Below are 56062 nucleotides of genomic sequence, written 5' to 3'. Positions count from 1 at the left end.
GGTATCATTGCGGCGTCATTTCCGCAGGGGCTTCATTTTGAACTGAATACCGAATTGTTTTTTGTTTTGTTTATCGCTCCGCTGCTTTTTAACGATGGAAAACGGACGCCGCGTGCGGAACTTTGGAATTTAAGAGCGCCGATTCTGCTTCTCGCACTCGGGCTCGTGTTTGCCACGGTCATTGTCGGCGGTTACACCATTCATTGGATGATTCCGAGCATTCCGCTGGCCGCCGCGTTCGGGCTGGCGGCGATCCTGTCACCGACTGACGTTGTTGCGGTCAGCGCGCTGTCAGGGCGTGTGAAGATGCCAAAAGGCATTCTGCGTCTCCTTGAAGGAGAAGGGCTGATGAATGACGCATCCGGCCTGGTCGCTTTTAAATTTGCGATTGCGGCTGCCGTGACGGGCGCATTTTCGCTGGCGCAAGCAGCGTTCAGCTTTGTTTTGATTTCAGCCGGCGGTTTACTCAGCGGTGTCGTCATTTCTTTTTTGATTATCCGTTTCCGGCTGTTTTTGCGCCGCCTCGGCATGCAGGATGTCACGATGCATATGCTGATTCAAATTCTGACGCCGTTTGTCATTTATCTGGCGGCTGAAGAAATCGGCGTTTCCGGCATTTTAGCGGTTGTGGCCGGCGGCATCACGCATGCGGTGGAGCAGGATCGTCTTGAATCAACGATGGTCAAACTGCAAATCGTCTCTTCAAGTACGTGGAATATTATTTTGTTCATTCTTAACGGTCTTGTTTTCGTCATATTAGGAACGCAAATACCGGATGTGGTTTCTGTTATTTTTAATGATACCGCGTTTAACAATATGATGGTCATCGGGTACATTATCGTCATTACGCTGACGTTAATGATTCTCAGATTTTTGTGGGTGCTGTTTTTTTGGAACGGCAAGTGGTTTTTTAACAAGGATCAGAGCATTTATAAGCCCGGCCTGCGCTCCACGCTGCTGATTTCAGTTTCAGGCGTCAGGGGAGCGGTCACGCTTGCGGGTTCCTTTTCCATTCCGTACGTGCTCTCCGACGGCTCGCCGTTTCCTGAACGGAATTTGATTCTCTTTTTAGCCGCAGGCGTTATTTTGTGCACATTGGTGCTGGCGACAATCGTACTGCCGATTCTGACTGATAAGCCGGAAGACAATGCGAAAGAGAAGAAAGTCAAATTGCTGACAGCGAGACGGAAGCTGATAAAGGCTGCTTTATCGGCCATCAAAGAAAATATGAATGAGACCAACAAAACGGCTTCTTTTGCGGTCATTGCCGAATACAATGAGAAAATGAAAAATCTCAGGTTTCAGCAGTTCACCGTAAAAAACCGCACGAAAAAAGATGAGCGGAAAGTCCGCGCCCAAGGGATACAGGCTGAACAGGAAGAACTGCTCCGGCTGATTGAGCGGGGCGACATCCCGGAAGAAACGGCTGACAGCCTTCAGGAACGGTTTGATGAACTGGAAGTGCTGTATACGAATCCGTTTAAAGTCGGCTTATCTAAGAAAAAGCTGAAACGCCTGATGTACTGGATCTTTTTCGGTGAACAAAAAAAGCCGGAAATGTCGATTTTAAATGAAGAAGGCCTCATTCGCGCCACAAGGGTTAAAACGGCAAAAGCGGCGATTGAAAGCCTGAAAAAACACATGACCGAAGAAAATAAAGATGTGACGCTTGCCGTCATTTCCTTTTACAATCACCTGATTTTCAGGCTGGGGCACTCGTATCACGAACAGAATCCGAGCCGCCGTTTTGAAAATCAAAAACTTGAGATCAAACTGCGGGCCGTGCAGGCCATCCGCAACGAAATCCAAACATTATTCGAAGAGCGGGAAATCTCCCGCGACATGTCACATGAGCTTCGCCAATACATCAATGATGTGGAAGCGGCGATGCTTGACGGAGATGAATAAATGAAAAAAAGTCCGGCATCTGTGTGCCGGACTTTTTTTTGATTACGGACGATGGAATTCGACGTGATCGCCGTCGCGGTCAAACCAGCCTCTGAAGGCCCAGTTGATCCAGCCGCCATCGCCTTTGTTGGTGAAGCTTCCGTCTTCAAACACCCAAATGCCGTATGTGATGCCGTCATAAACGGCGGAACCGTAAAACTGAACGCCGTTAAAATGATCTTCATATTCCTGGCTTAAATTAAACACCATGACATTATATTTTTGTCCTGAAGCGTAGAATGAAGATTCCATTAAGTTTTTGACGAAGCCGTCTCGGTTTTGCGCCGACTTAATCGCGTCAGCAATCGAATTGCCGATGCCGAGCAGGTCAACATCAATGTTTAAACCGACATCTTTTGCGGAGACATCTGACTTTTGCTGTGCCATGTTTTGAGGGACTGGGTTTTCTTTTGCGGATACAAAGGACAGAGGAGTCAGGGACAAAGCGGCGCCAAGGGCAACGGACATTGGGATACGTATACGTTTCATCGTATTTCCTCCTTCGATTGTTTGGTGGCTACATTAGCGATTTACCCGGTCAGTTACCGGGCTAACCGGATTTTTTGAAAAATAGGAAAATAATAACGCTAGTGGTACCGGAGTACTAAAGATGGTTTCTGTTATAACGATGAGCGTATAATTGGTTTCATACGGCGGAAATGTGAGATAATAATAACCGTTTACATAATGACTAGAAAGGATGGTTCAACGTGGCAAAAAGCTTAAAAGATACTGTAAAGCTTCATAATGGCGTTGAAATGCCGTGGTTCGGCCTTGGCGTATTTAAGGTGGAAAACGGAAGCGTAGCGGCGGACTCTGTCGAAGCGGCAATCAGAAATGGCTACCGCAGCATTGATACGGCGGCAATTTATAAAAATGAAGAGGGCGTCGGCGAAGGCATCAGAGCGGCGGGCGTTGCCAGAGAAGAGCTGTTCATCACGTCAAAAGTGTGGAATGAAGATCAAGGATACGAAACGACACTTGACGCGTTTGAGAAAAGCCTTGAGCGCCTCGGCCTCGATTACCTCGACCTATACCTGATTCATTGGCCGGGCAAGGATAAATATAAAGACACATGGCGCGCTCTTGAAAAGCTGTACAAAGACGGCAAAATCCGCGCGATCGGCGTCAGCAACTTCCAAGTGCATCACTTAGAAGAACTGCTGAAAGATGCTGAGATCAAGCCGATGGTCAACCAGATAGAATTCCACCCGCGCCTGACTCAAAAAGAAGTAAGAGATTTCTGCAAAGCGCAGGGCATTCAAGTGGAAGCATGGTCTCCATTGATGCAGGGACAGCTCTTAGATAACGAAGTGCTGTCACAAATTGCGGAAAAACATAACAAATCGGTCGCTCAAGTGATTTTGCGCTGGGATCTTCAAAACGAAGTCGTTACCATTCCGAAATCCATTAAAGAGCACCGCATCATAGAAAATGCCGATATTTTTGATTTCGAACTGTCACAGGAAGAAATGGAAAAGATCAGCGCATTGAACAAAGATGAGCGTGTCGGCCCGAACCCGGACGAGCTTCTGTTCTAAGAAAAAAACAGCCCTTTACGGGGCTGTTTTTCTTTACATAAATGTCTGTGTCTGCCGTTTTACGCTGAATCTGTATGCGGCTATTAATAAGAGGGCGGCGGCGAAGGCTCCCAAAATGATGATGTTCAGCGTCAGGCTTTGGAGCGTGCGGCCGTGCTGCAATTGATCCACCGTATCAAGCACCCAGCGCTGAGGCAGAAATTCGGCGATTGTCTGCACTGTTTTCGGCATAATATTGCCCGGAAAAAAGCAGCCGGCGAGCAAGCTTGTCGGTACAACGATCAAATTCAAAAGCGCCGATGCCGAAGCGCTGCTGTTGGAAAAACCGACGGCAATAAAGGCGATCCCGATTGCGCTTAATGCAAACAGCATCATCAGGACGAACAGCTGCCACAGCGGGAATGACGGATGAATATGAAAAGCGGCGCCCATAAAGAGAACGGCAAATAGAATTTGGACGGCCATGATAATGATATTCACTGCCGCATTTGCCAATACATACTGCTTTGACGTGATCGGCGTTGACAGAAGTCTGTAGTACGTTCTGTTTTCTCTTTCTTTAATCATCAGTTCCGTCAGGTTGCCGGCGGAATAGAGCATAATGATAATGAGATACCCGATGACTGAGTAGGTCATCTCTTTATGGTTCGAAGTATCTTGTAAAACAGCGGACTCCGTTTGAATCGGAGAATGCTTGAAATCGGCGTACATCGCCTGAAAGGCTTTCTCATCTCCGCCGGAAGATTTGCCGATTGAGGCGGCGCTGTTTATATAATTGTACAGATAAGAGCTGACATATCCGGTGACCTGGGCGCCTTTCAGCGAGGTCATGCCAATGTGAGCCGGTTTTCCGTCTTTTACGCTTTTAGAAAAGCCTTTTTCAAACGTAACCAGCGCTTCCATTTTTCCCGATGCGATCTTGGATGAGGCGGACGCAGCCGTTTCCTCCGAAATTTTCACATGATCCAGTCCTTTTAAAAACGTGACCGTATCCTGTGCCACTTCTCCGCCGTCTTGATTGAGAATGCCGATATTGAGCGTTTCGGCTCCGCCGTTGGCATTGGACATGAAGGAGAGAAAGACGCCGATCAGCGGAGCCCCGATATAAAGAATGAGCTGTTTTTTGCTTTTTGTGATTCCTTTGAGCGTGTGTATAAACAGCCACCAGAAGTTTTTCATTTTACAGTCCCTCCCGTCTTTGAAACGTAACCGCGGCAATCAGCAAAAAGAGCGCCGCTAATGCTGTGTTTAAACCAATTGCGGGCCAGGCGGCCGATACGTCATTTGCGTATATGATGTTGTTAATCGCCTTATTGATCCAGGATAAGGGCGACAGGGCGGAAATTCCTCCGCCTTCATATTTATAATAGGCGCCGCCGATAATGGCCATCACCTGAACGATGATGACGGTGATTAATCTGGCGCTTTCAGGTTTTTTTGTGAAATAGCTCAGGCTGAGCCCGAAGCTGACGGCCAAAAGAATTTCAGAGGCGAGAATCAAAAGCACCAGTCCCATGTGGCTGCCCCAATCGGCTTTTAAAATAAATTTGCTGAAGGCGACAACGGCAAGGATTGTCAGAACGTTCACAGCCATAATGCCGAGCATCTTTCCGAGAAAGATATCGCTTTTTCGGAGCGGAGCGGCAATCAGGCGATCGGCTGTGTGCCGTATTCTTTCCCCGCGGAACAAGGTGCTTGCAAAAATCGAGGCGTACAGCCCGATCATCGTCGTCATGGACACTGCGTAAAAATCTTTCGCTTTCGGTTCCTTCGCTTTGTTTAAAGACGTCTGCTTCATATAATCGCTTTTTATTTGTCCGGCGGCCGGTGCCTTATGCGCCTTGTATGCGGCGGCGCCTGCTTTGTATTGGTTGGTAAAAGCGGTCAGCATGCCTTGGACGATCGTGCCGTTCATGCCGCTCCGGTCATTTGTATAAACTTGAAAACCGCTGTTTTTGACAGTGACGAAAGCATCCGCCTGATTTTCACGAACGTCGTTTTTGCCTTTTGCCTCCGTGTCCGCTTTGTGAAAATAGACATGCTCTTTTTTTGCGGCTTTCATAAACTCAGTAAAATGATGAGAAAGCGGTCCGTTTGACTGGTCCGTATATTCGACCTTGATGTGTCCGACCGTCACCTCTGAATCAAAGGCGTTTGATAATGCCGCAGAGAGAATCATCATAAAGACGATCGGAAAAGCAAGCATGAAAATAAAGGTCCGTCTGTCACGGAAACTGATTTTGATTTCTTTCCCGGCGATGTGCAGAATATTCATTTGCAATCCTCCTTTCAGTTGAGTCAGTCGCGCAGGCTTCTGCCTGTCAGAGTGAGAAATACCGTTTCTAAGTCAGGGGCCTGTTCCTGTAAAGAGCGGATTTCAATTCCTTTGTCCATGAAGTACCGGATCAGGCGGTTTAAATTGTTGACCCCTGTGTCAGAGCTGATTTTCACACTGTTTTCTTCCAGTGCGGCGGCTCTGACGCCGGGAAGATCCTGAATATCGCCGAGGCTGATACCGTTTCCGGATGACAGCTCAATCACGACGTCCTTTGTGTCGGTAATGATGGAAGTCAGCTGTTCCTTTGTGCCTTCTGCGATGACTTTCCCGTGGTCAATGATGGCGATGCGTGTGCATATTTCTTCAACTTCCTCCATGTAGTGGCTCGTGTAGATGATCGTACAGCCCATTTCATTCAGCTTTTTCACTGATTGCAGAATATAATTTCTTGATTGCGGGTCAATGCCGACCGTCGGTTCATCCATGATGATCAGTTTCGGCCGGTGGGCAAGGGCGCAGGCGATATTGAGCCGGCGTTTCATTCCGCCGGAAAAATGCTTCGGAAGATATTTATGTTTATCGCTCAAGCCGACGAATGTCAGGGCTTCCTCGACCCGTTCTTTCAAAACTGCTCCTCTCAGCCCGTACAGCCCGGCGAAGAACTTCACATTTTCATAGGCGTTTAATTCTTCGTAAATGGCGAGATCCTGCGGGACGATGCCGATATTCATTTTCACGGCTTTGCTGTGTTTGAAAATATCTTTTCCGAGAAACAGAATGTCTCCGTCAGAAGGTTTTAAAAGGCCTGAGATCATGTTGATGGCCGTGCTTTTTCCGGCTCCGTTTGCGCCGAGAAACCCGAAAATCTCACCTTCTTTTACAGCAAGCGACATTTGGTCAACGGCGGCATAATCGCCGAATTTCTTACTCAGCTGTTTGAGCTCCAAAATGTTCATGTTTCCACCTCTATGTCTTATGATGTTCTAATTATAAAAAAAAGAATGAACGGCCGTTAGTGCAGCTGTTCATTCCTTTGACATGAGAATCCTCATATTTTTCACATGAAAACATTCACTTATTCAATAGGCAGTAATGTCGTGACGGAAAAACCCGCCGTGCCGTCAAAAATAACGGTTCCGTGCAGGGCGGCGGCCCGTTCTTCCATACCGAGCATGCCGAGGCCTTTTTTAAAGCGGACAGCGCCGTTTCCGTTATCTTTCACTTCCGCTTTCACGGCTTTATTCAGCACTTGAATATCAATGGAGATCTGCGCGGCATCGGCGTATTTCATCGCATTGGTCAAAGCTTCGGTTACGTTTTCCTGAATGACTTTCCAATGCATCTGCGTCAGCCTGTCCAAATCGCCTTGATGCGTAAACGGAACCGGCATGCCGTTTTTAGCTGAAAATTCATCAATAAATGTTCTTAATCTGTGAATGCCCATTTGTTCAGCGGGCGGTTTCATATTTTTCAGCGTAATGCGGATATCCTCTATGCCCTCTTTGGAAATCGTAATGGCGTTTTGAAGCAGTTCAGCCGCTTTGTCCGGACGGGAGCTGAGCATCCGCTTCGCTGCTTCCATCTGAATGAGCGCGCCGGTCATGGAGTGGCCGATTTTGTCATGGATGGCTTGGGACAATCTGTTTCTTTCCTCAAGTTTGCCGGTGTACTCCGATTGTTTGATATATTCTGTGCTGCTGTGCAGCTGTTTCGTCAGCTTTTCAATGCTTGACCGCATGCTGTCTGACTGCTCCTCATATGTCTTCAGCCGATCATTTGACCGGGCGGCTAAAACGAAAATCGCCAGACAGAACAAGGTCATGACGGTATACGTCGGAAGATCGCCGTACGGGATAAATAAAAACGGCAAAAACACGAGCAGGCAGAACACATAGCGGTGAACCGGATATTCGGCAAGAACGGCAAAAATGGCGGGCGGCAAAAGAAACAGAAACGCCGGATGGCCTCCGGCGGAAAGCAAGGCGGTCAATGCCAGCGTCATGAGGGTGATCCCGCGCCTCCAAGCGGTCGGCCTGATCATGCAGACCGCAATGCCCAGACACAGATAAAGCAGCAGAAACAAGACGGCGTACGGCATGTAAGGGCGGTCGGCCGATACGAACAAAAAGGCCGTATAAAAAATGACGATCAGTCTGCTCATCAGCATCCAAAAATCCATACCGTTCAACGCTCGTTATCCACCTTCCCGGTGATATAATAAATCGCGATCTGCGTTCTGTGCTCAAGACCCGTTTTCCCTAAAATAGATGAAATATAATTGGCCGTCGTCCCTTCAGAAATGAAAAGCTGTTTTGAAATTTCTCTGTTCGACAGTCCTTTCGCAATAAGCGACATGATGCTGAGCTCTCTTTCAGTAAACTGGCTTTCATCAATCTGATGCGCGGCTTCCGCCGGCCGGAAAAGGCTGTCTTTTATTTTATCCAGCACGGTGTCCTGAAGGATGCTGTGCCCGTTGAAGACGCTTTTGATGGCATCGCGGATCCGTTCCGGCTCAGTGTTTTTTAATAAATATCCTTTTGCGCCATTTTTAATCGCTTCTAAAATATACTCGTCGTCGTCGAATGTCGTCAGGATCATCGGCTTCGTATCCGTTTCCTCCGCGATCCGTTTTGCGGCTTCGACGCCGTTCATCACCGGCATGCGGACGTCCAATAAGGCGATATCGACGGGATTGTGTTTACAATACTCTGCCGCCTCTAATCCGTTTTCCAGCGTTGCCGATACTGTAAATTCCTCATATGTATGCAAAATGATTTTCATTCCTTCTCTGATGAAAGAATTATCATCCGCGATAATGACATTAATTTTCATAGCCGCACCCTTTGTGTTTTTGTTTCATTATATACCATCCGATTTTAAATCAAAAAGCCTCCCGGCGAAATGTGGTCGGAAGGCGGATCGGTCAAGCCGGTTTTTTCAGTTGGATGAAAAACAGCATCAGAAAAGAAATCATCATAATACAGATCACCCACACCCAGGCGAGTGTTTCATTGCCGGAATCCATGGCGACGTAAATCGCTGTCGGCAGCGTTTGGGTGACGCCCGGGATATTCCCCGCAAACATTAAAGTCGCCCCGAATTCACCGAGCGCCCTTGCGATACTGAGAATGCTTCCGGTCAAAAGGGACGGAAAGGCAAGCGGGACGGAAATGCGGGTGAATACCTGCCATCTGCCGGCTCCGTCTACTTTCGCCGCTCCTTCGATGTCAGAATCAACCGCGGCGAAACCCGTTTTGGCAGACTGATACATAAGCGGGAATGCGACAATGGCCGAAGCGATCACCGCGGCCCACCACGTGAAAATGACGGGCTGGTGAAAAATCCGCTCAATCGCCCGGCCGATAAAGCTGTGTTTCCCGAAAATGATAATGAGGATAAAGCCGACAACGGTAGGCGGAAGAACGAGCGGGAGCATAAACAGCGTCTCCACAGCCGTTTTTCCGGGAAATCGCGCTTTCGCCATCCAGGCGCCTGCAAGCGTTCCGAGAAGGATGACGGCGATGCCCGAAGCCAAAGCCACCTCAAAAGACAATACGACTGGGGTGAAAAATTCCGAAGCCGTAATGTTACTTGGCAGTAAATCCATATTTCTTAAACACTTTCATCGCTGCATCTGACTGCAGATACTGATAAAACGCTTCTGCTTCTTTACGGTGCTTTGTATCTTTGACGATGCCTAGCGGATACACGATCGGATCGTGTGTTTTCACCGGTGCTTCATCGGTGATTTTCACCTTTTTCGAAATCAGCGCGTCTGTTTTATAGACAAGCCCGGCATCGACATTTCCGGTTTCAACATAGGAAAGCACCTGGCGGACGTCTTTTGCATAGACGACCTTATCTTTTACCTTGTCCCACAGGGATAATTTAGTCAATGACTGTTTGGCGTATTGCCCGGCCGGAACGGATTCAGGCGTGCCGAGCGCGATTTTTTCCGTGCTGTCTTTTTTCAGGTCATTCAGATGTGTAAGGTGTGCGCTGTTTTTCTCAGGCACGATCATGACCAGATCGTTTTTCAAAAGGTCCGTGCTGTCCTTTTTGTCGATATCGCCGTCTTGAACAAGCTTTTCGAATTTATCCTCGGCTGCCGAGAAGAATAAATCAGCTCCCGCGCCTTGGGAAATTTGTTTTTGCAGTGTGCCTGATGATCCGAAGTTGTCTTGAATGGCCACATTTGAATGTGATTTTTCGTAGTTGGTTTGGATTTCTTTAAGCGCGTCCTGAGCGCTCGCCGCCGCGGAAACGGTCAGTGTTACTTTTTCGTTTTGTCCGCCTTTGGCCGATTGTCCGGATGAGCAGCCCGCAGTTGCGAGGAAAACGCCCATAACCGCAGTTGTGAATAGTGTCGCTTTCTTTTTCAACATTGTGCACCCCTTATAACTGAATATCATTAGATCAAACTAATTATAACGTAATTGTACGTGAGGGTGCGGTTTTTTTTCAATATCTGAACCGTTATAATAAAAACGGAGCGTGATAATATGACAGAAGCCACTTCCTATACAATAGAAGAAGTTGCGGGCCTTTTGAAGGTCTCAAAACTGACAGTATATGATTTGATAAAAAAAGGACTCATTTCGGCGTACAGGGTCGGAAGACAGATGAGGGTCGATGAAGAAGACTTAAAACAATATAAAGCAAACATGAGGATGTCTAAAGAGCCATCAGCAGTCAAGGCGGCTGACCCGCCCCGCAGGCCGGAGCCGGAAAAAAGGCAGTCTGTTATCATCAGCGGCCAGGATGTGTCGATGGATCTCCTCAGCAAACAGCTGGAACAAAAAATACAGGCGTCCCCGCTCCGCAAGTACAGCGGCAGCTTAAACAGCCTGATCGAGATGTACCGGGGAGCCTGCGACATCGTCAGTCTGCATCTGTATGATGGGGAGACGGGGGAGTATAACATCCCGTATGTGAAGCGCATTCTTTCAGGAGAGCCATTTGCGCTCTTTCATGTCGTGCTTCGGCAGGCCGGATTATACGTGAAAAAGGGCAATCCGCTGAACATTCAGGGCTTTCAGGATTTGAGCAGGAAGGATGTCCGTATCGTCAATCGCGAAAAAGGATCAGGCGCGAGGGTGCTGCTGGACGAACAGCTCAGATCATTCGGCATCACGCCGTCTGAGGTTGCCGGCTACCATGACATTGTCACGGATCATTTGTCAGCGGCTTCACAAGTATCAGGCGGAAAAGCGGATGCGGGAATCGGTTCGCAGCATGCGGCGCATATAGCCGGCACGGATTTTATCCCGGTAATCAGTGAGCAGTACGATGTGGTCGTTTTAAAACAAAACCGGGAGCTTGTTCAAAGCGTGCAGGACATTCTCAATTCCGGGGAATTCAAGTCTCAGCTTTCTCAATTATCCGGATATGATACGAAAATGACCGGTCGGCTCATATATGAAACATAAAAAACCCCTCCAATGACGGAGGGATTTTTTTATTGTTTGTAAAACCGCAGCAGGTCGCCGTTTAATATTTTATCGGAGAGCATCAGTTCTTGTTCCGCTTTTTCTTTCTCATCGCTGCACACGCCTATGTCAGAAAGCGGTTCGCCCGTTTTGCGGCTGTAACACGTATTTTTCGTATAAATATGATCACCCGTGATAAAGCTGCCGTTTCTCAGCACAGCAAATGGAGTCCGCTCTTTGGAAAACAGGTCATTGCCGAACTGAATGCTGCCTTTCGTTTCAATGCCGAGCAGATGAAGCAGCGTCGGTCTTACATCAACCTGTCCCGCGGCGGAAGCGATCGTTTCCGGCTCACGGTCGGTCACCCCGGGAATATGAATGATAAACGGCACGCGCTGGAGCTGAACCGTATCAAACGGCGTGATTTCTTCTTTTCCCAAGAATTCGGCAAGTCCTTTATTGTGGGCTTCGGATATGCCGTAATGATCTCCCATCAGGACGATCATCGCGTTGTCATACAGCCCTTCTTTTTTCAGCTTGTTGAAAAAGTGTTTTAGCGCCTCATCTTCATAGCGGACCGTCGTCACATAACGGTTTAACAAATCACTGCTTGTGTCCGGTTCCTCAATGAGCTGATCCTGTTTATCAATTTCAAAAGGAAAATGGTTGGTCAAAGTCAGCAGGCTTGCGTAAAACGGCTGCGGAAGCTTCTTTAATTTTTCCGCTGACTGTTCGAGAAATTCCTTGTCCTTCAGACCCCAGCCCGTTGAATTTTCCGGTGTCACCTTAAATTCATCCGCGTCGAAAAAACGGTCGATGCCGAATGCCCCGTACATCTCATCCCGGTTCCAAAAGGCTTTATGATTGGCATGCAGAACGGCCGAATAGTACTGATGGTCTTTTAACGTATGGTACAGCGTATTGAACCGGTGGCCGCTTTTGGTGAAAAAAACGGCGCCGCTTGAAGACGGATACAGCGAATTCGCAGTAATGAATTCTGAATCTGAGGTTTTTCCCTGTTCGGTCTGCTGATAAAAGTGAGTGAAGTCATAGCTTTTTTTCCGCAGCTTATTCATAAACGGGGTAATCTCCCGCCCGTTGACCCGTTCATCCATCACAAAACGCTGTGTTGATTCAAGCGTGACAAAAATCACATTACGCCCTTTAGCAAGCCCGAACTTTGCATCGGACGGGCGGCTGTAGTCGGCTTGGGTGTAGTTCGCGACCGCGGCAAGACTGTCTTCGTCGGCAAACGCTTTAGCCCCTGCATTCAGCGTCTGCGAAATGGTGTCATACAAATGAAAGTGGAACAGGCCGATTCCTTTTACGAGCGCTTCACGATCAAAAGGATGCCTGAACAGCTTCGGCTGCTCGGCCTCAGACAGCGCAAGGTTGCACAGCATGAGGCCGGCTGATGCCCACGCATACGCTTTAACAGTCCGGGCGCCCGCTTTTCCCTTTCCGGCTTTATGTTTTCCCGCTAGGTAAAACAGAACCGCAATATCCGCGAATAAAGCGATGTACAGCGGGTGAAACAGCTCTTGGACGCTGCTTCCCATATCGCCCATATTGCTCGCCTGAAACAAAACCGGTATGGTGATAAAATCAATATAAAACCCGTAAAACACCGTATTCGCGATTAAAATCCCCGTCAGCATCACATTCGCCGAAAGCAGAAAGATCCGCTGCTTTTTTTCTGTCAGCAGCGGGCCGATGCCGAACAGCGGCACAATAAAGCTCAGCGGATTAATGAGAAGCAGACATTCCTCAAGAACCGAATTGTTCTGCAGATCAAAACCGAGCTTGTAAACGGCGTATGTTTTTATCCACATGAACAGGATGGACAGGCATAAAAACCGATGATTGCTGAAAAAGGATTTTTTCATATGTATGACTCCTCACCCTAAAAGCGAAAAGACGCTTTTTGTTTAAGAGATGCGGCCGTGAACCAATTCGTATAAATAATAGCAGGATACAATCGTTAACCCGGCCAGCACAAGCTGCTCCGAAAAGCTCCCCGTCCTCATATAAAGGGGAAGACGGAAGCGGATGGCGGACGGAAACAGCAGTTTAATGCCGTTGACGGTCCATGCGTCAAGCACAAGGTGGCTTGCCATTCCGATCATCAGTCCGGCGGAGATGCTCGGATTCGGGATATAGGCTGCCGTGATGAAAAACATAATAAGCATAAACAGCAGACTGTGTGTAAACGTTCTGTGGCCGAACACCGTGCTTACGATTTTGGACAGAACGGGCAGCGTTCTGCCGATTTTGCTTTTCGTGTGGCAAATATCGGGAATCAGCGCCCCGAGGGCACCCGCAGAGGTCATAAGGACCGGATCATACCCGTAATAATACGCAATTGCGGAACAAGAAGCGATGCCTCCCATGATGTGTGTTTTTCCTGTCATTTTTCGCTTCTCCTTTTTATTTTTGCCAAAATCCCCTGAATTACAAATATATCAAGAGAATGCATGTTTGATCAACAAACTTTACCTGTTCCGCCAAAAGGAAGGAGAACGGATTCCGCATATTCTGCCGCGGAAAAAGACACATTATAGGTGTACCTATATTTGATAAAGAGGTGATACAGATGGCTTTCTTTAACAAAGAAAAAGGCAAAAACAGCGATAAAAACAAAAACGTCATTCAAGGTGCGCTTGATGACGCCAGTGCAGCTTTGAAAGACGATCCGCTTCAAGAAGCTGTTCAAAAGAAAAAAAACAACCGCTGACTATATAAAACGGGTAGGGCGAATGCTCTATCCGTTTTCCGTCTAATTTTTCCCTTTGACAGATCTTTTTATCTCTGATAACCTCTGAGTAGAATTGAATGATAAAAATCCTCACTCTTTCTCGGTGAGGTAGAGGTTGCGCTTGATGATGAGTCGCACATGCCAGGCTGATAAGGGGCCGCAAAACATGTGTTAAAGGCATCAGCGCCGAAGTGTAAAGAAAGCCGATCCTTCTTTATGCTGGGACTGTATCTGAATAAGTGCAGGACTGCCGCGTGCTTTTTCGCGGAGGGCTATCCGGAGATCAAGGGTGTGTGTTTCTTTAAGCATGGACTTTTGTTCAGGCTTTTTTTGTGTGTAAATATGGTCTCGGGGTCTGGTCCGTACGAATGAACAACCAGGAGGTACAGGAATGGAACAGACGAAAAAATGGGGTTTTTGGTTATTAACGGCATTTGTCGTAGGAAATATGGTAGGCTCGGGCATCTTTTCCCTTCCGAGCACGCTCGCAAAAATCGCGAGCCCGTTCGGCGCTACATCGGCATGGCTTTTAACGGGAGCCGGTGTGTTAATGATCGCGCTTGTCTTCGGTCACTTATCCATCCGCAAGCCTGAGCTGACGGCGGGGCCGCAAAGCTATGCGAGAGCGCTGTTCAGTGATCGGAAAAAAGGGAACGCAGCCGGTTTCACGATGGTGTGGGGCTACTGGGTGGCGAGCTGGATCAGCAACGTGGCGATCATCACCAGCCTTGCCGGATATTTAACTTCTTTTTTCCCGATTTTAACGGATAAGCGTGAAATGTTTTCAATCGGCGGTCAGGCGGTTACACTTGGCCAGCTGCTGACATTTGCCGTATGTACGGTTTTATTATGGGGCACTCACACGATTCTCGTTTCCAGCATGAACGGTGCGAGTAAATTAAATTTCGTTACGACGTTTTCAAAGGTATTAGGATTTATCTTCTTTATCATTGCAGGTTTGTTTGTATTTCAAACGTCGTTTTTTGATCATTTTTATTTTCCGGTTCAGACAGGTCCTCACACGGTTGAGGGAATCGGCGGTCAGGTCCACAATGCGGCGATTTCAACATTATGGGCGTTCGTCGGAATTGAATCGGCAGTCATCTTATCCGGGCGCGCCCGTTCGCAGCGCGACGTGAAACGCGCCACCATTACCGGCTTATTGATCGCGCTCAGCATCTATATTATCGTGACATTGATTACGATGGGCGTGCTTCCGCATGGTAAGCTTGTCGGCTCGGAAAAACCGTTTGTTGACGTATTATACGCGATCGTCGGCAATGCGGGAAGCATCATCATGGCGATTTTGGCGATCCTCTGTCTGTTCGGGACGATGCTCGGCTGGATTCTTCTCGGCTCTGAAGTTCCGTATCAAGCCGCGAAATCAGGAGACTTTCCCGCCGCTTTTGCAAAAACGAATAAACAGGGAAGCCCGGTTGTGTCGTTAATCGTCACGAATGTGATGTCACAGATCTTTATCTTTTCGGTTATTTCCCGGACAATCAGTGACGCGTTTACGTTTTTAACAACGGCGGCGACACTCGCTTATCTGATTCCGTATCTCGTATCTGCGTTTTACAGCCTGAAGCTCGTGCTGACGGGTGAAACGTATGACGAAATCAAGGGTTCAAGAGTGAAGGACGGTTTCATCGCCATCCTTGCCTGCATTTATTCTTTTTACGTCATTATTACCGGAACGGCCGATTTAACGACCTTTATTCTCGGGATCGGACTGTTTTTCGTCGGTCTGCTGTTATATCCTTTCGTTTCAAAGAAATTTGCAAACAACAGACAATCCGTATAAAAAAAGACATCTCACGTCTGTGGGATGTCTTTTTTGGTGTCAGCGGTTACTTTTTGACGGCGTGTATATAATGAATGGTCTCGAATGCGGTTAAATGGTCAGTGCGCCCGCTGAAAAAACGGTCATTGATAACCGCTGGAGATAAATGTTCATAAATAAGCAGGCATGATGATTCTAACATTTTTTCAATTTCTTTATAGCTGAAACACGACAGCATCGGTTCTCCGCCTGCCGCAGCCATTTTCACCATGTTCTCCACTCTGTTTGACAGTCCTTTTTCTTCAAAGAGCGATTCATCCGCATAATCAAACACGATAGAGCTGCCGGGCGGGACTTCGGCAAATAATTGTGTAAGCAGGCGGGCCAGATGCTTTTTCGTAAGATAATATGACACACCGAGCAGGCTGAAAAAGGTTTTTCGGCGGGAAAAACCTTCCTGATTCAGACGGCTGAAAGAAAGCGGAGCCGTAAAGTCCATCGGCGCAAAATGAAGACGGCTCGGAATATCGCGCTCAAGACGTTTTAATCTGTTTAATTTGTCTTTCTGTGAAGCGCGGAGATCCACTTCAAAGATGTCTAAGCCGTTTGTCACCTCGGGATGCCTGAAACAGAAAGTATCCAGCCCCGCGCCAAGGATGACATACTGTTTAACCCCGAGCTTCACTTCATTCAGGAGCACTTCTTCACAATACGCCGCACGTGCTAACGGTGTAGGAGACAGCTGGACTTGAGTCACCCATTTTAAGATGTCATCCGGTTTGCCTTGAAGCCTCCGGGCCATGTCTTTGCTGAAAAATGATATACCTTGAATCAAATGATCGCTGATGTCCGACAGCTCTTTTTCAGATAAAAGATCTTGTGCCAAGAAATCATCAAATATCACCGGTGTGTCGTATTTACTGTGGTACGCCCTTACGAAAGCGGACAGCAGGGAAGTCATACTCGCCTTATTTTCTCTCATATTAAAGATCCTCCGTTATTTACGTCAATCTCCGGCCGGGAGAACCTTATTATACATGTTAATCCAAAAATGTAAATTATAGTATAAATGAATTTTTTTGTCAAGTTTTTGGCGTCATAAAAAGCCGCTGTGACAGCGGCTCCCGGGTTACTTTGTTAAGCTTTTTGTGATGTAGTCGAGCTGGCCTTCGAGTGAGATCGGGTCTGAGAAATAGAAGCCGATCGGATCAATGCGGTAGACATGGTTTTGCTTGACGGCATCGAGATTCTTCCAGATTGAACTGTCAAGCACGCCTTTGTCGTCACCGCCGGCCTGCCACGGCCCCATAAAGATATAGTCTCCCGCGAAGTCAGGCAGTTTTTCAAGTGAAATGCTGGCGTAGCCCGGCCCTTGATGAATGGCTCTTTCCTGCGTCAGTTTTGTGGCTTTCAGCCCGAGTTTGTCATAAATGATGCTTCCGCCGCGGCCGAAGTCTTTACCGAATACATAGATGTCTTTTCCGTTTGTCTGCATGATGGAGATGGTTTTTGAGCCGACCGCTTTTTGAACTTTTGTTTTAGCGGCAGCGGTTTTCTTATCCCATTCAGCCAGCCATTTGTCTGCTTTATCTTCAGTGCCCGTCATTTTCGCAAACTCTTTGAATTGATCAATGTTGCTGAGCTTGTCATATTTAATGGCGATGGTCGGCGCGATTTTTTCCAGTTTTTCAATATCGGCGCCTTGTGTCGTCCACACAACGATTAAATCAGGCTTTAAGTCAATGATTTTCTCAACGGATGTGCCGTCGCCGATGTTTGTCACACCGTTTGTTTTCCCTTTGTAATACGGGTTTTTAAATACGTTTTGCGGCGCGCCGACAACATTGATGCCGAGCTGTTTGAAGTCGCCGTAGTAGCCGTCAGCCATGACGACGACACGTTTCGGGTGCTTCGGAATTTTAATATTGCCGTTTTCGGCTTTATAAGTGACGGTTTCTCCTTTTTCAGAAGAGCCTTTCGTGTCTGAAGAATTTCCGCATGCGGCCAAAGCGGCGATGAGCAGCACGGCAATCAGCGCAGCGCCGATTTTCTTGTATGTATGGAACATCTGACATTCCTTCTTTCATAAAAAAATAGTGATAAAGAGAATCATTATCAGTGTGATTATATCACTGCTTTTATAGAGAAGCACGCTCTTTTTAAAGAAAAACTTTCTATTGTCATATGAAATTAGGTCTATTAAAAGAGAAGATAATAGTGCTATACTGAAACAAGTCATTGATAATCATTATCATTACCATTCTTGTTTTGAGAAAGGAAGAACGAGTGTTGGGTCTATTAAAAAAGAAGCAGACAATGACGGCTCAAGGGGCATCAGGGAGCGAAATCCAGTGGACGGCGCGTTCATTCCGGGCGGCTGTGCTGCTGTGTGCCGGTATTGCGGTTTTATTGATCGGCGCGGCCTTGTCTGTTTCCATCGGAGCTGCCGATATTCATCTGCGGACGGTGTGGGATGCTCTCTTTCACTTTCAGCCGCAAAATACATCTCATCAAATCATACGCGATCTGAGGCTGCCGAGAACTGCCGCCGCCGCGCTCGTCGGGGCTTTTTTAGCTGTGTCCGGGGCGATCATGCAGGGGCTGACGCGAAACCCGCTTGCTGAGCCTTCCATTATGGGCGTGACGTCGGGGTCGGGATTTGCGATCGCTTTGGCATTTGCTTTTTTTCCGGGGCTCTCTGCCGCGGGGCTTGTTTTGTGGTCCTTTATGGGAGCGGGAATCGGGGCGCTCATTGTGTTTGGCATCGGCCTGTTTTCAAAAGGCGGGCTGACACCGGTGAAGCTCGCGCTGGCCGGTACGGCGGTCGGCTATTTCTTAACGGGGCTTTCAAGCGCGATTGCGATCCGTTTTGATGTCGCTCAGGATGTGAAGTTCTGGTATGCCGGAGGAGTCGCATCCGTGAAATGGGAGGGCGTCCAGCTGCTTTTGACAGTCGGCGTCATCGGACTTTTGCTCGCATTTCTGATTGCGCGCTCAGTGACGGTGCTGAGCTTGGGTGAGGAGCTTGCTAAAGGGCTAGGGCAGTACACGGCGCTTGTGAAAGTCATCGGAATGGTTGTCGTTGTCCTCTTGACGGGGGCTTCAGTATCAGTCGCCGGAGCCATTTCTTTTATCGGCTTGGTGATTCCGCACATCACCCGTTTTTTAGTCGGTGTAGATTACAGATGGATTATTCCTTGTTCGGCGGTATTCGGCGCCGTTTTGTTAGTCTTCAGTGACATTGCGGCAAGACTCGTCAATGCGCCGTTTGAAACACCGGTCGGCGCTTTAACGGCCCTTATCGGCGTTCCCTTTTTCTTTTATTTGGCGCGCAGGGAAAGGAGAGGGCTGTAATGAATGTGAAATCGAAAAAACCGCTGGCGGTTATAGCCATTACGTTTTTGCTCATATGCATCGTCTTTTTTATCAGCTTAAATATGGGTGTGATCCGGATTGCGCCTTTCGATGCGTTACGTGTCTTTTTCGGACAGGGGGATGCCCGGGATCAGCTCGTTTTATTTGAATTCAGACTGCCGCGCATGGTGCTGTCATTGCTGGTCGGGGCCGGAATCGCTGTTTCAGGCGCTATTTTTCAAAGCGTGTCTCAAAATGACTTGGCGGAGCCGGGCATTCTCGGTATTAACGCCGGGGCGTCTTTGGCGGTTGTGCTATTTATCTTCTTTTTCCAAGGGTCTGCTGCTGATTTAAGCATGTTCAGTACATGGCTGCTTCCGGTGAGCGCTTTGGCGGGGGCTTTTCTGGCTGTGCTGCTCATCTATGTGCTCGCTTGGAAAAAAGGTGTTTCGCCTGTCCGGCTCATTTTGGTCGGGATCGGCGTTAATGCGGGGTTTAATGCGCTTCTCCTGATTTTTCAGCTGAAGATGGACCCGCGGGACTTCATGCAGGCGCTTGTATGGATTTCCGGTTCGATTTGGAATGCCAATTGGAAAATGGTGCTGTCCATTTTGCCGTGGCTGCTGGTTCTTTTGCCGTTCAGCCTCTATAAAGCGAGATATTTAAACGTGCTCCAGCTCGGTGACCAGCTGGCGGCGGGACTCGGCACCCGGGTCGAAAAGGAGCGGCGCATTCTGCTGTTTTCAGCCGCCGCCTTGGCCGCGTCATGTGTTGCGGCAGCCGGCGGAATCGCTTTTCTCGGATTGATTGCCCCGCATTTGGCGAGAAGGCTTACCGGGCCGCGCCATCAAACGCTTATTCCGATTTCGGCTTTAATCGGCGCATTTTTATTTCTGCTCGCTGATACGCTGGCGAGAAATGTGCTTGCGCCGTCCGAGGTTCCGGTCGGCTTGGTGATTTCCGTGCTCGGAGCGCCGTATTTTGTATGTTTGCTGATGAAAACGAAATAGAGGAAGGAGACTGCCGCGATGAACTCATTATCGGCGGAACAGCTTACTGTCGGTTATGGAGACCGTCTGATAGCGAAAGAATTGGACATCGCCATACCGAAAGGAAAAATCACAACGCTGATCGGCCCAAACGGATGCGGAAAATCAACGGTTCTTAAGACGATGTCAAGAATCATGAAACCGAAATCCGGCGCCGTCTATTTAAACGGACAGGCGATCATGCAAAAATCCACGAAGGACATCGCCAAGGAAATGGCCATCCTTCCGCAGACGCCTGAAGCGCCGAGCGGGCTGACGGTATACGAACTTGTTTCTTACGGCAGGTTTCCGCATCAGTCCGGAATGGGCCGCTTGAGTGATAAAGACCGTGATATGATCAAATGGGCGCTTGAAGAGACGGGGATGGCCGAATTTTACGACCGGCCGATCGAAGCGCTTTCCGGCGGGCAGCGGCAGCGTGTGTGGATCGCCATGGCGCTCGCTCAGGAAACGGAGCTGCTGCTTCTTGATGAACCGACCACTTATTTAGATCTCGCCCATCAGCTTGAAATTCTGCAGCTGCTGGACAAATTAAACAAAGAGCAGGGGCGCACGATTTTAATGGTCATTCATGATCTGAACCATGCCGCCCGTTTTTCCCATTATATGATTGCGCTGAAAAAAGGGCGCGTCATCAAGGAAGGGACAGCGGAGGAAGTCATGACGCCCGGCATATTGAAAGACGTGTTTCAGATTGACGCACAGATCGTTAAAGATCCGCGTACGAACAAACCCGTCTGCTTGACATACGATTTGATCCGGCATGAAAATGCCACGGTATGACGGTAAAAACGCAGAACCATTTCGGTCTGCGTTTTTTTTATTGCGTCCGGGGCTGCTTTTGCCCGGAGACGCATTTATCCAAAACGAAAAAAACCCCCGCCACAATCAGCTCCTCGGTCGTTGACAGCCAAATCTTTTCAATCAGTTTATCCGTCGTATACGCGGTCATCCAGAGGAACAGCAGCTGAACGGTGCTGGCTAAAAGAAGAAAAGGCAGCCTGCCCGTCCTAAAAAAAGTAAAGCTATGTATCATCAGCCGCTCAAGCGGTTCAAAACATAAACCGAGAAGAATAAAAAGCACGGAAAAAAGCAGGACGTACGCCATTGATCCGTAGCTCGTCCCGGCTAATGAAAAAACGGTCATCATCACGATGAAATACCCGAATAATACAGCGGCCGCTGCCAGGGCATACCTGAGCACCTGGAGAAAAAACAATTTCGGCCCGTTTTGATTGATCATCTGCTCAGCTCCTTTTTACACAGAGGAGACTTGCAGAGACGGACTCTGCAAGTCGGTGTGTGTCTTCAGCATTTCTTTTTGACGACAGGGTGTTTCTCTTTCGAAAGAATATCTGTAAAGTCCTTGCCCAGATCCAGATGCTGCTGGACAAATTTCTCAGGAAGCATGGCGAGCCATTGGTTCAGAGACACGTCGGCGTAGTGGTCATCCTTGAAGATTTCCAAGAAGACGAGCGGCTCATCCCCCAGATTCTCTACATAATGGCCCATGGCGAACGGAACGTAGCCGACATCTCCGGCCTGATAGTTGAAAGTTCTCGCATGGCCGTCCGAAGCAAACACCGTCATTCGTCCTTTACCGGAAATATAATACTGCCATTCATGTGTATTCGGATGCCAATGCAGCTCTCTCATTGCGCCCGGTTCGACCACGACAAGCGCTGAAGCGATCGTTTTGGACACTTTGAAATTTGTGGAATCCGCAATATATACTTTGCCGCCGTCCGTTTCAGCAGTCGGACCTTCATCCAGCAGACGGTAGGTGAACGGGTAAGGCACCTCGCCGTTCGGTCCTTCCACAATGTCATCTTTCAGCTTCCCGGGAACAGGTTCTTCAAAGATATATTTTTCTTTCCCCGGCAGTCCGGCAAGGTCTTTTTCTGAAACCCCGAAGTTGCTGGCGATGACATCAAGCGGCGTATGGGCAAGCCAGTCAGTTACTTGGAATGTGCTGTTTTCTGAGAATGAACCGTCATCAAAGACTAAAAGGAATTCACAGCCTTCTTTCAGCGCCTGAATGGAGTGCGGCAGGCCTGACGGGAAATACCACAGATCTCCTTCCTTCACGTCATCAATAAAACTGCGTCCCTGTTCATCAACAATTGTGACCCGCGCTTTGCCCGTCAGCATATATGCCCATTCCGCTTCTTTATGCCAATGCAGCTCACGGATGGCGCCCGGTTTTAAACGCATGTTGACAGATGCGAGATTTTTAGAAATCGGCAGCTCGCGGACAGTTACCTCACGCGCATATCCGCCCTTTTCCAGCCGATTATGCACATCTGAGAAAGAGAATTTCATATTATCCACCGTGCCGTGATCCGTTTCCGGCGGCGTCAGCATATCCGGATTTTGGCGGTCTCTTTCAAGGTTGCGCGGTATCGTGACGGTCGCTCCTTTGTCTCCTCTAATCGGCTGCGGGATATTGCAGTTGTTTTCTTTTGACATGTAAATCGTCTCCTCTCAAGCTTTGGTTTTCAGAAAGAGAATGTGAAAGGCCTTTCGTTTTCCCTTCTGCTTTGTTAAGTGATGCGTCCTGATGAAAAGTCAACTTCGTGTGAAAATTAATTTTTCATTTTCTGGTCTTTCAGCTCCGCCATCAGCTCGATCAGGGCGTCAAACTTCTTCTCAAACCGGGTGAGAAGGTACATGGCAATCAGAGCCGGAAAGCCGAGATTGCCGATCTGTCTGACAACTTCTTCTATAAAAACCTGATCCATCACCAGCCACCTCCTGACTTGACCTGCAGTCATGTATATAAGTGAAAGAACGTGCTGCTCTTGTAAACCTGATATCCGGGCGGAGGGTCTTTTTTTTGTTCCGGAAAAACCGGGACATAAGAAGTGTGGAACCTTAGTCGGAAAGGAGTAGTTTACTTTTTTTTGCTTTCTTTCATTTAATTTAAATAGGAGGCGGTTTTATGGACTATCAAGTTCTTTTACGGTCAAAATGCAAGGAAATCATGAAACATCCGATCGTCAAACATTTCTTGAGTGACCCTAAGCATTACGAGAAATTTAAAAATGTGCTCGAACATTCAGACGAGAAGGATGCAAAATCACTGGACGAACATTTTAAGCAGTTTTATAAGGAAATCCGGATCATCAAATATATGAATTCTATGATCCGGATTTTCTCCATCGACTTTGACAAGCGCATCCGCAAAAATCAGAAGCGCTATCCGCTTACGGTGGATCAGCCGGAAGGAGGTGAAGCGCTTCCCTATGAAATGGGAAAAGACGCGTATGAAGAGTTTCTGCGGCAGCAGGGGGATTTGAGCCAGCATGTCCAAAACCGGGATTTATACGAAGCGCTCCAGACGTTAACCGATAAACAAAAAAGCGTGCTGACGAATATTTACCTTCACGGAGCGACAATGAAGGAGATTGCCGAGTCTCTGGGGGAATCCAGGCAGAACATTTCCAATATTCATAAAAAGGGTCTCGACAATCTCAGAAAGCAGCTGGACAAGCAGAAAAAAGGGGGAAAATAAGCAGTGAACGGGCCATTTGACTTCAACAAGGGGAAAACAGATATCGACGAAATGGAACTCTTGATTTCGCGTTTTTCGCCAATGATAAAAAAAAAACTGAGCAATACGTCTTACCAGGAAAGAGAAGATCTGGAACAGGAATTGAAGATTAAAATCGTAGAGAAAGCGGACATGCTGTTATGCCAGGAAGTGCCGGGATTTTGGGAATTTATTCTTCATCTTATAAATGAAAGCTCCTGACAAAGCGGCGGGATGATTGGGATTCCGCTCTGACACCGCGAGAAAAACGAGAGGAGATGTCCGGTCTCGTTTTTCTTTTCTGTTTCCCCGCAAGACCTCCGCACTAAAAAAGTACCAAATCTTATCCATATAATGATATGATGAAAAAAACAAAGAGAAAGGAACGTCCAAGGTGGAAAATGCGTCAATTTTAATTGTAGACGATGAGAAGGCGATCGTTGATATGGTCAAGCGCGTTCTCGTCAAAGAAGGCTATCACAACATTAAGACGGCAGGCAGCGCAGAGGAAGCGATTGAGTTTGTTAAACATGAGACAGCGGATCTGCTCGTGCTGGATGTGATGATGGAAGGCATGTCCGGTTTTGAGGCATGCGCCGAAATCCGGAACTATACAGACGCTCCGATCTTTTTTCTGACTGCCCGGTCGTCTGATGCGGATAAGCTGTCAGGATTTGCATTGGGAGCTGACGATTATATAACAAAGCCGTTTAATCCGCTGGAATTGGCGGCGCGGATCAGGGCGACATTGAAGAGAACCTATAAGCGCGAAGAGAAAACGTACTCATACAGCCATTTTTCCTATTCGCCGCAAAACGCCGAGCTGATTGTCGGGGGCGAGCCCGTCAGCTGCTCCGCACAGCTTCTGCAATTGCTTCAATATTTCTGTGAACATCCTGATGTGGTGCTCTCGAAAGATCAGATCTATGAAAAAGTGTGGGGCTATCCGTCTTACGGCGACAACAACACCGTCATGGTTCACATCCGCAAGCTCAGAGAAAAGATTGAAAAAGACCCCAGCAATCCGTCCTATATTGTCACGGTGCGCGGCCTCGGTTATCGGTTTATTCCCGATCAAGGAGAAAAAGGAACCCGCTCATGAGAATGCGCGGAAAATTTCTGCTTCACTTTTTCGGTCAGCTGCTGCTGGTCATCCTGCTGATGTCCGTTTTGGCCGTCGCTTCTTTCTTCTATTTGGATTGGCGTTTCAGCGAAGCGGAAGCAAATGCGGGACTTACTAAAGCGACGGCAGACTCGTTTGAAGCGTGGCTTGATAAAAATGAAGACGGCACATGGGATGTCGATGAATTTTTAAAGATGTCGGTCAGAAAGCAGAAGGGCTGGCTGCAGATTATTAATGACAAAGAAAAAACAGACTACGCGTACAGAGTGCCGAAAGACGTCCCGAGCCATTACAGCAGAAAAGATCTCTTATCCATTTATCAGTATCGGAATTTTGACAACTATAAGCTGAACTACTGGACGGTCACGATTAATGATGAGACCTATCTGATTCTGTTCGGCTGGAAATCTGCCAGTGAGCAGCTTCTCACTTACATCGAGTCCCAAGAGCCATCCCTCGCTTCTCTTTCTCAATATAAAAAAAGCACGGTTGATTATATTAAACGGGAAAAAGGGGCGGTCTACCTTCTCGAAGACAGCGGCAGACTGCTCGGGGATATCAACAGCACCAAAAAAGAGCGGAACACCGTCAATGAGCTTGAATTGCTGAAATACAATTCCAAACCGTGGAATTACAAGCGGGAAATTTCTTTTAAAAGACTCGATAAAACGAAATGGATGGTCGCGTCTGTGCCGAACCCTGTGTACATTCCCGATCATGAGTTTAACAAGTCATTTCTGAGAAATGTGATGAAAACCCTCTTCCTCTTGATCGGAATCTTAGTATTGATGATCTGCATCCTGACCATCTGGTACTCTTTCCGTTTCGGCTGGCCGCTGTTTCATACCATCAAATGGCTCGTCAATTTATCAAAGGGCCGGCTTGAAGAGCCGAAGAACCGCAAAGGACAGCCGGTCAGCAAAAACAAAAAAGGCAAAACAAAGCAGCCGTTCCGCTTTTTCGCAGAGATTTTCGAATCTATGGATCAGCTGACTGACACGCTGAAGCGGGATAAGAAGAACAGAGAAAAAATCCAGGCGACAAGGGAAGAGTGGATCGCCGGGCTGAGCCATGACTTGAAAACCCCGCTGAGCACGATTTACGGCTACAGCATGATGCTTGAATCGAAGCAATACGAATGGACCCCGGAAGAAGTCAAAGAAATGGGACAGATCGTCCGGGAAAAATCAGAATATATGTCGAAGCTGATTGAGGACTTGAATTTGACATACCGTCTGAAAAACGCCGCCCTCCCGATCGAACGGCGCCTGATCAACGTCGTTCCGTTTATCAGAAACGTCACGAACGATTTCACGAAAAACACGTTCTCGGAAGGCTATGACATCGCCTTTGAAACCAAAAAGGAAGATATTCTTTTCGCCATTGATGAAGCTTGGTTCCGCCGTATTCTGGAGAATCTGCTGGCAAACGCGGTAAAGCATAATAAGAAAGGGACGGCCATTCGGGTTGTGCTTGAGGAATCAGCAGAACAGCTCATTTTGAAGGTGAAAGATAACGGAAGAGGAATGGACGACGAAACGATTCACCAGCTGTTTAACCGTTATTACCGGGGAACGAATACGAAGGGGCCGTCAGAAGGAACTGGACTCGGGCTCGCCATTGCCAAGGAGCTGGTTCACCTTCATAACGGAACCATTCATGTCAACAGCAGAATCAGCGCCGGAACTGTGATTACGATTCTTTTTAAGAAAGATTGAGTTTGGACGCCGCTTTGTCGGGAATAACAATAGAAGACTGACAAGCAAAAGAAGAGGTGTTCACACATGGAAGCAGCATTACGAGCAGATACGAGAGCAGTTATAGGAGAAGGCCCTTTATGGGATAAGGACAAGCAATGCCTGTACTGGGTAGATATACTGGGCAGCCAGCTCCATATTTTTACTCCGGCTGACGGAATCAACCGTTCCGTTAAATTCAAATCATTTGTCACGGCTCTGGCCTTGTATTCAAAGGAAGAGCTGGTGATGACGATGAAAGACGGATTTTACCTGTACAATCTTCGGGAAGACACATTGACGAAGATGAAGCAGCCGAAAGACATGCGGGAAGATATCCGTTTCAATGATGCAAAATGCGACCCGTCCGGAAGATTATGGGCGGGGACGACGAGCATGGAAGGCAAAGAAGAGGAGGCTTCGCTGTACCGTCTGAATACGGACGGCAGCCTTGCCAAAATAAAAGACCAGGTCTCCACTTCGAACGGTTTGGATTGGGATCGGGACCGAAACCTGATGTACTATATTGATACTCCGACGCAGGAAATCGTCTGTTATGCATACGATCCTAAAACCGGAGCCGTATCAGATCCGAAAACGGTCTACCGCTTTCCGGAGTCGCACGGATCTCCCGACGGGATGACCATTGACCGGGACGGAATGCTGTGGGTGGCTCTGTTCGGAGGCGGCCGTGCCGTCCGGATTGACCCGTTTTCGCATAAGGAAATTGCATCTATTGAAGTTCCCGCAAAATACGTCACCTGCTGTGCGTTCGGAGGCAGGGAGCTCAACACATTATACATTACGACCGCAACGGAAAAATTGACGGAAGCCGAAAGACTTGAACAGCCGCATGCGGGCGGCCTGTTTTCCGCAGAGCTTGAGACGGGCGGCTGGGAGCCGGTTCCGTTTGCAGGCCTCATGTAAAAAAGCCCTGGCATATGGGAACAGTCCCATTGTGCCGGGCTTTTTTTGTTAAATGGAGCGGATGATGCCGCCTTCAACCCGCTGTGCGGTGCCGTTAATGGCAGATGCCGCAGCTGAAGCGAGAAATACAATCGTATTGGCGACTTCTTCCGGGGTCGCATAGCGCTGAATCAATGATGTCGGTTCATTCACTTTAAAATAATCCCGGACGAAGCTGTCCGTATCTTCTCCGGCGGCCTTTGCGGCTCCTTCCATGTAAGAAGCGACGCCTTCGGTCCATGTCGGTCCCGGCAGCACGGAGTTTACCGTGACATTCGTGCCTTTTGTCATTTCCGCCATTCCCCGGGACAAGCTGATTAACGCCGTTTTCGTCATTGAATACGGAATCATTTGCGCAAGCGGTTTGACACCGGCTTCACTGGAGATGTTCAAAATCCGTCCGCTGTTTCTTTCAAGCATTTGCGGCAGAAAACGCCGGCACAGGCGCACAGCGCTCATGACATTCACTTCAAAATACCGGGTCCATTCGTCATCAGATACATCCGCGAAGTCCTTCACTTCGAAAAAACCGAGGTTATTAACGAGAATATCGACTTCCCCGATTCCGGCGGCGCGCTTGATCAAATCATCGGCCTCCTCCTGACGCGATAAATCTGCGGCGATGCCGTGAACCGTTCCGTAAGCGGAAAGCTCCTCAACCGTCCGTTCAACGGTTTCTTTTTTTCTTCCGTTTACAATCACCTCGGCGCCTTCGGTTAAAAAGCTTTTTGCCGCGGCTTTTCCGATGCCGGAAGTTGATCCTGTGATTAACACGAGTTTTCGTTCAAGCTGTAATTCCATGATGATCCTCCTTTTTACTCGATTGTGTAACAGTATACATGATGAATTTTAGTGTTTACGAATCATTTGCTTTCATGCAAAAAAGGCCGGATATACAAGCCTTCAAGACTTATAGTATAATTACTGCGAAAAAAGGATACGAATGTCAAGAAGACAATCGTTTACCATAATCAGGGGGAGTTAAAAGAATGAAGAAGATCACTGCCGTCTGGGCGGCGCTCTTTGTCACCGCCGTTGTGTCCGCCGGCTGTTCCGGCGCGCAAGAAGAAGGAAGCGCGGCAAAACAAAAAGCCGTTTCAACCGAGGCATTCCCGGTAACTATCAAGGATGCCGCAAATGACAAAGTAACTATGAAGCAGGCGCCGGAAAAAATCGTCTCCCTCATGCCGAGCAATACGGAAATTACATACGCGCTCGGACTGGGAGATAAGGTCGCAGGCGTCACGACAAATGATACATATCCGAAAGAAGCTGCAAAAAAACCGAAAGTCGGAGATATGAATGTAAACGTTGAGAAAGTCATCGCGCTGAAGCCGGATCTCGTGCTGGCCCACGCGTCCTCAATGTCCGCTTCCGCCGATGCGATGAAGCAGTTAAAAGATGCGGGCATTACCGTCTTAACGGTCAATGATGCGCAATCGTTCCAAGATGTGTACAAATCAATCAGTATGATCGGAAAAGCAGCCGGCAAAGAAAAGCAGGCGGACAAGCTGATTAAAAAGATGAAATCCGACCTTTCCGGCATAGAAAAGAAAGCGGCGGCGATTTCTGAAAAAGATGAAAAGAAAGTATTCGTCGAGGTTTCTCCTGACGGCTATACAACGGGGAAGGGCACGTTTATGAACGAAATGCTTGAAGATATACATGCGAAAAACGCCGCCGGCAGCCAGGCCGGCTGGGTGCAGCTGACGGATGAAGCGATTGTCAAAATGAATCCGGACGTCATCATTACGACAGACGGCGTAAAGGCTGCTGAAGTGGAAAAACGTGCCGGCTGGGGTGCGGTCAATGCGGTCAAACACCACAACGTCTATTCTGTTGATCCTGACCTTGTCACACGCTCAGGCCCGCGCCTTGTAAAAGGGGTCGAGAAGCTTGCGGAAAGCGTTTATCCTGAAACGTTTAAAAAGTAACCGGCCGCTGGCTTACGCGGCCAGCCTGCTGTTTTTAGCCGTTTGTGCGGCGCTTGGCATTTCAATCGGCAGTCTGCATATTCCTTTATCCGACGTTTTTTGGATCGGGGTCGGCCGGACATCCTCGGCTGACCCTATGTATGTCAATATTATGATGAATATCCGCCTGCCGAGAGTCGTTCTGGCCGCCCTTGTCGGAGCCGCATTATCCATTGCGGGAGCGGCGTTTCAAGGACTTCTGAAAAATCCGCTCGCCGACCCTTATACACTCGGGGTGTCTTCGGGAGCTTCGGCGGGAGCCGTGATCACCTTGTTTTTCGGCCTCCAGATTCCCGTCATCGGCCGGTTCACACTTCCGGTTGTCAGCATCGCCGCAGCCATTGCGGTCATGGCGGCGGTTCTGTTTTTCAGCCGTCTCGTTCATGCGTCGATGTCTGTTTCGACGCTCATTTTGACAGGCATCATCATGAATTCTTTTCTCGGGGCCCTTATTTCGCTTGTGATCGCCTTAACGGGAAATGACCTGCTCCCGATTGTCCGCTGGCTGTTAGGAAGCGTGTCAATGAGAGGCTGGGGCTATGTCGCGCTGTTTCTGCCTTTTTTTCTGGCCGGGACGGCGCTTCTGCTTATCAATGGCAGAGAATTAAACATTATGACTTATGGAGAAGAAAAGGCAAGGCTTTTAGGCGTCAGTACGGAAAAAAGAAAATGGCTGATGATCGCCGCCGGATCTCTGCTGACGGGAGGAGCGGTTGCCGTATCGGGGACAATCGGATTTGTCGGCCTTGTCATTCCCCATGTGACACGAATTTTATGGGGAACGGATCATCGCCATTTACTCCCGCTGTCAGCATTGACGGGCGCCGGTTTTCTCATTTTGGCTGATTTGTTTTCCCGCACCGTCATTGAACCTGTCGAATTGCCGATCGGCATTATGACGGCTTTGGCGGGAGCGCCTGTATTTGCCTTGATTCTGCTTCGCCAGCATCATGGAGGGAAACGCTTATGATCAGGGTGAGCGGCCTGTCCGGCGGGTACGGAGGCCGGATGATTGTAGAAGATGTCAGCTTTACCGCCGGAAAGGGTGAATTTGTCGGCATACTCGGTCCGAACGGCTCAGGAAAAACAACGCTGATGAAATTGCTTACGGGGATGCTTTCTCCGTCAAAAGGCGAGGTGCTTGTCGCAGGCAGGCCAGTGAGCAGATACAAGCCGCGGGAGCTTGCGAAAATCATGGCCGTTTTGCCGCAACATACGGAGCAAGCCTTTTCATTTACCGTGAAGGAAACGGTGTCTTTCGGCAGATACCCGTATCAAAAAGGACTCTTCAGACAGATGGATCAACATGACGAAGACATTGTCCGGGAAGCGATGGAAATGACCGGCATCGACCGATATGCGCAGCAATCCGTCCGCAATCTGAGCGGCGGGGAGCGGCAGCGCGTCTTTCTGGCGCAGGCGCTGGCTCAGCAGCCTGAGGTGCTGTGTCTGGATGAGCCGACGACATTTCTTGATCTCAAATATCAAAAAGACCTGCTTGATACGGTGAAGCGGCTGACGAGAGAAAGCGGCCTGACGGTCATCAGTATTTTTCACGACCTCAACGCCGCAGGACAATACTGTGATCAGCTGCTGATGATGAAAGACGGACGCGCTTTTTCCAAGCAGACGCCGGATCAGGCTTTGAAAAAAGAAACGATTGAAGACATTTACGGCATCACCGTCAGTGCTGTCGGCCAAAAAGCGTCACCGAAACCGCTGATCGCCTTCATGCCGGAAGTGCGGGAGGAAAGAGAGTCTGTCAGCGCTTCGTTCGCCTCTTTGATAAACAAAAGCGGAAATACCGTAACGCTTCAGACAGACCGTCCGTTCAGAATGTTGTCAACCGCATCTGACGGCTCAGGCTTTTCGTGGAGCCGCCGGCTTACCGGCTCAGCGGCGGCTGGTTTTGTCTGCCGGACGTTTGATTCGATAACGATTGCCGTGACCGCCAAGCACACCGTTTGGGCACTCATCAGCGGCCGCTTATCTGAACAAGGCTTTGTACGGCTGTTAACGGCAGCGGCGGAAGCGAGAATGCAGGCTCTTTCCGGCAGACAGGCAAACGGCGACATTGTCATTTGTGCCTTGCAGACAGGAAAGGTAATAGACGTCCGCCATGCGGAAAAAGCTGTGAGAAGAGGAACCGCGGCATGTGTAAAAGCGGCGGAAGAAGGAGGAACAGAACGATGAAGCTGTATACGAAAACCGGCGATAAAGGACAGACAAGCCTGATCGGCGGCAGAACGGATAAAGACAGTCTGCGGGTTGAAAGCTACGGGACGATCGATGAGCTGAACAGCTTTATCGGGCTTGCGCTTGCGGAGCTTGATGATTGTGAGAATTGCGGTGATCTGAAAGCTGAACTCCGAAACATTCAGCACGAGCTGTTTGACTGCGGCGGCGACTTGGCGACTGTCACTGAGAATAAGAGCTATACATTAAGAGAGAAATCTATTACCGTACTGGAAGACTGCATAGACCGTTATACCGCTGAAGCGCCTCCGCTTGAAAAATTTATTCTTCCGGGCGGGCATAAGGCGGCTGCTCAGCTTCACATCGCGCGGACTGTCACAAGACGGGCGGAGCGTCTCATCGTGAAACTTGGCAGAACAGAAGAGATAAATGACACGGTGATGCGTTACTTGAACCGTCTGTCTGATTATTTTTTCGCGGCGGCAAGAGCAGTCAACGCAAGACATGGCGTTAAAGATATAGAGTATGAAAGAAGCGCCGCAGTATTCCGTGAAGATGAATAACGTTTTGATTCAGCCGGCGAGAGGAAGCCGGCTGTTTTTAACGGCGATATCCATCAATTGAACCCTTATTGCCAGAAGGAAAATGTATCTTATGCATTATTGACTGAAAAATTAAAAAATGAGATATTATAAGAAACATTGTAAAAAAATGGGGGATTTGATAGATGGATACAAATCATAAGAGCGAGAGCATCTGGAATAAAAATTTCACCTTTCTGTTTATCTCAAGGCTTGTTAAATTGTCGGGAGACGGTTTTGCCTTTAATTCCATTCTCTGGTTTTTGATTTTTGACGGTGAAGGGGCGATCGGCACGGCGCTGTTAATTGCGGTTACGTTCCTTCCGGAGGCGATGCTGGCACCGATTACCGGGCCTTTTATGAAGCAGCATACGCTGAAATTCTGGATGTATTTTTCAGACCTCACGCGCGCGGCGGTCGTGTTAATCATTCCGGTCTGTTATTTTAACGGTTTTTCTCCTTTATGGTTTGTGATGCTTCTCATGATTGTGCATTCAGCCACCGGAGCCGCTTATAATCCTGCATCTATCTCTTTAATCCCCAATATTGTCGGAGAAAACAGCCTGCAGAAAGCGAATGCGGTCATCCAGTCCTCAGGCCAGATCGTCAGGCTTGCCGCCGTTACGCTGAGCGGAGTGTTTTTAACATTTATCAGTCCCGCTTATTCTTTGTTTATCGCACTTATATTCTATCTTCTATCAGGTTTTCTCGTACTCTTTATGTCATACCAAGTTCAGCGTGACAAACAGGATACCGCCGCCGTCAGACAGCGCGGGACGTATTTCGGAAGGCTTAAACGGGGTTTTGTGCTCGTCCGAAAACACCAGATTTTATACCCGCTCGCCATCTATTGTATTTTCATGAACTTTGCGGCCGCTCCGTGGGAGGCGCTTTCCGCCGTTTACGTCGCTGAAGATTTACATATGCCGCCGATCATTTACTCGCTTCTGAAAGCGACAGGAACAGGCGGAGCCTTTTTAATGGGTTTTATTTTGGCTAAGGTGAAGGTGAACAAATACGGTCTCCTGTTTGTGTCAGCGGGAATCATAGAAGGGGCGGCATTTTTCATCACCGGCATCAACACGTTTCTGCCGCTCGTCTTCCTTGCAGCGTTTGCGTTCGGTTCCGCCGTCAGCGCCATAAATGTGCCGGAGTATACCATTATTCAAACGTCTGTGGATCATGATGATCAGCCGCAGGTCTATGCCGTCATCCATATGATCTCCAACATATCCATTCCGCTCGGTGCGGTTCTTTGCGGATATGCGGCTAACGCCTTCGGGCCCGGAAAAGTCATTGCCGCCGGCGGTCTCGTTGAAGTCCTGTCAGGTCTCGGGATATTGTTCTTTACGAAGCTTGCCAAAGCGGAACGCACTGATCTCATCAAGGAAAAAGAAGCGAGCATCAGAATATAGCATTCTTGTAAAACGCCCTGCGCCGTCCGGTGCAGCGGCGTTTTTTTGATGTTAGGGTCGGGGGGCTTATACGACTCCGGTCTGATATGAAAATCAATCTCTGACTCGTTTTGCCGGCCGCGGGATTTGTTTATAGTAAAGACAAGGAAATCGAAAGGAGGATCTGCATGAATATAAATATAAAAACGGCAGGCGGCTTTCTGCTGATTGTGTTCGGACTTTCTGTCTTTTTCGGAGGAGGCCACTTCGCGTTTATCATCCCGCTGGCGATCGGAGGCCTGATGCTTTACTGGGGAATCAAACGTTTTTCAAAAGGCCGGGCGGTGTCCGGTATCATCGCAAGCGTCATCGGAGCTATGATTCTTGTCGGCTCTCTTCCATTTATCGTTGCTATCGGGCTGGCTGGCGCTATGGTGTATTTCGGCTGGAAGATGATGAAGCAGGGCGGCTCAGACACCGCTTCCCGCCAGTATGAACCGGAAGCGTCATCACCGGGCTATCAATCAGGCTTTGACTCTGAATGGGAAGAATTTTTGAAGAAAAAATAAGGAGGAAGACAAAATGGTCTTAAAAAGAATAAGAGATATGTTCGTCGCATCTGTTAACGAAGGGCTTGATAAACTAGAAAATCCGAAAGTTATGCTGAATCAATATGTGCGTGATATGGAAAGTGACATCGCCAAGGCGAAACAAACGATTGTCAAACAGCACACGATCGTCCATCAGTTTAAGAAAAAACAGGAGGACGCCTCCGAAACGGCGGCAAAACGGAAAAACCAGGCTCAGCTTGCCTTTGACGCCGGGGAAGAGGAGCTTGCGAAAAAGGCTCTGACTGAAATGAAATACCTTGAGGGAAAAGCGGCCGAACATGAAAAAGCGTACGAGCAGGCGAAAACACAGCTGGCCGAGCTGAAAGAACAGCTGGAAACCCTGGAAACGCGTCTTCGCGACGTAAAGGATAAAAAACAGGCGCTTATCGCCCGCGCCAACGCGGCAAAAGCGAAGGAACATATGAACGCTTCTTTTGACAAGATTGACAGCGAAAGCGCCTATAGAGAGTTTCTCCGAATGGAAAACCGCATTGAAGAAATGGAAGTCCGCGTCAAATACGGCACTTCGGCTGAGGCGAATACAGAACACAGCCGCTCGCAATATTCGGACGAGGTCGAAGCTGAGCTTGAAAAAATGCGATCGCTTTCTCTGGAAAAAGCAGAGCATCAAAAAGCGGCTCATGAATAATGTGCACAAGGGAAGGTCGGCGCTTTTACGCCTCTTCCCTATACGCACATATCAATTATCCGGCTTTTCCTTTATAATAAAATGAATGAAAAAGGATGGAACGTAATGAAGCGTAAGATTGCCAAAGGGCTGATGGCGGCGTCCGTTCTGATCTGCTGTCTGTTTTTGGTGAAAGAAGTGTTTGCCGGGCGTTTGTTTCTGCTGTACGAAACAGAATCGGTATCGGCAAGCGTGCCGCCTCGTGCCGTCAAAAGCCTGTCCGTTTCGTCGGAACAGACGGATGTGAAAATCATTGCGGAAGAGCGGAATGACATCGCGGCAAACATGACCGGACCGGCGGGGAAAATGTTTGTCCAAAGCAGGGGGAAAACCCTCAATCTCAAAGCGAAGGAGAAAGGATTCCAATTTTTGAATCTCTTTCAGCGTCCTCTGCTGATTGTCCGCATCCCGTATGAGTATCATCAGGACATCACCGTCCAAACATCAGGCGGAAGCATTTCCGTTGACGGAAACAAGGGGCTGTCTCTTGCGCATTTCGGCGTCCGTTCTGTAAGCGGGAACATATCGCTGAAGCATGTGAAGACGGATGTGTTTAAAGCGAAAGGGCTGTCGGGCGATCTCGAAGCAGCCGATCTTGCGGCTAAAACGGCGGAAGTCCGCTCATCCTCAGGACATACCGGGCTTCATCATGTGACGGGAGCCCTTGACGTGAGGGTCGCTTCCGGCAGTGTCGACGCCTCGCTTGAGACGGCGAACGCTCCCGTATCCGTCAGGCTTGCGAGCGGCAGCGCAGCCATCAGCTTGCCGAAAGACGGGAATTTTTCAGTAAACGCCGAAACGGCAAGCGGAAGGATTCAGCCGTCCTATTCCTTTGAGAAAACGAGTAAGGAAGGCGGGACCTTCACCGGCATGAAAGGCAGCGGCGCCAGGCCGATAGATATAAAAGTGACGAGCGGCAATATTGCACTGCAATAGACAAGGAAAGGAGGGGCAAGCAGCTGACATGGCAAAAAAACAGATTCTCGGACTTATCATCGCCTTATTAGGCGTCAGCATGTTTTTACGTATTATCGGCATCGGCGACTTCCTGTTTTGGCCGCTCTTTTTTCTGATTACAGGCTATATTTTTAATAAATACTCCCGCGGCTGGCTCGGCTCCGTCCTGTATATCTTTGCCGCTTTTTTATTTTTGAGAAACCTGTTCAGCGCCACCTTCAGCCTGTTCGGCTATGCCTTCGCCGCCTTTCTCATTTACGCGGGCTACAGGCTCCTGAAAGGAAAGCGCGTATTGGAGCATAAAGAAAAGAAAATCAGCCTTGAAAAAGAAGAGCAGCCAAAGCCTGCCGTCCAGCCGGAAAGCAGACAGCCGGATCTCCGCAGCTTTTTTATCGGCGAGCTGCGGATGATGAAGGACCCGTTTGAGCTGAATGATTTAAATGTTTCCGGGTTTATCGGTGATGTGAAAATTGATCTCTCAAAGGCGATAATACCTGAAGGAGAAAGCACGATGACAATCAGCGGTGTCATCGGCAATGTTGATGTGTACGTCCCGTCTGATATCGAAGTGTCCGTCAGTTCATCAGCTTTTATCGGCGATATGAACCTGCTTGGCTCTAAGAAAAGCGGCATGAGCACGAATCTGCATAAAGTGTCTTCTGAGTACGGCGACTCGCCGCGGCGGATTAAAATATCAATTTCTCTATTCATCGGCGATGTGGATGTGAAGTACTTATGAGGAAAAAATTACTCGCCAATATTCAGTGGCGCGCCATGCGGATGACCGCGGGGCTCAGTCTGCTCCTATGCGCGGTGTTTATTGCGCTGATGCTGCTGTATTACGGGCTTGATCCGATGCTTTTGTTTTCTTCCGGCTGGTTCGGTATTCCGTTTGTGGTCATCCTGCTTTTGGCGTCCCTTTCAGCCGGACTGATTTCCGGTTATGTATACGGCGGCCGTCTGAAAACAAGAATGGATACACTGATTGAAGCGGTTTTGAAGTTTGAAAACGGCAATTTCGCTTATCGGGTGCCGCCGCTCGGTGATGATGAAATCGGTCTGGCGGCAGACCAGCTCAACGAAATGGCCAAGCGGGTCGAGCTGCAGGTCACATCGCTGCAAAAGCTTTCCAACGAGCGGGCGGAATGGCAGGATCAAATGAAAAAATCGGTCATCACTGAAGAACGCCAGCGGCTGGCGCGCGATCTGCACGATGCCGTCAGCCAGCAGCTCTTTGCCATCTCTATGATGACATCCGCCGTCTTAGAGCAGGTGAAAGATGCGGATGACAAAATCGTCAAACGGATTCGCATGGTTGAACATATGGCGGGGGAAGCGCAAAACGAAATGCGGGCGCTGCTATTGCATCTGCGGCCCGTCACCTTAGAAGGAAAAGGCTTGAAAGAAGGGCTGATTGAGCTGTTAAAAGAGTTCAAAGCGAAGCAGCCGCTTGATATTGAGTGGGATATCAGCGACACGGGTGTGTCAAAAGGCGTTGAAGACCATCTGTTCCGAATCGTACAAGAGGCGCTTTCCAACGTTTTCAGGCATTCAAAGGCGACCAAGGTCACTGTCAGACTCGGCGCGAAACATCAAAAACTTCAGCTTAAAGTCATTGATAACGGGGCGGGTTTTACAATGGATCAAGTCAAAGCGTCCTCTTACGGCCTGCATTCCATCAAGGAAAGAGCGAGCGAAATCGGCGGCATAGCGGAAATTATCTCAGTGAAGGGAAAAGGCACGCAGATCGACGTGAAAGTCCCGATTTACCAGAAAACAAAAGGAGAGAACGACAGTGATTCGAGTGTTACTGATTGATGATCATGAAATGGTCAGGATGGGTCTGGCCGCGTTTTTAGAAGCACAGCCGGACATTGAAGTCGCCGGTGAAGCATCAGACGGACAGCAGGGCGTCGATCTGGCCGCCGCGCTTTTGCCGGATGTGATTTTAATGGATCTTGTCATGGACGGCATGGACGGCATCGAAGCCACAAGACAGATCTGCGCCAAACTCGATGACCCGAAAATCATCGTGCTGACGAGCTTTATTGATGACGATAAAGTGTATCCGGTAATCGAAGCGGGAGCGCTCAGCTATTTGCTGAAAACGTCCAAGGCGGCGGAAATAGCCGAAGCCATCAGAGCGGCTGCCAAGGGCGAACCGAAGCTTGAATCGAAGGTGGCGGGAAAAGTGCTGTCAAGGCTGCGCCATTCAGAGAACCAGCTTCCGCATGAAACGCTGACAAAGAGAGAACTGGAAATCCTCTGTCTCGTCGCGGAAGGCAAGACGAATAAAGAGATTGGGGAAGAGCTGTTCATAACGATTAAAACGGTAAAAACCCACATCACGAATATATTGTCAAAGCTTGATGTCAGTGACCGCACGCAGGCCGCCGTATATGCCCACCGCAATCATCTCGTGAAATGATAAAAGGAGAGCGGCGCTATGCACACTCTCCCCGCAGGACAGGTCATTGGGACATTCCTTTTGTTCCGAAATCTCTGACGGCGACTTTGACTTTGTATTCAATATCTGATTCACTGAAATGACGGTCCCAGTCAGAGGCCACCTTTTTCCACTTATCGGGGTAATGAATACGGACCTGATCGCCTAACCCGGTAATATCCACTTTTAAATCATGCTGCAGATAATCGATGAATGCCATGACATCCGAATGGATGGTTCGTTTTACCGTTTTTTGAATTTCATTTATATAGGACTCCCTGAAGGAATCTTCTTTCGGGTTCCAATCCTCAGACAGGCGGCCTTCAACAAACCGGGTGACGATGAACTTGAATTTTCCGTTTTTGTATTGTGTTTTCACATCATATTTGCTTGAAAATATCTCGAAAGATAAAAAATAATTGTCATGCTTTGCAAACGTGACGCCTCCCTTTACCGTGCCTGTGAACAGGTTCATATTCTGGACTTGTAAAGGCGTTAAATCTGCATACCAGAATTTATTTTTTATAATGGTTGCGCCCCAGATTTCCAGCCTGCTGCCCACTTTGCGCACTTGAGGCAGGACAAAGGTCTCGTTCTGGGCGATTTTCTCGGATATATCCCCTAATGTCACAGGCTCCATCATCCGGATGGTGACGGCATTATTTTCCGTTAAGTCATAGATAGTATTTGACGCAGGCTCCCCCTGGTCGCTGACATTGAAAATATCTTTCGTTTTATCCGGCACCGTCATCACATTGCAGCTTCTTCTCGTTCCGTTGTCCCTGACAAACTGGTTCATTAATGCGTCAAACGGGATGTTGTCCTTTAACAGCGCTTCGGAAAACAGCATGATGCGCAAGTGCTGGGAGAAAGCGGGGTGATTTTTTAACGATGCCGTCCTTAAGGCTTGGTGAACGGTTTCCCCGGAAGTGGAAGTCACCTTTGTCGGATTGCTTGATGTCGACTGCTGGGAACTTGCTTTTTGCGGGATCAGAATCTGCTGCGTCACTTCCACGTTTTCTTCCTCAGGTTTATCGAGCCCGACTCCGATAACGAGGCTCAAGTCTTCTATATTACGGCTGTCCCAGCACCCCGTCAAAAGCAATGAGCAAAGAAAGATTACGATGTATTTCTTCATTGCGCTTTTTTCACCTTCCTTTTCACAGCGACGACTGCAAACATCAGTAAAGGCAGCAAAAAGAAACCTAAGAAGATATAGCCGAGAATATCACTGAACATCATCAGCTTGTTCGCGTCCTTTGGCATCAATGACCCCAAGAATGTCGCAATCCCTACGAAGATGATGCCTTTTTTCTGCTTCAGCCCGAAAATTTTATTGAGGCCGGATGTCGCGAAATATCCGTACGATACATAGGTGGCGAAAAATTGGATAATCCAGACAACAAGCAGAAAGGACTCGAACCGTTCGATAAAAAGCCCTTTGATTTCAAATGATTGAAAGAGCGCGATCGTGGGCCAGATCATAGTTTTGACATCCTGGGTGGTTAAGGCGCCGACGACGAGCACGTAGGTAATGATGTATAAAATAATCGGGATGCCAAAGCCAATGGCCGACGTGCGGAACATGTGCTGTTTATTTTTAAGGTACTCTGGGAGAAACAGCATAATTTCAATGCCCAAGAAGGAAACAGAAACGACGGTCAAAGAGGCCATAACGGGAGAAAATCCCTGGCCGAGCACCGGCCGCAGGTTGTCTATATTAAATATTTTAAAGCTGAAGGAAAACACCATCAGCAAAATAATAATCGTAATCATTAAATAGAAAGGAAAGAGCCTGCCGATATCACTCATGCCGCCGATAATCAAATAAACGGAACAGGCAATAAAGATAAACAGCATGACCGGCACGGGCGTTTTTTCCAATAAAAAGAACTTGACCATTTCCGCCATCGCACGGGCTTCGAAGCTGGCGACTCCTATAAAATAGAGGCAGATCACCAGGTTGACGATATTGCCCGCCCATTTCCCGAGACCTTCATTCATATAATCAAAAAACGATTCATACTGATGCTTTTTCATAATGAGCGTATTGAGATAAATCAAAAAGATAAAGATGACGCCTTCCAGACATAATGCGATCCAGCCGTCCGGCGAATTTGCCCTTGCTGACAGCGACCGCGGCATGGTGAGGAGCCCCGCCCCGAGCATCGTGTTGGCAATCAATGCCGTCCCTTGATAGCTTGTAAGTTTATTGTGAGTTGTTTTCTGGCTCATTTACGTTTTTCGCCTCTTTTGGTTGATTTTTAATAGGGAGACGGAGAATGGAGTCGCTTGCGTTTTTTAAGCTGAAAAACCCATTCGGCGAGAAATACGGAGAACCGAAGCTTCGCTGTCTCGATAAATGGGTGTATATCGCCAGCATAAATAAAATCATGCCGTACAGCCCGAATGCTGCCGCAGCAAACATTGAAATGAAACGGAGCACACGGAATGAAAGCCCCATTCCGTACTGCGGCACCGTAAATGAAGCGAGCGCGACAATGCTGACCACGATGACCATGATGGAGCTGACAATATTCGCTTCAACAGCCGCCTGGCCGATGACGACTCCGCCCACCAATCCGATCGTCTGGCCGAGCGGGTTAGGGAGCCTCAAACCCGCTTCTCTCAGCAGTTCTATCGTAATTTCCATCACCATTGCTTCAATGATGGGCGGGAAGGGAACGTTTTCTCTGTTCGCCGAGATAGTGACTGCAAGCGGCGTCGGCAGAAGCCCTTGGTGAAACGAGACGAGGGCGATATAAATGGCTGAAAAAAACAGCGTGATAAAAATAGACGTAAACCGCAGCGCCCGAATGAGCGAGGCGGAAATCCACCGTTCATAATAATCGTCGGGAGACTGCATTAAAATGCCTAAAGAAGCCGGAACCACCAGCGCAAACGGTGAGTTGTCGACAAGGATGGCGACGCGGCCGTTAAACAAGGCGGAGGAGACTTTATCAGGCCGTTCCGTATTTTGTATTTGCGGAAACGGCGAATACTTATTATCCTCAATAAGCTCTTCAAGCGTCCCGGAATCCTGAATGTCGTCCAGCTTCACTTCGCTGAGGCGTTTTAAAACATCGCTGACGACAGACGGGTCAGCCTCATCATCTATGTACATGACAGTGGCGTATTTTAACTTGCTTTCTCCGAGCGGAACCTTTTTCGTTTTCAGCTTCGGATGGTTCGTCCGCTGCCTGATCATGGCGACGTTTGTATCAGAATCCTCTATGAAAGCGACCTTAGGCCCTCTTACAACCTTTTCGGAGGTAGGTTCTGTCACGCTTCTTTTTTCTCTTTTTCCCGTGGAAAGAATGTATACGTTATCAAGGCCGTTAATAAACACGGCGCATTTCCCCCGCAGAATGGAAGTGACGGCTTCTTTCGCCGCAGTGACGGGACGGGCGTCAATCTGATCAAGACGCTTCGTCACTGCCTCCAGCGTCAGGGTGTCTTCTCCCTGCAGCAGCGTTTCAATCGCTTCTTTTATTTTGTCTTCATCGTTCATTTCACTCAGATACATATAATAAAAAACAAGCCCGTTCGGAAGCATCTTTTTATTTTGAACCAGGTCATCGTTCGGCTCTAGGTGGGGCAGCACCATAGCCAGGTTTATGTGTATGTATTCCTTGAATTCCGATTGCGCCATCAACTGTCACCCGCCTTCCATTCCTTAATTGAGGTTATCTTTTCCTGTTAAAAAAATGATATACTATGATAAAGTAATTAATGGTACAAGTTTTTTTATGAAAGCGGAGGAGAGATGTGGCACAAGTCAGACTGGCAGGAAATGCCGAAGAAATAGAGCAGCTTATCAAATCATTTGAAGCGCATTACGAAGTAGCTTACACGTCAAAGGAATACCGAAAAACAAATCCGAAGTACAAATACTCTAAGGATTCACGCGTCTATCTTGAGCTGAAATTAAAAACGGCCAAGACCGAAAAATAAAAAGGGTTTCATCGGTTACTGGCGAATAATACTCAGGGTGAAGCAACTGTTATGGAGGGATACATAAATGGACTACAGAATTGAAAAAGACACCATGGGAGAAGTTAAAGTTCCGGCAGATAAATTTTGGGGCGCTCAGACACAGCGCAGCAAAGAGAACTTCAAAATCGGTTCAGAAAAAATGCCTCAGCGTGTTGTGAAGGCGTTTGCAATTTTAAAAAGAAGCACGGCGATCGCTAACGAACGCCTCGGCAATTTAGAGTCTGAAAAAGCACAGGCGATTGCCGCTGTATGTGATGACGTATTAAACGGCAAATACGACGATAACTTTCCGCTCGTTGTCTGGCAGACGGGAAGCGGCACACAAAGCAACATGAATATGAACGAAGTGGTGGCCAACCGCGCGACTGCTTTATTGAAAGAAAAAAATTCTGATCTGAAGATTCATCCGAATGATGACGTCAACCGCAGCCAAAGCTCAAACGATACATTCCCGACGGCGATGCACGTTGCGGCGGTCCTTGCCGTATATGAGCAACTCGTTCCGGCTCTTGATCAGCTGCGCGCGACACTTGACGAAAAAGCGAAAGCGTATCAAGACATTGTGAAAATCGGACGCACGCATTTGCAGGACGCGACTCCGCTGACACTCGGACAGGAAATCAGCGGCTGGGTATACATGCTTGACCGTTCGAAAGAAATGATTCTTGAGTCAACGGAAAAAATCCGCGCGCTTGCGATCGGCGGCACGGCAGTCGGTACGGGAATCAACGCCCACCCGCAGTTCGGTGAGTTCGTCGCGGAAGAAATCACAAAAGTAACGGGGCAGACATTCAAAAGCTCGCCTAACAAATTCCATGCGCTGACAAGCCATGATGAAATCACTCACGTTCACGGCGCGTTAAAAGCATTGGCTGCCGACCTGATGAAGATTGCCAACGATGTCAGATGGCTGGCAAGCGGCCCGCGCTGCGGAATCGGCGAAATCGTCATTCCTGAAAATGAGCCGGGAAGCTCCATCATGCCGGGCAAAGTCAACCCGACGCAAAGTGAGGCGCTGACAATGATCGCCGCGCAAGTGATGGGAAATGACGCGACAATCGGATTTGCGGCCAGCCAAGGAAACTTCGAGCTGAACGTCTTCAAGCCGGTTATCATTTATAACTTCCTGCAGACAGTGCAGCTTCTCAGTGACGGAATGAATTCCTTCCATGACAAATGCGCTGTCGGTATTGAGCCGAACCAGGAAACCATTCAGGAAAACCTTTCTAACTCATTAATGCTTGTCACGGCGCTTAACCCGCACATCGGTTATGAAAACGCCGCAAAAATCGCCAAGCTTGCCCATAAAGAAGGCCTGACGCTGAAAGAAGCGGCATTACAGCTGAACCTTCTGACAGAAGAACAATTTAATGAAATGGTGCGTCCGGAAGATATGGTGCACCCGAAAGCATAAACAGAAAGAACGGCTGCAGTCATTGCGGCCGTTCTTCTAAATAAACTGCTGTTTCAGTAAAAATCTGAGCTGTTCTGCATCATCAGCCAGCAGGTCGGATTCCTTCAAATTTAGAATCATTCCTTTGATGATTGCCGGTTTCGGCGACTTTTTCTTCATTTCCGCTTCAAGAATATCCAAGCTCTCGGTGTATTCAGATGCTTGCGGCTTGTCCATCGTGCTGATATGCGCACGGAGGGTCTGCAAGATTGATTGGCTTAAAGGATCGGGCTTCCCGTTATGAAGGGGCCCAAACAGTGAGCTTGCCTCATCAAGAGAAATTAACGCTTCATCATGTCTGTCCGCCATTCCGTTTACGATGTCATCAATTCTGTGAATCACGGTATTTGCGAGAAGCGCAGGCTGTACAGACCGGCCGGTCAGAATGAGATATTCAAGATACATCTGACTGATACCTTCTATTAAAAAACAAAGCTCGGCGGTGTATGGTTCGGCTTTTTCTCCGTAAATAGCAAGAAGACTGTCGATATGAAACTGCAGGATCGACCGGCGGATTCTCTTTCCGCACTGCGCCACTTCTTCGGTATAAGGAAGTGAACCGTCTTTCATCTGCACGGTAATAAAATCTTTATGGGCGAGAATCGATTCATAAAACACTGCAAGCTGTTTTTGATAAGCGGCTCTCGGGCTGTCACCCTCCGTTTGGATCGTCGTGATTCGGGTAAACGTCTTATCATAGTAGTAATTCAGCATGGACAGAAGCAGTGCTTCTTTGGAAGGAAAGTGAAGATAAAAAGCGCCTTTTGAGATTTTGCATTCATCGGCGATTTCCTGAACCGATGTTGATTTGTACCCTTTTCGGGCAAATAGTTTAATTGCTGCTTCAATAATCAGCTTTTCTTTTTCCTTCAATGGTTCCACCCTTTCGGAGCCAGGAGGCTGGCTTGTGCTTCACGTGTGTGACTATATGGTCATATTGATATTCTGTAAATTTAACCTGATTGTAACTTGTTTTTTTGTTTTGTTTTATTTATATTATATAGTGAGCTGACCGAATGGTCAAAGTTCTGGCGAAAGGGTGAATCTGAAAATGAAAGAATTAGATGAAATGATCAGCCGCTTGCGAAACAGAGGAATTAAAGTCGAAAAGGTGAAATATCCGAAAAAGACTATTTGTGAAAAGAAATGGGTTCATCAATGCCGAAAACCGCTGAAAACAAACTACAGAGATTTTAACGGCTACTCCTTCACATAAAAAAAGACTGCAATGAAACACTACAGTCTACTTTGGTATGATAATCCGATAGATTACACCCGATTGGTCATTTTCAATTGAAATTGATGCTTTATGCAGGGTTAAAATCCGTTTTACGATGCTGAGTCCTATGCCGAACTCGCCTTTCTTCCCTTTATTAAAAGGCTCGTACAAGCTGGATAGCATCTCATCCTCAATCGGAGGCCCGTCATTTTTAACCGTCATGACAATCTGCTGCTGATTTTGGCTGATCCGAATGTGAATCGCCGTTTCCGCATAGCGGATTTGATTTTCAAGAATGTTTTCGAGGAGCTTGCCCCATTGTTCCGGATCACCGGGCATCATCAATACATCTTCTGTTTCAACGGTCCACGATAATTCCTTCCGGGCCCATTTGAGCCGCTCAATGACTTCTTCCGTGACTTTCACAAGGTCAAATGTCTCATGGTGCACCCGCTGCTTCATTAAATAATCAAGCTTCGTTAAATATAATAAATCCTTAATTTTCTTCTCAAGCTTTTCTGCTTCGCCTTCAATGACATCAATTGTGTTTTTCAGGTCCCCCTTAGGAAAAATCCCGTCCTTTATGGATTGAGTATAGCCCCTTATCACCATGACAGGCGTTTTTAAATCATGAGAGATATTTTGCAGGAGCGTTCTTTCCGTTTCATCCTTTTGCACCAGCTTGCTCCGCATGTCTTCAATGGTGTGGCCTAATTTTCCGATTTCATCTTTTCTGTCGACAATGACCGGATCATCCCAGTCCTGTTCGGAAATCCGTTTGACATGCTTCTCTAAGGAGACGAGCGGGCGCGAGAGATATTTGGCAAGCCAAATCGCCGGAATCCAGCTTAACAAAATCACGCCGGCAATGATAAAGAGCAGCTGCTTGAACAGGGTGTATGACAGATCATCACGGTAAGAATCAAGCGCATATGACAGCATCATCGCATCCTGACCGTTAACGGTGAGGCCTTTTTTAATGACGAAAAAAACTTTTTCCCCGCCGATGTCCGCGCTGTATCGTTTCGTGACGCTGTGCTGGCGGCCCGCGAGCTTGTACACCTTATGGATAAAGGAAGAAGAAAAGTAGTTTAAATCTTTGTCGCTTGCCGATTCCTCCCGCTCCGGCAAAAGAACGTGCTGAACGGATCGGAAAGTCGTCGGAGCGGTCGCGTCCTCACTGTAATATCCCCGCTCGATCGACCCGGGCAGCCGGTACTCTGTCAGCACATGCTGTTCATTTTCAATGGTCGTGTACGTTTCATCCGTGAAAAAATCCCGCAGCGTATTTGAGAACAGCACGAGCAGCAGAATCGAGATGGCTAAAAGGATACCCGAGATGACCACCCAAATTTGAAAAGCAAGCGGCTTATTTTTCATGACGTCATCATCCTGTAGCCGAATCCGTAAATGGTTTCAACCTTTAAGCCGGGCATTTTTTTCCGCAGCCTCCGCACAAGATCATCGACCACCCGGTCAGTGCCGAAATAGTCATGGCCCCATATTTTCAGCAGGATATCTTCCCTGGAAAAGGGGTGTCCTTTATGGTGAAGAAATAAAAGCAGCAGATCAAATTCCTTAGACGTCAAATTGACCAGGCTGCCGGTTTCATCATAAACCTCTCTGGCATCTTCGATCACATTGTAGGAGGAAACGGTGAGGCCGGTTTTTTTGGGAGCGGGCTGTTCTTTATATACAAGCTCCAGCAGTTTCTGAACCCGTATAATGAGCTCTCTCGGCAAAAAAGGCTTGGCGATATAATCATTGCTTCCAAGCTCTAACCCGAGAACTCTGTCAATATCGGCATCCCGGGCGGAAATGAAAATGACCGGCACATCAGGATCTTTTTCTTTTATTTCTTTTATCAATGTATAGCCGTCCGTATCCGGCAGCATGATGTCAAGAATCCACAAATGGGGAGACGGCTGCATCTGCTTTCTGGCTTCTTCGCCTTTTGTGAAAGATGTAATGTTCCAGCCTTCATTCTCTAAATATTTTGTGAGCAGTTCATTCAGGTTATCCTCATCTTCAACTAGATAAATGGTGTATGACAAGGCAGTTCACATCCTTTCAACGTCATTATACTAGTTTTAACACACTCAGGCCGCATTTTCATAATTTCACATATTCTTTTCATTTTTATCCCACAATGTTTGTTTATGATATGTATAAGGGAAGAAAGGAAGAAAAAAAGCGGGGAAGATAACATGTTCAAACACATTTTGTTTTGGAGCTTTGCTTTTCTCCTTATTATTGGGACAATAGAACTTGTACATGCGATGAATATGTAATGAATAGAATGAGAACCACTGAAGGAGTGTGCGTGAATATGAACGATCAGCGAGATGACGGCATCAGCCGCGATCAGTCAGATCTTTCACATACGGAGCAAAACGGCAATGAACAGCAGCGGATCAGCCATCAGGAGCCTGAGCTGCTCGAAGGCCCCGTCTCGAAAGAAGCGGAAAAAGAGACGGCTGCCGGTACGGAATTTGAAAAAACGGCTGCCGTGAAAAAAGAAAAAAAACGGAGAGCCGCTTGGCTGAGCCCGATTTTAGGCGGCATTATCGGCGGAGGCCTCGTGCTTGGCATTGTGCCGAATCTGCCGGGTGAGCAGCATAAGGCAGAATCTGTTTCTGATACGGCGAAACAAGTTCAGTCTGCGAATTTTACGTCAACGCCTTTGAAAAATACCTCAAGTGTGGCGGATATGGTAGAAGATTTGGAGCCTGCGATTGTCGGAGTGTCCAACTACCAAGCTTCGCAAAGCAGCCAATTCGGACTTGACGGCGGTTCAAGCTCTGAAACGGAGAGCGGCACGGGGTCAGGCGTCATTTTCAAAAAAGACGGCCAAAAAGCGTACATCATCACAAACAACCATGTCGTAGAAGGAGCAAACAAGCTGTCGGTCACTCTTTATAACGGGAAAACCGAAACGGCAAAGCTTGTCGGAAAGGATGCCATCAGTGACCTGGCCGTACTGGAAATCAGCTCGTCCAATGTCAAAAAAGCGGCCAGCTTCGGCGATTCTTCACAGCTGCGCATTGCCGATAAGGTAATCGCCATTGGCAACCCGCTCGGCCAGCAGTTTTCCGGCACCGTCACACAAGGTGTGATCAGCGGGCTGAACAGAACGGTAGACGCCGACACATCCCAAGGCACGGTGGAAATGAACGTGATTCAGACGGATGCGGCAATTAATCCCGGTAACAGCGGCGGGCCGTTAATCAATTCCAGCGGCCAGGTTATCGGAATCAACAGTATGAAAGTCAGTGAAAACGGCGTGGAATCACTTGGCTTCGCCATTCCGAGCAACGATGTGGAACCGATTGTCGACCAGCTGCTTGCAAAAGGAAAAGTCGAGCGTCCGTTTTTAGGCGTGCAGATGATTGATATGTCGCAAGTGCCGGAAACCTATCAGGAAAACACACTCGGATTGTTCGGCGACCAGCTGTCTAAGGGCGTTTACGTAAAAGAAGTACAGTCCGGCTCACCGGCTGCGAAAGCGGGCATCAAATCAAATGACGTCATTGTAAAATTGAACGGCAAAGATGTCAGCAGCAGCGCCGATATCAGACAGATTCTGTATAACCAGCTGAAAATCGGCGATAAAACGACTGTTCAAGTTCTCAGAGGCGGCAGCAGCAAGACGCTGAACATCACATTAACGAAACAAACTGAAAGCGCAAGCTGAACGCATAAAAAAAGCTGAACCTCCGCCTGAGGTTCAGCTTTTTTCCTCATTCTCCTAAGTAGGCTGACAGCATCCACACATGCTTGTCCGCTTCTTCAACTAATCCGACAAACAAATCGGCTGTTGACGGGTCATTTTGTTCCTCGGCGATGCCGATGACAAATTTTGATTCGCGGCTGATCTGTTTGTAGTCCTGAACGAGTGATTCCACCATTTCAGAAGCCGTCTTTTCCTGGCCTTCATCCGTAATGGAAGCTTGTTCAAGGTAGCTGTGAAAAGTCGCCGCGGGCTGTCCGCCGATGGCCAGAAGACGCTCTGCGATGGCATCTGCCGTTTCCGCCGCTTCGTTATACAGTTCTTCAAACTTTTCATGCAGCGTAAAGAAATGAGGGCCTTTTACATACCAATGGAAGCGGTGCAGTTTAGAGTAAAGGATAAACCAGTTTGATAATTGGGTGTTCATTGATTTCTCAACTAGATTTTCAGTTTTTTTCGCGTTTTGTGTATTCATATTTATCGTCCTCCCTGTGATCTGTTAATTTAATTATATCACGTATCAAATAAAAATCAATACTAAATTATAATAATTATAATTTAAGTTTCTTTGAACAGCTTTTTCTTTATCATCGATTCCCAGACGGGCCAAGAGAAGAGTGAGCGGCAAGCCAATGTCAGCTTAATGCCCCTGCCGATCGGATACCGCAGTTTCTTCAGGCGTTTCGTCTGTGCCAATTGATAAATCAGCTCCGCCACGTCATTGGGATCGCCGCTTTTGGATGCGCTCGCTTTGAAGTAAGCTTCAATTTGCTGATAATAGCGGTAATAGGGCGAATCTTTGCCGGGTGCCGTAAGATGATTGGAGAGAGACGTCTCCCAGATAGACGTTTTATAGGAGCCCGGTTCTATTAAAGCGGCATCGATCCCTAAAGGCAAAAGCTCGAGACGCAGACACTCTGTAAACCCTTCAATCGCGAATTTGGAAGAAGTGTACGGAGAAAGAGCAGGAAAGGCGGTCAGTCCGCTGATGCTGCTGATATTGATGATTTTCGCTCCGCCGTGTTTTCTCATATAAGGGAGCACGATTTTTGTGACATGAATCAGGCCGAATACATTCGTGTCAAACTGCTGTCTGTAATGTTCCATCGGCACATCGGCAATAAATCCCCCGTACGCAGTGCCGGCGTTGTTCACAAGCACATCAACCGGTCCGAAACCGCTGATGGTGTTGCCGAAGTCAGGCACCGACTGCTCATTTGTCACATCTAAAGAAGCGATCGTAATATGACCGGATACACCCGCTTGGGCGGCGGCCTCTTTCAATGTTTCAGCTTTCTCCGGCTGTCTCGCTGTTGCGATGACATGATAAGACCGGGCGAGCTTCAGCGCTGTCAGCAGACCGAATCCGCTCGTCGCGCCGGTTACAATGGCAATTTTTCTGTTCAACTCATATTCCTCCCCGTTTGTTCTTATATGTTAGTGTATAACATTTAGCGGTGAGAAAGAGAAATCGTTCGGAAATATGTCAGAATTGTTTTATAATGGAATCAGTTTCGGACAGAAAGGGGTAATGAAAAAGATGGCATTAGAGGGATTGAAGGAAACATGGGATTTAAACTCCATTTTTGAGGGCGGGAGCAGGTCGGAAGATTTTCAGCAATACATACAAAAGCTTAAACAGCAGCTCAGCGCTTTTCAAAAAGAGGCAGAGGCGTTTACAGTTCCGTCTCATGCTGATGAAGGCCAAGAGCTGATTCATCTGATTGATCGGTATGAGCGGTCGGCGATCATGATCAGACAGGCGGGAGCGTTCGTCGGCTGTCTTCAGGCTCAGAACACTGATGATCAGAAAGCGAATGAGTGGAGGGGGCGGATCAATCAGCTGAGCAGTGATTTTAAATCCGCTCTGGTCACGCTTGATGATACACTTGCCCGGATTGACGAGCGGGTGTGGGAGGAACTGCTGCAAAAACCGGAACTTCAGGACCTCACATACGTTTTAAATGAAAGAAGAGACCGGATCAGAGAAAAGCTCAGCGCTTCAGAAGAGAGACTGATTGAAGGTCTGGCCGTTGACGGCTATCACGCATGGGGCGACCTGTATAATGCGGCTGTCGGAAGAATGAAGATTCCGTTTGAGGATAAAGAGCTGTCGGTCGGCCAGGCGGAAAACATGATGGCGCATCCGGATCGCGGCACCAGGCGGCAAGTATTTAAAGAGCTTAACGAAGCCTGGAAGGGAGAAAAGGAGCTGTTTGGCAGCACGCTGAATCACCTGGCCGGCTTCCGAACGGAAATGTATAAAGCGCGGGGCTGGAAAAGCGCCTTGGAAGAGCCGCTTGCGATCAACCGGATGAAAAAAGAAACACTGGATGTCATGTGGCAGGTCATTACCGATCATAAAAAGCCCTTTGCCGAATACCTGAATCGAAAGGCGTCCCTTTTAGGGCTTGAGCGCCTGAATTGGTATGATGTGAACGCGCCGATCAGTGAGGCGCCGAAAAAATACACATATGATGAAGCGGCCAATCTGATCGTTACTCAATTTTCCACATTTGGCAAAAAACTGTCCGCATTTACGGAAAAAGCGTTCCGCGATCGGTGGATTGAAGCGGAAGACCGCAGCGGCAAACGGGTCGGCGGTTTCTGCACCAGCTTTCCCGACAGCGGAGAATCCCGGATTTTCATGACATTTTCAGGAAGCGCTTCAAATGTATCGACGCTGGCCCATGAGCTTGGACACGCGTTTCACCAGGAGGCCATGCTTCAAGTGCGGCAGCTGAACAGAGCCTACGCCATGAATGTCGCTGAAACAGCCTCGACCTTTGCGGAAATGATCGTCGCCGACGCCGCGTTGAAACAAGCGGAGGCAAAAGAAGAAAAGCTGTTCCTGCTTGAAGATAAAATTCAAAGAAGCGTAGCCATGTTTATGAACATCCATGCGAGATTTTTATTTGAAACGCGGTTTTATGAAGAGCGGAAGCATGGTGTCGTTCCGGCTGATAAATTGAATGAACTGATGGAAGCGGCGCAGAAAGAAGCGTTTTGCGATTCATTAGGGGAATACCACCCGTATTTCTGGGCGTCAAAACTTCATTTTCATATTACGGGAGTGCCGTTCTACAATTTTCCGTACACGTTCGGTTATTTATTTTCGCTTGGAATATACGCAAGAGCTCTTCGGGAGAAAGCGGATTTTGAAGAAAAATATATCGCGCTTTTGCGTGACACGGCTTCGATGACCGTTGAGGATTTGGCGATGAAGCACCTTGGAGCGGATCTGACGGAACGATCGTTTTGGGAAGACGCGGTCCGCCTTGCGGTACGGGATGTGCAGGAATTTTTAGAGCTGACTGAATGATGATATAGAGGAACCGGCCGGAGCGATAAACAGCTCCGGTTCTTTTTTGTTCGATGAATGACAGCCGCCTCCCTTGGAAATACCTAAAAACGATCGGAATGGAATGGGAGTGAATCGCATGAAATGGATCAGGACGGCGGGCGTTTTATGTCTGACGCTGATGCTGATTGCCGGCTGCCGATTGAATGAAGAAAAACGGGAAGCGGAACAAGACAGCACGCCCGTATCATCCGCGAAGCCGGTTCCTTACAGCAGCTTTTCCCTTCGCGTCAACTACGGAGCCGGAGAGCATAACCGCTATGAAGGTTTGTATGAAAGAAAAGGCGGTCGTGAAAAGGCGGACATCCAGGACAAGCTTTCAGGAGTTCACAGAGAGGGCGAGGAAGCGCTTGATGAAATGAAGATGATCCTCGGAGAACTTGCCGTAAACAGCGGGATGCAAGAAGGCGAAGTCGTCAGGCAGGTGCTCTCTGCTTTTAATTTAGACAGCCATTATGACCATTTTTATTTGAAACTGAAAAAAAGCGACGGAGAAATGACGGAAATCAAAAAATAACCGCTGCCAGCTGTTTTTTTGCCCAAAACTAATTGATAATGATATTCAGAGTCATTAATTTCTGTTACAATATAATCATGATCTCACGTTGAATGTTTAGGCAATTTGTTTATATACATAGTGTTGGGAAATACAAAAAAGGAGCGGTTAGCGGTATGAGTGCAATTTCTACAGAGACGCTGAGCTTAGGGTACGGAGAGACTGTTATCATTGACGAGTTGGATGTAGCGATTCCAAAAGGCGAAATCACTGTATTGATCGGAAGCAACGGCTGCGGAAAATCCACGCTTTTACGTTCATTGGCGCGGCTGATGAAACCGAGAGGCGGTTCTGTGCTTTTGGAAGGAAAAGCCATCGCTAAGCTTCCGACGAAGGAAGTGGCAAGAGAACTGGCTATCTTGCCGCAGAGCCCGTCAGCTCCCGAAGGCCTGACCGTGCATCAGCTTGTAAAGCAGGGGAGATACCCTTATCAAAGCTGGCTGAAGCAATGGTCCAAAGAGGACGAAGACGCAGTGGCAAAAGCGCTGAAGGCGACGAAGCTTGAGGAAATGGCCGACCGTACGGTGGATTCTTTGTCAGGCGGACAGCGCCAGCGCGCGTGGATTGCGATGACACTCGCCCAGGATACGGATATCATTCTGCTTGACGAGCCGACAACCTATCTCGACATGACGCATCAAATTGAAATACTTGATTTGCTGTTTGAATTAAATGAAAAAGAAAAACGGACCATCGTCATGGTGCTGCACGACCTTAATCTCGCATGCCGCTATGCTCATTATCTTGTCGCCATTAAGGATAAACAGATTTACGCGGAGGGCCGTCCCGAAGAAGTCATCACTTGTGAGCTTGTGCAGCAGGTATTTGCAATGAACTGCCAAGTAACGCAGGACCCGCTGTTCGGTACGCCGCTTTGCATTCCGCACGGGCGCGGGAGATGCATCGTGCAGGAAGCGGCTCTCACCGCCCGATTGTCATAATCATGAAAAAGGGAAGGGAACGGTATGGAAGAGAAACTGCGGCAGCAGCTGGACGGCCTGCTTGAAAAATACACGGAACTATTGCTTGGCGAAACAAATCCGGAACTAAAGGAAGAAGTCAGGCAATGGATTTTGTATACACATATCGCAAAAAGCATGCCTCCGCTCGTAAAGCATTGGAACCAATCCTACCCGGACGCCAAAGAGGGCATCAAAGCCGCGGTACAGCACATTAAACAGCTCAATGAAGAGCACAGAAAAAAACAATAAAAAGCTTCCGGCATCAAAGAGAGGTGCCGGAAGCTTTTTTTTGCTGAAAAGGAATCAATAAAGGCGCCGTTCAATTCATAGCGAAGAACTTTAATTAACTAACGCACCCGTTTGTTTACGTACATTCTTCCGCTTGTTGAACCAAGAAAAAAGGACCGCCGCAGCAATCCCTTTCTCTCTTTCCTATATATCACATTTCCTTTCGGATACTTAATAACTCTTCAAATGCTTTTATATTTGTATCAAAATTGGGCACTGTTTGAGATTCCTCGGCACATTTGACTTGTGCTACAACCAAATCATTAAAAGGTGTGGAAATTCCAGTACCTTCTGCCATTTTGGGAATAACTCCATTAATATAATCAATTTCAGTTTTACGTTTCTTCTCAAGATCCTGTAGCATACTTGCTCTTAGCAGCCTAGATGGTTCCATGGCTGCCCTGAATGTTTGGATACGTTCAGGAATATCATTTTCGCTTCTTAATTCCAAAGATTCTAAATCAAGGCCGCCCATTTTCGCAAATTTGACACCATTGGCGTGTCCAACCTTAATCGTCTCATCTGCGATATGAACTGCACTAGCAACACCGATTTCATGGTCAAGAATGTCTCCGTATTCTCCGTCTAATGCTGCCGATAAACCACTGAATGCATTATTGATGAGTAATTTTGACCATTTCGTTCCAACTAAATTATCGGAAATATGTGTTCCGCCGATAAGGTCTAAAACCGATTTAATACGCTGGATTCTTTCTGTTGTTTCACCATTTAATTCTCCAATTTGAAAAGCGTACTCTTTAAATTGAGTATACTCAGTTGTAAGTCTGGATACGCCTGGTTCAATAAACGTAGCACCAAATTCAACAGAACCCGCAATAACACGTTCATCACCAACGATCGAAGCAACTTTCTGTTCAGGTATACCGTTTTGCAAGGAACATACAACACTGTCATCCTTTAAAAAAGGCAGTAACTCTTTAAGAATGGAGTCATTATATAATTGTTTCGTTAGAAGTAATATTAAATCATACTGGCCTGACTTGTTTTCAGGGGTAATGGCTTTCACCTTTGCTTGGAATTCCGTTGTACCAACTACTTTAGCACCTATTTGATTTAGAGTATCTACATGTTCTTTGTATGAATCAATCAATTCGACATCCATTCCGCCAGCAGACAGATATGCTCCCACTATGGTTCCTAAAGAACCTGCTCCTAAAATTGCAATTCTCATTGTATACGTCTCCTTATTTTTCCTCTAAGTAGTTATAAACCGGCTGAGCAGCATTCAAGGTTAAATCTGTAAGGATATGAGATGCTGAAACGACTTCTAATACAGGCAAATCTGCAAGAGGTGCTAAAGCATGTTCAAATAATTGAAGCCGCGCGGGTCCAGTCCAGGCACCTTTAACTTCTATATTCGTTATTTGCGTTCGCACCAAATCACAAACCCTTAAATCACCATTGTAATCAGTAGCAATCTTAACCATAAAATTAGGTCGGCAAATTTCCCTTTTCGCTTTTTCCTTGTCCATTTCGAAATGTTTATATCCCATAGTGGCAGTTGCCACGCGAAGACTGCCATAATCCAGTGTGCCGACAAGAGTATCAGAGTCTATATACAGCTTAGGGGCACCCAATTTCTTTGGATATGCAGTAAGTTCCCGTCCGCTTGCAATAGCTGGAAAATTGTCTACGTACATAGAATGTACATAATCCCCTTCTTCACCATTAAAGCTGACAGGGATGACCTGTCCTGCCTCTGTATAGGCACCAAGTCCGGAAACATCGGGCATCCACATCACTTCGAATTTCACTAAAGGTTCAGTAATTTCAAGAGGCTCTGGCACTGCCGCCCGTAAAGCTTTTTCATCCGTTCGGTAAATAATATTTAAATATTCACGGTTAACAAATTTATAATTTGGGATAGGATAAGCAGGAGCCGTTAGCGGCGTATTTAAATTTTTTGCTATATCTTTCACATCAATTTTCATTGAATGACACCCTTTCCTTTTCTTTTTTATGTTTTTTCAATTTAACTATGCTATTATCTTACATCCGCATTTACATTTAATCTAATACATAATAAGGTATATGTATATTTATTGAAATAAATAAGGGAGATGCAGACAGATGGAATTGCTGCAGCTAAAATACTTTCAGACAGTTGCCTATACTGAGCATATTTCTAAAGCAGCAG

58 protein-coding genes, 1 pseudogene and 1 riboswitch (2 of these 60 running past the window's edge) are annotated in these 56062 nt (G+C 47.8%); of the genes and pseudogenes, 33 read left to right on the top strand and 26 right to left on the bottom strand.

Annotation, left to right across the window (positions count from 1 at the left end; translation table 11 throughout):
- On the top strand, positions 1-1908 hold the 3' portion of the coding sequence (locus ABDB98_RS15805) for a Na+/H+ antiporter (RefSeq protein ID WP_438420632.1). It extends 108 nt beyond the left edge of the window; 1908 of the gene's 2016 nt are visible here — the last part of the coding sequence; its start codon lies off the left edge, out of view; the stop codon is at positions 1906-1908.
- Between the two features lie 42 nt (positions 1909-1950).
- On the opposite strand, the gene ABDB98_RS15800 is transcribed toward ABDB98_RS15805, so the two are convergent.
- Positions 1951-2436 carry a hypothetical protein gene (locus tag ABDB98_RS15800; RefSeq protein WP_016937938.1) on the bottom strand — a complete coding sequence of 162 codons (486 nt, stop codon included), beginning with the start codon at positions 2434-2436 and terminating at the stop codon, positions 1951-1953.
- A 221-nt stretch (positions 2437-2657) separates the two neighbouring features.
- Between ABDB98_RS15800 and ABDB98_RS15795 the strand changes: the two genes are divergently transcribed.
- Positions 2658-3488 (top strand): aldo/keto reductase, encoded by an 831-nt coding sequence (locus ABDB98_RS15795; protein ID WP_007410023.1) that lies wholly within the window; start codon positions 2658-2660, stop codon positions 3486-3488.
- A gap of 33 nt (positions 3489-3521) precedes the next feature.
- On the opposite strand, the gene ABDB98_RS15790 is transcribed toward ABDB98_RS15795, so the two are convergent.
- The 7 genes from ABDB98_RS15790 to modA form a co-directional block, all read right to left on the bottom strand.
- A complete protein-coding gene (locus ABDB98_RS15790) occupies positions 3522-4667 on the bottom strand; it encodes an ABC transporter permease (protein ID WP_438420630.1) in 1146 nt (381 codons plus the stop codon).
- A 1-nt stretch (position 4668) separates the two neighbouring features.
- Positions 4669-5763, bottom strand: coding sequence for an ABC transporter permease (locus tag ABDB98_RS15785; protein ID WP_438420629.1), 1095 nt, complete (start codon positions 5761-5763; stop codon positions 4669-4671).
- Between the two features lie 23 nt (positions 5764-5786).
- Positions 5787-6722, bottom strand: coding sequence for an ABC transporter ATP-binding protein (locus ABDB98_RS15780; protein WP_060964282.1), 936 nt, complete (start codon positions 6720-6722; stop codon positions 5787-5789).
- A gap of 119 nt (positions 6723-6841) precedes the next feature.
- On the bottom strand, positions 6842-7945 hold the full coding sequence (locus ABDB98_RS15775; protein WP_438422157.1) for a sensor histidine kinase: 1104 nt from the start codon (positions 7943-7945) through the stop codon (positions 6842-6844).
- Between the two features lie 5 nt (positions 7946-7950).
- Positions 7951-8598, bottom strand: coding sequence for a response regulator transcription factor (locus ABDB98_RS15770; RefSeq protein WP_029575311.1), 648 nt, complete (start codon positions 8596-8598; stop codon positions 7951-7953).
- A gap of 91 nt (positions 8599-8689) precedes the next feature.
- Positions 8690-9373, bottom strand: coding sequence for a molybdate ABC transporter permease subunit (gene modB, locus ABDB98_RS15765; RefSeq protein WP_060964284.1), 684 nt, complete (start codon positions 9371-9373; stop codon positions 8690-8692).
- The gene (gene modA, locus ABDB98_RS15760) at positions 9354-10151 is read right to left on the bottom strand and encodes a molybdate ABC transporter substrate-binding protein (protein WP_438420628.1); all 798 of its coding nucleotides are present in this window, start codon (positions 10149-10151) and stop codon (positions 9354-9356) included. Before modA ends, modB begins: the two co-directional genes overlap by 20 nt.
- A 117-nt stretch (positions 10152-10268) precedes the next feature.
- On the opposite strand from modA, the gene ABDB98_RS15755 reads away from it, so the two are divergent.
- Positions 10269-11195 (top strand): substrate-binding domain-containing protein, encoded by a 927-nt coding sequence (locus tag ABDB98_RS15755; RefSeq protein WP_438420627.1) that lies wholly within the window; start codon positions 10269-10271, stop codon positions 11193-11195.
- A 29-nt stretch (positions 11196-11224) separates the two neighbouring features.
- On the opposite strand, the gene ABDB98_RS15750 is transcribed toward ABDB98_RS15755, so the two are convergent.
- Positions 11225-13081, bottom strand: coding sequence for an LTA synthase family protein (locus ABDB98_RS15750; protein ID WP_438420626.1), 1857 nt, complete (start codon positions 13079-13081; stop codon positions 11225-11227).
- 42 nt (positions 13082-13123) lie between these two features.
- Positions 13124-13606, bottom strand: coding sequence for a metal-dependent hydrolase (locus tag ABDB98_RS15745; protein ID WP_060964288.1), 483 nt, complete (start codon positions 13604-13606; stop codon positions 13124-13126).
- A gap of 182 nt (positions 13607-13788) precedes the next feature.
- On the opposite strand from ABDB98_RS15745, the gene sspJ reads away from it, so the two are divergent.
- Together sspJ and ABDB98_RS15735 are read left to right on the top strand one after the other, a co-directional pair.
- A complete protein-coding gene (gene sspJ / locus ABDB98_RS15740; RefSeq protein ID WP_003151760.1) occupies positions 13789-13929 on the top strand; it encodes a small acid-soluble spore protein SspJ in 141 nt (46 codons plus the stop codon).
- 122 nt (positions 13930-14051) lie between these two features.
- A riboswitch (Lysine riboswitch) is annotated at positions 14052-14233 on the top strand.
- A gap of 108 nt (positions 14234-14341) precedes the next feature.
- Positions 14342-15754 (top strand): amino acid permease, encoded by a 1413-nt coding sequence (locus ABDB98_RS15735; RefSeq protein ID WP_060964289.1) that lies wholly within the window; start codon positions 14342-14344, stop codon positions 15752-15754.
- A 46-nt stretch (positions 15755-15800) separates the two neighbouring features.
- On the opposite strand, the gene ABDB98_RS15730 is transcribed toward ABDB98_RS15735, so the two are convergent.
- Positions 15801-16715: a class I SAM-dependent methyltransferase gene (locus tag ABDB98_RS15730; protein WP_438420625.1), complete on the bottom strand. Its 915-nt coding sequence runs from the start codon at positions 16713-16715 to the stop codon at positions 15801-15803.
- Between the two features lie 147 nt (positions 16716-16862).
- Positions 16863-17801: an iron-hydroxamate ABC transporter substrate-binding protein gene (locus ABDB98_RS15725; RefSeq protein ID WP_438420624.1), complete on the bottom strand. Its 939-nt coding sequence runs from the start codon at positions 17799-17801 to the stop codon at positions 16863-16865.
- 248 nt (positions 17802-18049) lie between these two features.
- Between ABDB98_RS15725 and ABDB98_RS15720 the strand changes: the two genes are divergently transcribed.
- Genes ABDB98_RS15720 through ABDB98_RS15710 form a run of 3 tightly spaced genes read left to right on the top strand, consistent with a single transcriptional unit; the run spans position 18050 to position 20919 of the window.
- The gene (locus tag ABDB98_RS15720; protein WP_438422156.1) at positions 18050-19087 is read left to right on the top strand and encodes a FecCD family ABC transporter permease; all 1038 of its coding nucleotides are present in this window, start codon (positions 18050-18052) and stop codon (positions 19085-19087) included.
- Positions 19087-20097 (top strand): FecCD family ABC transporter permease, encoded by a 1011-nt coding sequence (locus tag ABDB98_RS15715; protein ID WP_438420623.1) that lies wholly within the window; start codon positions 19087-19089, stop codon positions 20095-20097. Before ABDB98_RS15720 ends, ABDB98_RS15715 begins: the two co-directional genes overlap by 1 nt.
- Positions 20098-20115: 18 nt before the next feature.
- Positions 20116-20919, top strand: a complete 804-nt coding sequence (locus ABDB98_RS15710; protein WP_012118422.1) for an ABC transporter ATP-binding protein — start codon at positions 20116-20118, stop codon at positions 20917-20919.
- A gap of 37 nt (positions 20920-20956) precedes the next feature.
- On the opposite strand, the gene ABDB98_RS15705 is transcribed toward ABDB98_RS15710, so the two are convergent.
- From ABDB98_RS15705 to ABDB98_RS15695, 3 genes are all read right to left on the bottom strand, one after another.
- Positions 20957-21379, bottom strand: a complete 423-nt coding sequence (locus tag ABDB98_RS15705) for a regulatory YrvL family protein (protein ID WP_438420622.1) — start codon at positions 21377-21379, stop codon at positions 20957-20959.
- Between the two features lie 65 nt (positions 21380-21444).
- Positions 21445-22605: an oxalate decarboxylase family bicupin gene (locus ABDB98_RS15700; RefSeq protein ID WP_016937955.1), complete on the bottom strand. Its 1161-nt coding sequence runs from the start codon at positions 22603-22605 to the stop codon at positions 21445-21447.
- Positions 22606-22721: 116 nt separating this feature from the next.
- Positions 22722-22877 (bottom strand): YvrJ family protein, encoded by a 156-nt coding sequence (locus ABDB98_RS15695; RefSeq protein ID WP_016937956.1) that lies wholly within the window; start codon positions 22875-22877, stop codon positions 22722-22724.
- A gap of 242 nt (positions 22878-23119) precedes the next feature.
- Between ABDB98_RS15695 and ABDB98_RS15690 the strand changes: the two genes are divergently transcribed.
- The 5 genes from ABDB98_RS15690 (at position 23120) to ABDB98_RS15670 (ending at position 27454) form a co-directional block, all read left to right on the top strand.
- Positions 23120-23650 carry a sigma-70 family RNA polymerase sigma factor gene (locus ABDB98_RS15690; protein WP_095241447.1) on the top strand — a complete coding sequence of 177 codons (531 nt, stop codon included), beginning with the start codon at positions 23120-23122 and terminating at the stop codon, positions 23648-23650.
- Positions 23651-23653: 3 nt separating this feature from the next.
- Positions 23654-23890, top strand: a complete 237-nt coding sequence (rsoA, locus tag ABDB98_RS15685; protein WP_016937958.1) for a sigma-O factor regulator RsoA — start codon at positions 23654-23656, stop codon at positions 23888-23890.
- A gap of 172 nt (positions 23891-24062) precedes the next feature.
- Complete coding sequence (locus tag ABDB98_RS15680) at positions 24063-24770, top strand: response regulator transcription factor (RefSeq protein ID WP_016937959.1); 708 nt, start codon at positions 24063-24065, stop codon at positions 24768-24770.
- Entirely contained in the window at positions 24767-26509 is a 1743-nt protein-coding gene (locus tag ABDB98_RS15675) for a HAMP domain-containing sensor histidine kinase (protein ID WP_159354570.1), read from the top strand. The genes ABDB98_RS15680 and ABDB98_RS15675 overlap by 4 nt, the downstream gene beginning before the upstream one ends.
- Before the next feature lie 66 nt (positions 26510-26575).
- Positions 26576-27454 (top strand): SMP-30/gluconolactonase/LRE family protein, encoded by an 879-nt coding sequence (locus ABDB98_RS15670; RefSeq protein WP_438420621.1) that lies wholly within the window; start codon positions 26576-26578, stop codon positions 27452-27454.
- A 48-nt stretch (positions 27455-27502) separates the two neighbouring features.
- On the opposite strand, the gene ABDB98_RS15665 is transcribed toward ABDB98_RS15670, so the two are convergent.
- Positions 27503-28294 carry an SDR family NAD(P)-dependent oxidoreductase gene (locus ABDB98_RS15665; RefSeq protein WP_016937962.1) on the bottom strand — a complete coding sequence of 264 codons (792 nt, stop codon included), beginning with the start codon at positions 28292-28294 and terminating at the stop codon, positions 27503-27505.
- A 188-nt stretch (positions 28295-28482) separates the two neighbouring features.
- On the opposite strand from ABDB98_RS15665, the gene ABDB98_RS15660 reads away from it, so the two are divergent.
- The 11 genes from ABDB98_RS15660 to ABDB98_RS15610 all read left to right on the top strand — a co-directional run bounded on the left by ABDB98_RS15660 (position 28483) and on the right by ABDB98_RS15610 (position 38321).
- Positions 28483-29427, top strand: a complete 945-nt coding sequence (locus tag ABDB98_RS15660) for an ABC transporter substrate-binding protein (RefSeq protein WP_438420620.1) — start codon at positions 28483-28485, stop codon at positions 29425-29427.
- Positions 29390-30436, top strand: coding sequence for a FecCD family ABC transporter permease (locus ABDB98_RS15655; protein WP_438420619.1), 1047 nt, complete (start codon positions 29390-29392; stop codon positions 30434-30436). The genes ABDB98_RS15660 and ABDB98_RS15655 overlap by 38 nt, the downstream gene beginning before the upstream one ends.
- Positions 30433-31659: an ABC transporter ATP-binding protein gene (locus ABDB98_RS15650; protein WP_438420618.1), complete on the top strand. Its 1227-nt coding sequence runs from the start codon at positions 30433-30435 to the stop codon at positions 31657-31659. Before ABDB98_RS15655 ends, ABDB98_RS15650 begins: the two co-directional genes overlap by 4 nt.
- Positions 31656-32225 (top strand): cob(I)yrinic acid a,c-diamide adenosyltransferase, encoded by a 570-nt coding sequence (locus ABDB98_RS15645; protein WP_438420617.1) that lies wholly within the window; start codon positions 31656-31658, stop codon positions 32223-32225. Before ABDB98_RS15650 ends, ABDB98_RS15645 begins: the two co-directional genes overlap by 4 nt.
- 164 nt (positions 32226-32389) lie before the next feature.
- Positions 32390-33658: an MFS transporter gene (locus tag ABDB98_RS15640; RefSeq protein ID WP_438420616.1), complete on the top strand. Its 1269-nt coding sequence runs from the start codon at positions 32390-32392 to the stop codon at positions 33656-33658.
- 167 nt (positions 33659-33825) lie between these two features.
- Entirely contained in the window at positions 33826-34206 is a 381-nt protein-coding gene (locus ABDB98_RS15635; RefSeq protein ID WP_438420615.1) for a protein liaI, read from the top strand.
- A 13-nt stretch (positions 34207-34219) separates the two neighbouring features.
- Entirely contained in the window at positions 34220-34897 is a 678-nt protein-coding gene (liaH, locus tag ABDB98_RS15630; RefSeq protein ID WP_047477575.1) for a stress responsive protein LiaH, read from the top strand.
- A 105-nt stretch (positions 34898-35002) separates the two neighbouring features.
- Positions 35003-35872, top strand: a complete 870-nt coding sequence (liaG, locus tag ABDB98_RS15625; RefSeq protein WP_438420614.1) for a LiaG family protein — start codon at positions 35003-35005, stop codon at positions 35870-35872.
- A 28-nt stretch (positions 35873-35900) separates the two neighbouring features.
- Positions 35901-36632 carry a cell wall-active antibiotics response protein LiaF gene (liaF, locus tag ABDB98_RS15620; RefSeq protein ID WP_438420613.1) on the top strand — a complete coding sequence of 244 codons (732 nt, stop codon included), beginning with the start codon at positions 35901-35903 and terminating at the stop codon, positions 36630-36632.
- Positions 36629-37711: a two-component system sensor histidine kinase LiaS gene (gene liaS, locus ABDB98_RS15615; RefSeq protein WP_438420612.1), complete on the top strand. Its 1083-nt coding sequence runs from the start codon at positions 36629-36631 to the stop codon at positions 37709-37711. Before liaF ends, liaS begins: the two co-directional genes overlap by 4 nt.
- Positions 37689-38321 carry a response regulator transcription factor gene (locus ABDB98_RS15610; RefSeq protein ID WP_016937973.1) on the top strand — a complete coding sequence of 211 codons (633 nt, stop codon included), beginning with the start codon at positions 37689-37691 and terminating at the stop codon, positions 38319-38321. The genes liaS and ABDB98_RS15610 overlap by 23 nt, the downstream gene beginning before the upstream one ends.
- 43 nt (positions 38322-38364) lie before the next feature.
- On the opposite strand, the gene ABDB98_RS15605 is transcribed toward ABDB98_RS15610, so the two are convergent.
- The 3 genes from ABDB98_RS15605 to ABDB98_RS15595 are packed head-to-tail and all read right to left on the bottom strand — an operon-like array spanning position 38365 to position 41991.
- Positions 38365-39477: a Ger(x)C family spore germination protein gene (locus tag ABDB98_RS15605; protein ID WP_438420611.1), complete on the bottom strand. Its 1113-nt coding sequence runs from the start codon at positions 39475-39477 to the stop codon at positions 38365-38367.
- Positions 39474-40574: a spore germination protein gene (locus tag ABDB98_RS15600; RefSeq protein ID WP_438420610.1), complete on the bottom strand. Its 1101-nt coding sequence runs from the start codon at positions 40572-40574 to the stop codon at positions 39474-39476. The genes ABDB98_RS15605 and ABDB98_RS15600 overlap by 4 nt, the downstream gene beginning before the upstream one ends.
- Complete coding sequence (locus ABDB98_RS15595) at positions 40549-41991, bottom strand: spore germination protein (protein ID WP_438422155.1); 1443 nt, start codon at positions 41989-41991, stop codon at positions 40549-40551. Before ABDB98_RS15595 ends, ABDB98_RS15600 begins: the two co-directional genes overlap by 26 nt.
- A gap of 116 nt (positions 41992-42107) precedes the next feature.
- Here ABDB98_RS15595 and ABDB98_RS15590 point away from each other — a divergent pair, with 116 nt between their 5' ends.
- Positions 42108-42293, top strand: coding sequence for a YvzF family protein (locus ABDB98_RS15590; RefSeq protein WP_016937977.1), 186 nt, complete (start codon positions 42108-42110; stop codon positions 42291-42293).
- A 67-nt stretch (positions 42294-42360) separates the two neighbouring features.
- A complete protein-coding gene (gene fumC, locus ABDB98_RS15585; RefSeq protein WP_045925990.1) occupies positions 42361-43749 on the top strand; it encodes a class II fumarate hydratase in 1389 nt (462 codons plus the stop codon).
- Positions 43750-43785: 36 nt separating this feature from the next.
- On the opposite strand, the gene ABDB98_RS15580 is transcribed toward fumC, so the two are convergent.
- Positions 43786-44661, bottom strand: a complete 876-nt coding sequence (locus tag ABDB98_RS15580) for a TetR/AcrR family transcriptional regulator (RefSeq protein WP_438420609.1) — start codon at positions 44659-44661, stop codon at positions 43786-43788.
- 178 nt (positions 44662-44839) lie between these two features.
- Between ABDB98_RS15580 and spxO the strand changes: the two genes are divergently transcribed.
- A complete protein-coding gene (spxO, locus tag ABDB98_RS15575; RefSeq protein WP_101605372.1) occupies positions 44840-45004 on the top strand; it encodes an anti-adapter protein SpxO in 165 nt (54 codons plus the stop codon).
- Positions 45005-45031: 27 nt separating this feature from the next.
- On the opposite strand, the gene ABDB98_RS15570 is transcribed toward spxO, so the two are convergent.
- Positions 45032-46387 carry a sensor histidine kinase gene (locus ABDB98_RS15570; RefSeq protein WP_438420608.1) on the bottom strand — a complete coding sequence of 452 codons (1356 nt, stop codon included), beginning with the start codon at positions 46385-46387 and terminating at the stop codon, positions 45032-45034.
- Positions 46384-47061 carry a response regulator transcription factor gene (locus ABDB98_RS15565; RefSeq protein ID WP_045925993.1) on the bottom strand — a complete coding sequence of 226 codons (678 nt, stop codon included), beginning with the start codon at positions 47059-47061 and terminating at the stop codon, positions 46384-46386. The genes ABDB98_RS15570 and ABDB98_RS15565 overlap by 4 nt, the downstream gene beginning before the upstream one ends.
- Before the next feature lie 275 nt (positions 47062-47336).
- On the opposite strand from ABDB98_RS15565, the gene ABDB98_RS15560 reads away from it, so the two are divergent.
- Entirely contained in the window at positions 47337-48701 is a 1365-nt protein-coding gene (locus ABDB98_RS15560) for a S1C family serine protease (protein WP_438420607.1), read from the top strand.
- 46 nt (positions 48702-48747) lie between these two features.
- Here the strand turns inward: ABDB98_RS15560 and ABDB98_RS15555 are convergent, their stop codons facing one another.
- Together ABDB98_RS15555 and ABDB98_RS15550 are read right to left on the bottom strand one after the other, a co-directional pair.
- Entirely contained in the window at positions 48748-49212 is a 465-nt protein-coding gene (locus ABDB98_RS15555) for a Dps family protein (RefSeq protein ID WP_016937983.1), read from the bottom strand.
- A gap of 83 nt (positions 49213-49295) precedes the next feature.
- A complete protein-coding gene (locus tag ABDB98_RS15550) occupies positions 49296-50144 on the bottom strand; it encodes an oxidoreductase (RefSeq protein ID WP_438420606.1) in 849 nt (282 codons plus the stop codon).
- A 133-nt stretch (positions 50145-50277) separates the two neighbouring features.
- Here ABDB98_RS15550 and ABDB98_RS15545 point away from each other — a divergent pair, with 133 nt between their 5' ends.
- The 4 genes and pseudogenes from ABDB98_RS15545 to ABDB98_RS15530 all read left to right on the top strand — a co-directional run bounded on the left by ABDB98_RS15545 (position 50278) and on the right by ABDB98_RS15530 (position 53865).
- Positions 50278-52059, top strand: a complete 1782-nt coding sequence (locus ABDB98_RS15545; protein ID WP_438420605.1) for a M3 family oligoendopeptidase — start codon at positions 50278-50280, stop codon at positions 52057-52059.
- 118 nt (positions 52060-52177) lie between these two features.
- Positions 52178-52615: a YusW family protein gene (locus ABDB98_RS15540; RefSeq protein ID WP_327814515.1), complete on the top strand. Its 438-nt coding sequence runs from the start codon at positions 52178-52180 to the stop codon at positions 52613-52615.
- A gap of 155 nt (positions 52616-52770) precedes the next feature.
- A complete protein-coding gene (locus ABDB98_RS15535) occupies positions 52771-53595 on the top strand; it encodes an ABC transporter ATP-binding protein (RefSeq protein ID WP_016937987.1) in 825 nt (274 codons plus the stop codon).
- Between the two features lie 2 nt (positions 53596-53597).
- Positions 53598-53865: pseudogene (locus ABDB98_RS15530) on the top strand (YusU family protein).
- A 190-nt stretch (positions 53866-54055) separates the two neighbouring features.
- On the opposite strand, the gene ABDB98_RS15525 reads toward ABDB98_RS15530, so the two are convergent.
- Positions 54056-55096, bottom strand: coding sequence for a ketopantoate reductase family protein (locus ABDB98_RS15525; RefSeq protein ID WP_438420604.1), 1041 nt, complete (start codon positions 55094-55096; stop codon positions 54056-54058).
- Between the two features lie 13 nt (positions 55097-55109).
- Complete coding sequence (locus ABDB98_RS15520) at positions 55110-55856, bottom strand: acetoacetate decarboxylase (RefSeq protein ID WP_012118395.1); 747 nt, start codon at positions 55854-55856, stop codon at positions 55110-55112.
- 139 nt (positions 55857-55995) lie between these two features.
- On the opposite strand from ABDB98_RS15520, the gene ABDB98_RS15515 reads away from it, so the two are divergent.
- Positions 55996-56062 carry the start of a LysR family transcriptional regulator gene (locus ABDB98_RS15515; protein ID WP_438420603.1) on the top strand. Its footprint extends 821 nt past the window's final position, so 67 of the gene's 888 nt are visible here — the first part of the coding sequence; it begins with the start codon at positions 55996-55998; its stop codon lies beyond the right edge, outside the window.

Source organism: Bacillus siamensis, assembly GCF_051628075.1.
Lineage (GTDB): Bacteria > Bacillota > Bacilli > Bacillales > Bacillaceae > Bacillus > Bacillus siamensis.
This window is presented reverse-complemented; position numbering and strand designations above follow the sequence as displayed.

Excerpts from the sequence above, each read along its gene's own strand:
- ABDB98_RS15800 (WP_016937938.1), bottom strand. The coding sequence starts at position 2,436 with ATGAAACGTATACGTATCCCAATGTCCGTTGCCCTTGGCGCCGCTTTG.
- ABDB98_RS15790 (WP_438420630.1), bottom strand. The coding sequence starts at position 4,667 with ATGAAAAACTTCTGGTGGCTGTTTATACACACGCTCAAAGGAATCACA.
- ABDB98_RS15785 (WP_438420629.1), bottom strand. The coding sequence starts at position 5,763 with ATGAATATTCTGCACATCGCCGGGAAAGAAATCAAAATCAGTTTCCGT.
- ABDB98_RS15780 (WP_060964282.1), bottom strand. The coding sequence starts at position 6,722 with ATGAACATTTTGGAGCTCAAACAGCTGAGTAAGAAATTCGGCGATTAT.
- ABDB98_RS15775 (WP_438422157.1), bottom strand. The coding sequence starts at position 7,945 with ATGGATTTTTGGATGCTGATGAGCAGACTGATCGTCATTTTTTATACG.
- ABDB98_RS15770 (WP_029575311.1), bottom strand. The coding sequence starts at position 8,598 with ATGAAAATTAATGTCATTATCGCGGATGATAATTCTTTCATCAGAGAA.
- modB (WP_060964284.1), bottom strand. The coding sequence starts at position 9,373 with ATGGATTTACTGCCAAGTAACATTACGGCTTCGGAATTTTTCACCCCA.
- modA (WP_438420628.1), bottom strand. The coding sequence starts at position 10,151 with ATGTTGAAAAAGAAAGCGACACTATTCACAACTGCGGTTATGGGCGTT.
- ABDB98_RS15755 (WP_438420627.1), top strand. The coding sequence starts at position 10,269 with ATGACAGAAGCCACTTCCTATACAATAGAAGAAGTTGCGGGCCTTTTG.
- ABDB98_RS15750 (WP_438420626.1), bottom strand. The coding sequence starts at position 13,081 with ATGAAAAAATCCTTTTTCAGCAATCATCGGTTTTTATGCCTGTCCATC.
- ABDB98_RS15745 (WP_060964288.1), bottom strand. The coding sequence starts at position 13,606 with ATGACAGGAAAAACACACATCATGGGAGGCATCGCTTCTTGTTCCGCA.
- sspJ (WP_003151760.1), top strand. The coding sequence starts at position 13,789 with ATGGCTTTCTTTAACAAAGAAAAAGGCAAAAACAGCGATAAAAACAAA.
- ABDB98_RS15735 (WP_060964289.1), top strand. The coding sequence starts at position 14,342 with ATGGAACAGACGAAAAAATGGGGTTTTTGGTTATTAACGGCATTTGTC.
- ABDB98_RS15730 (WP_438420625.1), bottom strand. The coding sequence starts at position 16,715 with ATGAGAGAAAATAAGGCGAGTATGACTTCCCTGCTGTCCGCTTTCGTA.
- ABDB98_RS15725 (WP_438420624.1), bottom strand. The coding sequence starts at position 17,801 with ATGTTCCATACATACAAGAAAATCGGCGCTGCGCTGATTGCCGTGCTG.
- ABDB98_RS15720 (WP_438422156.1), top strand. The coding sequence starts at position 18,050 with ATGACGGCTCAAGGGGCATCAGGGAGCGAAATCCAGTGGACGGCGCGT.
- ABDB98_RS15715 (WP_438420623.1), top strand. The coding sequence starts at position 19,087 with ATGAATGTGAAATCGAAAAAACCGCTGGCGGTTATAGCCATTACGTTT.
- ABDB98_RS15710 (WP_012118422.1), top strand. The coding sequence starts at position 20,116 with ATGAACTCATTATCGGCGGAACAGCTTACTGTCGGTTATGGAGACCGT.
- ABDB98_RS15705 (WP_438420622.1), bottom strand. The coding sequence starts at position 21,379 with ATGATCAATCAAAACGGGCCGAAATTGTTTTTTCTCCAGGTGCTCAGG.
- ABDB98_RS15700 (WP_016937955.1), bottom strand. The coding sequence starts at position 22,605 with ATGTCAAAAGAAAACAACTGCAATATCCCGCAGCCGATTAGAGGAGAC.
- ABDB98_RS15695 (WP_016937956.1), bottom strand. The coding sequence starts at position 22,877 with ATGGATCAGGTTTTTATAGAAGAAGTTGTCAGACAGATCGGCAATCTC.
- ABDB98_RS15690 (WP_095241447.1), top strand. The coding sequence starts at position 23,120 with ATGAAACATCCGATCGTCAAACATTTCTTGAGTGACCCTAAGCATTAC.
- ABDB98_RS15675 (WP_159354570.1), top strand. The coding sequence starts at position 24,767 with ATGAGAATGCGCGGAAAATTTCTGCTTCACTTTTTCGGTCAGCTGCTG.
- ABDB98_RS15670 (WP_438420621.1), top strand. The coding sequence starts at position 26,576 with ATGGAAGCAGCATTACGAGCAGATACGAGAGCAGTTATAGGAGAAGGC.
- ABDB98_RS15665 (WP_016937962.1), bottom strand. The coding sequence starts at position 28,294 with ATGGAATTACAGCTTGAACGAAAACTCGTGTTAATCACAGGATCAACT.
- ABDB98_RS15660 (WP_438420620.1), top strand. The coding sequence starts at position 28,483 with ATGAAGAAGATCACTGCCGTCTGGGCGGCGCTCTTTGTCACCGCCGTT.
- ABDB98_RS15650 (WP_438420618.1), top strand. The coding sequence starts at position 30,433 with ATGATCAGGGTGAGCGGCCTGTCCGGCGGGTACGGAGGCCGGATGATT.
- ABDB98_RS15645 (WP_438420617.1), top strand. The coding sequence starts at position 31,656 with ATGAAGCTGTATACGAAAACCGGCGATAAAGGACAGACAAGCCTGATC.
- ABDB98_RS15640 (WP_438420616.1), top strand. The coding sequence starts at position 32,390 with ATGGATACAAATCATAAGAGCGAGAGCATCTGGAATAAAAATTTCACC.
- ABDB98_RS15635 (WP_438420615.1), top strand. The coding sequence starts at position 33,826 with ATGAATATAAATATAAAAACGGCAGGCGGCTTTCTGCTGATTGTGTTC.
- liaH (WP_047477575.1), top strand. The coding sequence starts at position 34,220 with ATGGTCTTAAAAAGAATAAGAGATATGTTCGTCGCATCTGTTAACGAA.
- liaG (WP_438420614.1), top strand. The coding sequence starts at position 35,003 with ATGAAGCGTAAGATTGCCAAAGGGCTGATGGCGGCGTCCGTTCTGATC.
- liaF (WP_438420613.1), top strand. The coding sequence starts at position 35,901 with ATGGCAAAAAAACAGATTCTCGGACTTATCATCGCCTTATTAGGCGTC.
- liaS (WP_438420612.1), top strand. The coding sequence starts at position 36,629 with ATGAGGAAAAAATTACTCGCCAATATTCAGTGGCGCGCCATGCGGATG.
- ABDB98_RS15605 (WP_438420611.1), bottom strand. The coding sequence starts at position 39,477 with ATGAAGAAATACATCGTAATCTTTCTTTGCTCATTGCTTTTGACGGGG.
- ABDB98_RS15600 (WP_438420610.1), bottom strand. The coding sequence starts at position 40,574 with ATGAGCCAGAAAACAACTCACAATAAACTTACAAGCTATCAAGGGACG.
- ABDB98_RS15595 (WP_438422155.1), bottom strand. The coding sequence starts at position 41,991 with ATGGCGCAATCGGAATTCAAGGAATACATACACATAAACCTGGCTATG.
- fumC (WP_045925990.1), top strand. The coding sequence starts at position 42,361 with ATGGACTACAGAATTGAAAAAGACACCATGGGAGAAGTTAAAGTTCCG.
- spxO (WP_101605372.1), top strand. The coding sequence starts at position 44,840 with ATGAAAGAATTAGATGAAATGATCAGCCGCTTGCGAAACAGAGGAATT.
- ABDB98_RS15570 (WP_438420608.1), bottom strand. The coding sequence starts at position 46,387 with ATGAAAAATAAGCCGCTTGCTTTTCAAATTTGGGTGGTCATCTCGGGT.
- ABDB98_RS15560 (WP_438420607.1), top strand. The coding sequence starts at position 47,337 with ATGAACGATCAGCGAGATGACGGCATCAGCCGCGATCAGTCAGATCTT.
- ABDB98_RS15555 (WP_016937983.1), bottom strand. The coding sequence starts at position 49,212 with ATGAATACACAAAACGCGAAAAAAACTGAAAATCTAGTTGAGAAATCA.
- ABDB98_RS15545 (WP_438420605.1), top strand. The coding sequence starts at position 50,278 with ATGGCATTAGAGGGATTGAAGGAAACATGGGATTTAAACTCCATTTTT.
- ABDB98_RS15540 (WP_327814515.1), top strand. The coding sequence starts at position 52,178 with ATGAAATGGATCAGGACGGCGGGCGTTTTATGTCTGACGCTGATGCTG.
- ABDB98_RS15535 (WP_016937987.1), top strand. The coding sequence starts at position 52,771 with ATGAGTGCAATTTCTACAGAGACGCTGAGCTTAGGGTACGGAGAGACT.
- ABDB98_RS15525 (WP_438420604.1), bottom strand. The coding sequence starts at position 55,096 with ATGAGAATTGCAATTTTAGGAGCAGGTTCTTTAGGAACCATAGTGGGA.
- ABDB98_RS15520 (WP_012118395.1), bottom strand. The coding sequence starts at position 55,856 with ATGAAAATTGATGTGAAAGATATAGCAAAAAATTTAAATACGCCGCTA.